The organism is Proteus faecis (assembly GCF_030286765.1).
In the GTDB taxonomy this organism is placed as follows: domain Bacteria; phylum Pseudomonadota; class Gammaproteobacteria; order Enterobacterales; family Enterobacteriaceae; genus Proteus; species Proteus faecis.
Map to the genome: position 1 here is coordinate 1 of NZ_JASVWV010000014.1, position 57,671 is coordinate 57,671.

Genomic DNA, 57,671 nt, shown 5'->3' on the forward strand with positions numbered 1-57,671 from the left:
TGGTTTTTCATCATATTAGCCGCTTTCAGCGTCTCGACAATTACCGCTTGGTTTTCGTCAACAATTGCACGAGATAACTTGTGCTGGAAATCGGCACGGGCATTGGCTACCCGTTCGTGAACTGCCGCGAGTTGTATTCGGGCTTTACGTCTGTTAGTGCTTCCCTTTTTCTTACGGGAAAGGGCTTTTTGCTTGCGGCGCAGATTGTGGCTGGCGTTGATGAGGGGGCGCGGATTGGCAATTTTATAGCCATCAGATTTGATGGCAAAATGCGTCAGCCCCATATCCAGCCCCGTTACGTTTGATATCAGTGCCGGCTTCTCTGGTGCTTCCATTCCGTCGTCACAGAGTAGCGAGGCGTAGTATTTACCGGTTGTGCTGCGGCTCAGTGTGATACTTTTCAGCGTTCCCGTAATTTCACGATGTAAACGCGCTTCAATCGGTGCGATTTTCGGGATTTTTATCGCGCCATCAATGACTTTGATTCCGACACAATGATAGCTAGATTGTTTCCCGTGCTTACTTTTAAACGTGGGAAAACGGGCTTTCAATTTCGGATTGAAAAAGTTGGAGAAAGCCACGTCAAGGTTAATCACCGCCTGCTGCAACGCAATAGAATCATATTCTTTAAGCCATCCATATCTGTGGGATTTTTTCGCCACTGCAAGCAGTGGCTTGAGGTCTTTACGCGGGTTTAAATTTACGCCGTGCCGCTGGTAAACGTGTTTCTTGATATGCAGAGCTTTGTTGTACGCGAAACGAACCGCACCAAACTGAGCATTGAGATATTCAGTCTGTTCTGGTGTCGGGTAGATGCGTACTTTTGTTGCTCTTAACATAATCAGCGCTCATTGATATAATGTTTTTATTTTAACATGTTAGGTGAATATATCAATTGAGTAATCATGATGATTTACTGGAGGGATCCCTCCGCAAGCGGCACAGTGTCAGTAAACTGGTCGTGCATCTGATCTTTACGACAAAGTATCGACGCAAGCTATTTGACGGACAGATGATCGCTCAACTGCGTGACGCATTTGGCTCCGCTGCAGCAAAACTTGAATGCGAAATTATTGAGATGGACGGAGAGCCTGACCATGTGCATCTGCTGGTTGCTTACCCGCCAAAACTGGCAGTCAGTGTGATGGTCAACAATCTGAAATCAGTATCGTCGCGCCTGCTCCGGCAGCAAAACACACATTTACGGATGCAAAGTAAAACGGGGCTTTTGTGGTCGAGATCGTACTTTGTCTGTAGCACCGGAGGGGCAACGATTGAAACGCTCAGAGCCTACGTTCAGAGTCAGTCAACGTCTGATTGATTTTTAAAGCCCTGCGGGCTTTTCGCCTTATATCCCCGCCCGCATTGGGCGAGGGTTTACGGCGTTTTTCGCTAAATATATGAGGGTAAAAGATCGAAAATTCCCCCTTCTTTCTAAGCAACAAAATCTTATCTCTACTATGTCAAATAAAAGGTGGGGTCTAAATAAGTTTGTATAACAATAATGTGTTTTGTGGCACCTCGCACGTCTAATGTCTTGTTATTGATGTTAAATAACGTAATAACATCAGGAAAAGGGGTATATTATGCCAACACTGTTTAATATGTGGACGTTTGCACTTTTATCCTTGGGGTTAGTGCTAACACCTGGTCCTAATATGATTTACCTGATTTCACGTTCAATCGCTCAAGGAAAAAAAGCGGGATTTATTTCACTAATAGGTGTGGCTGTTGGATATGTTTTTTATATGTTATTAGCTGCATTTGGTATTACCGCTATTTTCATGGCTGTACCTTATGCTTACGACACATTAAAAATTTGTGGTGCTATTTACCTTTTATATATTGCTTGGCAATCAATTAAGCCCGGTGGACGTTCTATTTTTCACCCCAAAAAATTACTTTCAGGTAATACGACAAAGCTCTTTGTGATGGGATTTATCACGAATCTGCTCAATCCTAAAATTGCATTAATGTACTTATCACTGTTACCTCAATTTATTAGTATTCAAAATGGCAGCATTTTAAATCAGTCATTAGTGTTAGGCAGTATCCAAATTATTATTAGTATCGCCGTAAATGCATTGATTGTTATTGCCGCGGGCTCTATTGCTGGATTTTTCATACAAAGGCCTCGTTGGGCACTCGTTCAACGTTGGTTTATGGCAACAATCTTAGGCGCTTTAGCCATCAAATTAGCTACAGAATCGCGCGTAAATTAAAGTTTTATCTACTATTTTTATCATAAACAATCCAAGACAATCTCTTTAGTTATCAATAGAAAACAGGGTACAATATGTTGCTATATGATAATGAAGAGATATCCTTGTGAATAAAGTTAAAGATGATATTTATTGGATGCATAAAGCAATTGAGCAAGCGCAAAAAGCACAAGAAATCGGTGAAATACCGGTGGGTGCAGTATTAGTTGTTGATAATAAAATCATTGCTAAAGGATGGAATCATTCAATTATTGATAACGACCCTACTGCACATGCTGAGATTATGGCATTACGTAAGGGGGGAAAGCATTTACAAAATTATCGTCTACTTGATGCGACGCTTTATATTACCTTAGAACCTTGTGTGATGTGTGCCGGAGCGATTGTGCATAGTAGGGTAAAACGTGTGGTTTATGGCGCCTCAGATTTAAAAACAGGTGCGGCTGGCTCATTTATTGATATTTTACAGCACCCCGGAATGAACCATAAAGTTGAGATAACATCAGGTGTATTAGGTGAAGAGTGTTCACAGCTTTTAAGTCAATTCTTTAAAATGAGAAGGGCTGAGAAGAAACAACTTAAAAAGCAAAAAAACAGCCCAGTTGTAATTAATATAGAACCAGCAATAAAAGAATAATACCTGTTTACTGATAATTAAGGGTATACGTTGCTTGTGCTTGGAAAGGGCCTGTTAGTAATGTTTGGTTTTTCAGCGCAGAGGGTGATGCTTCAACATATGTCATAAAATTAAACTGAATTCGTTTATTATTAAGAAGTTGAGTTGAGCTCGGTTTTTTTAATTGAATAACATTGCGTTGAAGATCGGTAAAAACAATTCCGATACTTTTAGGATCTTCAGATCCTGTGCCGACAACAGCAAGGTGATTGGGCATTGTTGGATGCTCTTTACCATCTAGTGTGATCGTGACGCTTTTATAAATATCCTGACTGCAATTTTCTAAGCTAATACTAAAAGAAACAGGTTCACTTTTTTGAAAAGTATAGAGATCTTTAGCCGATATCTGTTTGAAATCAACTACCTTATTTTCATCACCAGCAACGATAGTACAACCATGTGCAACCACAACACCTTTAAACTCCATATCGCCACCAATAAGCTCTGTCACGGCAAAGGCTGAGGGTGACAGTAATAATAAAACAGAAATAGTAGATGTTATTATTGGGTTTCTCATTACATAAACTCCGCAACTAATGTGGCATGTGCTGAAAACTCGCCTTCTGTAATTTTGCTACCTGTTTTTGCAATGGGAGCCGCAGTAACTTCCCAGTTTCCTGTAAAATTATTTAATTTCCCGACAGAAAAGTATTGATTAGGTGGCACAATCGTTCCTGATTTATCTCTTAAAACAATCCCCAGATTTGTTCTATCTACAGGTCCTGTTGTACCAAGATAATTAGGATTAAAACTAGCGATACCTGAACTTCCTGTTTGAATTTTAAACATAATTCGACTGTTAGGATTAGTAAAACTACCCCCTTCACACTTAATTGGAATATTGCGTGTGATCTTATAATTCTGACCATTTAAATAGTCAGAAGTATTACCAACATTGCCAAAATCAAAGGTAATTGGAGATCCATTATTAAATGTACATTTATCTTCCGTGGTTAATATTCCTGAATTAATCACTAATTTTGAAATTGGCTCAGGGCCATATTCTTGGTATAAGCCATTACCTACACGTGCATACATTTGGGCGACAGCTTGTCCTGTTAATGAAACTCCATTAATAATGGGTTTTTTTAAGCGAAATACTAATACACCACTACTTCCTGATGACATGTTAGGTTTGGGTGATTCAGGAACACGGCAACCTTGTTGCCCATTTCGATTGTTAGGCTTTTCAATAAAAGGAACGGTCGGTAGTGAATCTGGCCCCCAAATGGAAAACTTGATCTTAACATCGACGTATTCATTAAGTTCATAGTAATTATTACCTAAATAGCGCAAGTCGGAATTGGCCATAAAATAGGTACGAGAATTCGGAACTAAGGGATCTTTAGGACAATAAACTGTCGCTAAATATCTGTCGGGTAAAGAAAAATTGACTGTGGCGGTTTCGCCCGGGCGGTTATTAGGAAATGTTGCGTTATTTAACTCAACTCTAAAAATATTAGGGCCTCCAACCGTGCGAACCTCACCATGAATATAGGCAGATGCAATAATTGGAGTACATAACATTGCGCCAGTAAAAAGTAATTTTAGCGTATTGAAATAAAAATTTGCTGTTGTTAATTTCATTTTATTCCTACTGGCGTCAAGTTAATTAATATTTTGGTTGTTGGTCTTTTGGTGCTGCTTTACAGCTATTTTGTTGGCAAACAAATTTTAATTCTGGATGCCCACCGTAATCATTTACATACATCATGTAAAATTGATTGACGTTACTGGTTTTAACTGGAATTTCTAGTGATGATTTAGGTGCAACCATTAAACCAGGGAAAGTGGTCAATTTGTCGCTATCTTCACCATTCAATTTATTAGAAAGCCCAATAATCGTGATGTAGTAAGGTGTCGGGTTTTCGGCAATAAATTGATTACCTTGTTTTTTAAACACTAATTGGTCTTGCCAAATCATGCCTGGCTTTTCAGGAATAATAGCTGTTGGGCGGTAGAATAATTTAATGCGAGACTGCATCGCCATTTGCAATACGTTAGCTTGTTTGGGAGCGGGGGGAATTTCGCGTACATTTAAATAGAACAGCGATTCTCTATCTTGTGGCAAAAGTCCAATTTCTGCTGTTTTGGTAATTCTGACAACACCTTTTTGGTCTCCATCAAGACGTTGTAAAGGGGGTAACGCTACTAAAGGAGAGGCGATTTTTTGTCCGTGTTCATTTTCAACCCATGATTGTGCTAAAAAAGGAATATCAGGGCTCGTATTTTTTAGGTTTACACTCGCTGAGTTTTCGTTACCCATAAGCACAACGCGAGTTCTATCTAATGATACGCCTGCTTGGGCCGTACTCATTATGCTGAGCGCAATTAATGAGCCACAAAAAAGCGTTTTGAGTGTGTTGAATGAGTTCATACAATTATCTCTAGTAATTCATTTTGTTCATTAAAGTCCCTGACATAATAATGATTCACGTTTTAGTGGATCGTTAATTACGGCTGGAATTGTAATCGTACACTGGGTTTTACCACCCCAAATCACGTTTAATGATTCATTAAGGTTAACACCGGCGATATAAACTAAACCATCTTCCATCACCATTCCCATATTTTGACCATTTTTATTGGTGATTTCGGCACCAAATGGTGGGTATGCTTGATCGACAGTTCGTAAGATAGCCATTAGGCGTTCACCTTGGCGAACAGGGAATTTATAGTAGCCAATCGCACCTTCAGTTAAAGTCGCAGAACTAATGGCTTTGTGTGTTTCAATATCTGAATCCATTTTATCAACATCAATACGAGCATCAACATTGTTATAACTGGTTAAGTCAGTTAATACCCCTATACCAAATAGGTTTGTTGTTGTGCTTTGATTATTAAATGGCACACCTGCAACGCCATCTGTATCAACCATCATGCGAGCAGTACTCGATGTCATGCTACTACTATGCAATGCAGCACCATGACGCGTTGCAGTAAACCCACCTTTAACAGTTGCACCCAGTGCAACATAATTATCTTGCTGATAACTTGCATTGGCGTTAATTTCTGCATATTGGGAGCGGTGTTGATAATAACCATCAGTATTTGCTTTATTATCTGAGCTTAAACCTGCTCGGACACGCCATAGATTATTATAATTACTATTATCAGAATAAGAGGCCATTTGGTTCACTTTGCCATTACTGTCTTGCAAGCTATAACCAATGCTTCTGCCACTACCCAATGGAACTGAAATATTGAAAGAAATACTGTCATCAGTATTTCCTTTATGCTGAGTGCGAAATGCTGATAAGTTGGTATTAATCTGCTCTATACCCATAATAGAAAAATTGCGACTTACCGTAACACCATATTGTTCTTGTGTATTTTTATCCCAATAGTTTTGGTGTCGATAAGATAGATAAAGTGTTGTCGATTTTTCAATATCATCAGCCCAAAAAGTTTTGTTACCTGTAATGGTATACATCTCTTTTTCATAACCATTGTTATTAATGCTGTTGTAACGTTCATCTATATATTGAGAGAAAGATCGGAATGTTTTCTCTGAAAAACGATAGCCAGCAAAAGTAATCGTACTATGGTACTCATCGAATGTTTTAGCGTAGTTCAGTTTAAATGACATCCCGTCGATATTCTCATTATCATAGGTTTTGCTATAAGATTGAGTAATATCACCTGAAAGAGTACCTAAACGCCCCATATCGTGACCTAAACCTAATGACCACGCATTGTAATCTTTAGCCGTTAATAAAACTCCGCCATACAGTGACCATGTGTTGTTCATCCCCCATGAAAAATCGCCTTGATAAAAAACAGGGCCTTGCATTTTATGGTTATTGAGTGATGACTGACCCATTGATGTGTTATAGCGTACTGAACCGGGGCGAGTCATATAAGGTAGATTGGCGGTTTGTACTTGGAATTCGTTTACTTTACCGTTTTGCTCTTCAACTCTGACATTTAATTGACCTTGTACAGTATCTTGTAAATGTTTAATAGCAAAAGGGCCCGCAGGTACAGTGGTTTCATAAATTAAGCGACCATTTTGCGTTACAGTTACTTTGGCATTAGTGTTTGCTATACCATGAATTTCAGGTGCATAACCTTGCAAAGAAGGAGGCAACATTCTTTCATCACTTTGTATATTAGCGCCTGTAAAACGAAAACTATCAAAAACTTGAGAGTTTAAATAAGTTTCACCAAGCGTTAATTTTGCTGCTTGATTTGGTAATGGTTTATATGCGTAAATCTGATTCCAATCAAAGCTATTATTTGATGAATATTCAGATGAATAGTTTCCTTGATATTCAGCACGTAATCGCCATTCGCCAAGGTTAATCCCAGCTTGGCCATATCCTGTCAATGAGTTGTTATTATTGCCTTTATTCGGACGCGTCGATGTCCCTGTTAAGGTATAGTCAACTAATAGCCCTGATACACCCGGATCCCACAATTCAGGTGGTGTCCAATCCGTATCTTCATATTTCATTAATGAGCGAGGTATAACAATATCGAGAACACCACCATCATTTTTGATAGAGATACCCGGTAATTGACTAATATCGAAACAATCTGGTGAGATTTCTTCGATAAATTTTTGATTTTCTTCGTTAACTGTTAATTTTTTTAGAAGAGTAGGGTCAATACAAGCGATGGAGTAATTGGGTTTAACTTCAACGTAATTAATGTTTTGGCGAGGGAAATCACGACCATTTATACGGATATCTAAGTAGTAGATACCCGGAATGATGTAATTAGAGGTTGCAAAACGAGATAAATCGACATTATCTCTGTCTTCGGCATCTAGCATATGAATGTTAAATTCCACAGAATCATCTTGCTCGGCTTGAGCGACAAACGCTAAGCACAATAGCAAAATGGCACAAATGTTTTTCCATATTGTGCTGTGAAAAAAAGAAATTAACATGAATAAACGCCTAATTATTAATTAAATAAAAACTAATTAAATAATGAATATTTATTTAATTAATTTTTATTTTATTCTTATTAAATTGAAGTGTTTTATCGAATTTAACGCAGAGGAAATCCCCTGCGTTAATGCAGTAACTAATTTATTATTTAATTAATTTAAATAAATAAAACGATTACTGATAATCAACTTGGAAGTTGATAACGGCTTGGAATTCACCAGGCGTTACAGTCGCTTCAGCTGATTCAGCTTGAACGTAAGCAACAAATGGGATTTTAGAAACACCATTAACTAATTGTACAGGTGTTGTTGCTGTGTTCCATTTTACTGATTTGCTGCCAGCATCCATTAAACCGATACCTGCGCCAGAAGCTGAGCCAGATACGAAAGAAGCTAAGTCTTTATTTGTTGCATTAACAACGCTTGGTGTATAGCTAACAGTAGCTGTTTTTGCTACGGTAGTATCACAGTCTTGTAATTCGATATCTTTTTTAACGTTACCCGCTTTCTGCATATTTGCTAATGCAGAAGTTGGGATTTCACTGAAATCAACAATAACAGGACTTGAAGAAGCTGCTAATCCACAAGCTGAATTAACAATTTCACCTTTTAATTGAATTTCGCCTTTAGTTGAGCCAATTTTTGGTGCAGGAGTTTCAGCAGTTGCAACAGAATTAATACCAAATACTAAAGCAGCAGCTAAAGCAATTTTACTCAGTTTCATTATAAATAATCCCTTGAAGATCGTGCGTATTATTACTTGTAGAAAATAATATTAATATCGGAATATAAAAAATTGATTTGCATTATATTTCGAATTATTTCGAATAATGACTGGTTTATATGATATCAACAAAGGCGCTCTGTTTGATATAACGTTTTGTTGATTTCCTCAATTTTCATATTTAATCTTGCCTATTCCATATTAATAGAGTTTTGTATAGGTTTATTGTTTTTATTACTCACTTTGTGGGTTAAAAAGTTTATCAGGCAGATAAATTTAATAGACAATATAATTAACATTGTCTTAACTTTACAAAAAGTAATGTTATTAACATTAGGTTAAGAAAATTAATAAAAACAATTATAGATTATCATAATATATATAATTCAATAGGTTATATGTTAATAAAGAGGTTGCTCAGTTAATTTTTAACGAGAAAAAAGTTTTTAACAAAATAATAATCATAAAATGAATAATAACTAATGAGATAATTCCTACGTACTTAAGTTAATTTTTTCTTATATTTCACCTATTCTGATAGTCTTAAAATGACTATTTAGATTATTTAAAGTACAATTTACTCATCAGGTGAGTGTTTTTACTAATGAGTGTTACATTTTTTAACACATGAGTTTTCCCTATTTTTGGGAAAAAAAGACATAAAAAAATGTAACAATTTTTAATATTAAGAAAATATTAATTTAGGAGGCTTCAATGGCAGGGGGAGCTTTTCAATAGTAGAAATGAAATAAATAAGCCTCTATAAAAGAGGCTATGTTGTTTAATTGGCTGTTTTTAAGTACAAAAATTATTGATAAGCCATATCTTGAGTCAATGGTGATCTTCCTTGTTTTTCATCATCTCCATCATCTTCTTTATCTTTAGATAATATTTTATTTTTGCTCTCTTTGGCTTGAAGGTAACCAACAAGGCTGAGTTGGTATCGTCGAATGTTTTCAACATAGCGATAAGCCTCATGGCCTCTGGCATAGCCATAAGGGAGATTTTCATAATATTTCTTTTGGCTAAGTAGAGGTAGTCTTGATTTTACATCTAGCCAACTGTCAGGATCGGCATTTTGCTGCTCAGTAAGTCTTCTGGCATCAAGCATATGGCCAAATCCTATATTATATGCTGCTAATGCAAACCAAATTTTTTCATCTTCAGGAATAGAATCGGGTAAACGCGAAAGGAGGTGCTGAAGATATTGCGCTCCTCCTCGAATACTCTCTTCAGGATCAAGCCTATCAGTAACGCCCATACTTGATGCCGTGGGACGAGTTAACATCATCAATCCTCTCACTCCAGTTGGTGATGTAGCATGAGGATCCCAATGTGATTCTTGCCATGCCATAGCGGCCAATAACCGCCAATCGAAAGTATCTGCATACTTTTCAAAAAGGGGCTGATAGTTTGGTAAAACAGAATCTATCGCTGTAATAAAAGAGATAGTATCGAAGTAATCAAACGAACCCACATGACCAAAATACTTTTCTTCAAGTCTTGCTAACACATCGTCTTGAGATAATTGATTAAAGTAATCAAGCATTGCCGCATATAAGCTATTATCTTCACCATCCGGCAAATACCATGTTAATGGTCGACTTTCAGTGACTTCAAACCCTACAGCAACATTAGGATGAATGCGTTGTTGTACTGCAACACTGATTGAGTCCGCTAACACATAAGTTATTTTGCCTTCAGATAATGCTTCTAGCAGTTGTGATGTCGTCTGATTATCTGATTCTTCCCATTCAAGTTCGGGATATTGCGTCTCTTTTAATGTTCGCAATAAACTTGCATGAGCAGAGCCTGCAGTGACAACAAGGCGCCCATCTAACGTATCAAAGCTACGTGGTCTTAATGTCCCTTTACGGTAAATGAGTTGTTGAGAAACTGAAAAATAAGCAGGTCCACTGCGTGTCGTCTCTAATCTCTCTTTATTATAAAGTAATCCGGCGGCGATAAAGTCAGCTTTATTATTCTCCAGATCATCAAACATTTGGTTGATATTTGTCCGCATATTAACGACAAGTTTCACGCCTAGGTAATCTGCAAAGCGTTTAACTAATTCATAATCGAAACCTACGGGGTCCTTTTTATCGTTCATCGTTATCAATGGTGAAGGTATCGTACTAATTCTTAACTCACCACGAGATAAAATCTTATTTATCTGCGCTTTTTGCCTATCTGGCCATGTAATATTCAACGCGATAATAGCCGCTGAAAAGAGCGCTATGATAACGATAACGAAATAGTTTATCCTTATATTATTCAATAGGTTGGTTCTCGTTAACGTTGTTTATTGTTGTGTGTAAAATCGTCATTTTAACATGGATAAATTTCCAGTAATCGAGCATTTTGCTTAACATATTGGCAAGACGCAACTTGATTACACCAATTAATCATTAAAACACTCTAAGTTAAATGCCGTTATTTTGTTCACGCAAACGGTTTCGTCTGAGCGGTTATTCTATTATACTAGGCGCGTTTCCCCTGAATGATTGATCAGGCTAGCTGCTAAAAGAGAGAACTCAATACTATGGAAATCCTGCGTGGCTCCCCCGCTTTATCCGCGTTTCGTATTAATAAATTACTCACTCTATGTCAGGAAAATGCTCTTCCTGTACAAGGTATATATGCGGAATTTGTCCATTTCGCGAAAGTGGAAGGGCAGTTATCTGAAGATGACCAAATTAAATTACGTCAACTACTGCATTATGGGCCTTCATTAACAGAACATGAGCCTGTTGGGGAAATGCGAGTGGTTACGCCTCGCCCAGGAACCATTTCACCTTGGTCTTCTAAAGCGACAGATATTGCACATAACTGTGGTTTAGCCAAGGTTGTCCGAATTGAACGTGGTATCGCTTACTTTATTGAGTGCGGTACGATGACAGACACTCAGTGGCAACAACTTTATGGTTTTATTCATGATCGAATGATGGAAACCATTTTCTTAAATTATCAAGATGTAAATGCACTTTTTGCTGAGCAAACGCCAGCACCACTAAAAACTATTGATGTTCTTGCAAAAGGCAAAGATGCATTGGTAAAAGCTAATATCGAAATGGGATTAGCGCTGGCAGATGATGAAGTTGATTACCTAGTCGATGCTTTCAACCGCTTACAACGTAATCCAACAGATGTTGAGCTTTATATGTTTGCCCAAGCCAACTCTGAACATTGTCGCCATAAAATATTTAATGCTGATTGGATAATTGATGGTAAAGCTCAAGATAAATCATTATTTAAAATGATTAAAAATACGTTTGAGCAAACGCCTGATTATGTTATGTCAGCTTATAAGGATAATGCAGCTGTAATGGAAGGTTCTGTGGCTGGACGCTTTTATCCTGATACAGAAAAAGGGCATTATCACTATCACCAAGAACCTGTACATATCTTGATGAAAGTGGAAACACATAACCACCCAACGGCGATTTCGCCTTGGCCGGGGGCAGCAACGGGGTCGGGCGGTGAAATTCGAGATGAAGGTGCAACTGGACGTGGTGCAAAACCTAAAGCTGGTCTAGTTGGATTTTCGGTTTCTAACTTACGAATTCCTGGGTTTGAACAGCCTTGGGAAGAAGATTTTGGCAAACCAGAGCGTATTGTTAATGCATTAGATATTATGACCGAAGGTCCATTAGGTGGTGCAGCATTTAATAATGAATTTGGTCGTCCAGCATTACTTGGCTATTTCAGAACCTATGAAGAACAAGTTAATAGCCATAATGGTGTTGAAATTCGCGGTTACCATAAACCAATCATGTTAGCAGGGGGGATTGGTAATATTCGCGAAGACCACGTACAAAAAGGTGAAATTACCGTTGGTGCTAAGCTGATTGTACTTGGTGGACCATCTATGAACATTGGACTTGGTGGTGGTGCGGCTTCTTCTATGACATCAGGCCAATCAGATGCAGATTTAGATTTCGCCTCTGTTCAGCGTGATAACCCAGAAATGGAACGTCGCTGCCAAGAAGTTATCGACCGTTGTTGGCAATTAGGTGACGATAATCCAATCTTATTTATTCATGACGTTGGTGCTGGTGGCCTTTCAAATGCAATGCCTGAATTAGTCAATGATGGTGGTCGTGGTGGTCGTTTTGAATTACGCAATGTTCTTAATGATGAACCGGGTATGAGCCCACTTGAGATCTGGTGTAATGAATCTCAAGAGCGTTATGTATTGGCAGTATCACCTGAGAAAATGCCTCTGTTTGATGCGTTATGTCAGCGTGAAAGAGCACCTTATGCGGTGATCGGTGAAGCAACACAAGAACGTGAATTAGTGCTCAATGACACACACTTTGATAATAAACCGATTGATATGCCATTAGACATATTATTAGGCAAAGCACCTAAAATGTTGCGTGATGTAAAATCACTTAAAACAGAAGGTGAGTATCTTTCTCGTAAAGATATCGATTTAAAAGATGCTGTTTATCGTGTTCTTCATTTACCCGCAGTTGCTGAAAAAACTTTCTTAATTACCATTGGTGACCGCTCGGTAACGGGTATGGTTGCGCGTGACCAAATGGTCGGGCCTTGGCAAATTCCCGTTGCCAATTGCGCTGTGACCACCGCAACATTAGATAGCTATTATGGTGAAGCGATGTCTATTGGTGAACGAGCACCTATCGCACTGTTAGATTTTGCTGCATCTGCACGTATGGCTGTCGGTGAAGCGCTAACAAATATGGCGGGTTGTGATGTAGAAGCACTTAATCGTATTAAGCTTTCGGCTAACTGGATGTCAGCAGCTGGTCATCCCGGTGAAGATGCGGGTTTATATGATGCAGTGAAAGCCATTGGTGAAGAGTTATGTCCAGAGTTAGGCATTACGATCCCTGTGGGTAAAGATTCGATGTCAATGAAGACGCGCTGGCAAGATAAAGATGGAAAAACCAAAGAGGTTACTTCTCCATTATCTTTAGTGATTACGGCATTCTCTCGTGTTGAAGATGTGCGTAAAACTGTGACGCCTGAATTATCAACACAAGCAGGAAACCGCTTGTATTTGATTGATTTGGGAAATGGCCATAACGCATTAGGCGCGACAGCACTAGCCCAAGTTTATCGTCAATTAGGCCAAAAAGCGGCTGATCTTCGTGATGTTGAGCAGTTAAAACAGTTCTTTAATGTGATGCAACAATTGGTTAATGAGCGCAAATTGTTGGCTTATCACGATCGTTCTGATGGCGGATTATTTGTCACTCTTGTAGAAATGGCATTTACAGGCCATTGTGGCTTACATGTTGATATCAGTGCGTATGATGAAGATATTTTAGCTGGACTCTTTAATGAAGAGCTCGGTGGCGTGATCCAAATTAGTGCAGAACATCAAGAAGCTGTAGAAGCATTATTTGCTGAATATGGCTTATCGGATTGTTTACACTATTTAGGTCAAGCAACAGAAAATGATGCCATTATTATCCAAAGTCGTGAAACTGAAGTTTATAATGAAAAACGCAGTACTTTACGTCTTTGGTGGGCGGAAACAACATGGCAAATGCAACGCTTACGTGATAATCCAGAGTGTGCAGATGAAGAGCATCAAGCAAAACAAGATCTCAACGATCCGGGGTTAAATGTGAATTTAACCTTTGATCCAAATGAAGATATTGCTGCACCTTATATTGCAACAGGAAACCGCCCTCGTATCGCGGTATTAAGAGAGCAAGGCGTTAACTCTCATGTTGAAATGGCGGCTGCTTTTGACAGAGCGGGTTTTGATGCTATCGACGTTCATATGAGTGACTTACATTCCTCACGACGTTCACTTAGTGATTTTGATGTATTGGTGGCGTGTGGCGGATTCTCTTACGGTGATGTATTAGGCGCGGGCGAAGGTTGGGCGAAGTCTATTTTATTTAACTCTCGTTTACGCGATGAGTTTGCCCAATTCTTTGAACGTCAAGATACCTTGTCCCTTGGGGTCTGTAATGGTTGTCAAATGATGTCAACATTATCAGAACTTATTCCGGGGGCAGATTTGTGGCCTCGTTTTGTTCGTAACCGTTCTGAGCGTTTTGAAGCACGCTTTAGTTTAGTGAAAGTGACAGAAAGTCCATCGTTATTACTACAAGGTATGGCGGGTTCACAAATGCCTATTGCTGTTTCTCATGGTGAAGGTTTTGCTGAATTCCGTAATGAAGAGCAATTAGCACAACTAGAAGCTCAAAATTTAGTGGGATTACGTTTTGTCGATCATTACGGTAATCCAACAGAACAATATCCATTAAATCCTAATGGCTCTGTAAAAGGGATCACCGCTGTTACGACAAAGGATGGTCGTTCAACCATTATGATGCCTCACCCAGAACGGGTGTTTAGAACGGTCAGTAATTCTTGGCATCCAGATAATTGGGGTGAAGACAGCCCTTGGATGCGTTTATTCCGCAATGCAAGAAAACAATTTGATTAATCAAATGTAATATTGTCTTAGTAATAAACACATAAAGCCTCTACATTGTTAGGGGCTTTATTTTATTGATAATAAAGAGATTATTTTTCATTGTGTAAAAAAGGCGACACTTACCATTTTAAATGTCGCCTTTTGGCGACATTTAATTGATTGAAATATAAGTGATTATTAAATTTGGGGTAACTCTGTCTGGATATGGAGACAGCTTGGTTGTTTTATGAGTAGATAAAAAAGAGTTATAAATAAAACATGATAGGTGTTTTTTAATTTTTCATTTATTTTCAATGTGTTAATTTTTTTATTGAAAAGTTGGCACGCCTTGTGCATTATATAAATCAGTTGCTCATTCAACTTTTTATGTCGGTCCACAATAATGGGTGGGAACATACCACATAAGCCAGGAATGACGCCAGAGTAAGGTGCCTACCGTCCAACATCATGATACTCGTCTTCGGACCTTATCAAACACAGGGCGACACGTGGAGTGAGGCACCACCTTCATTCTCTTTTAGAGAAAAAAGAGATGAAATATTGACGAGCGGAATATCTCAATAAGATATTCCGCTCTCCCACTTCTAGAGCCTGTCGCATTTCCTCGTTTGTGTTTGTTCGCTTGCCTGATTTTCCTAATGTCGGACTTTTTTCTTGTTATCAAGTCATGTAGCATCGCATTACTCTAATAGGTGTTGAGATGATTTCATTGAAAAAGTGGCGTATTTTCCCCCGTTCTTTAAGACAGCTCGTGATAATGGCATTTTGGATGGTGCTATTACCTTTACTTGTGCTTGCTTATCAGGCTTATCAAAGTCTTGATCAATTAAGTAATCAGGCAGCGATTACTAATAAAAATGCCCTTGCAGATACCGAACGTAGTGAAGTGATGCGAAATCTAGCGATTGAAATGGAAGGAAATTATCGCCGATATTGTGTTTTAAGAGATAAAACCGATGATGATATGTATCAGCAACGCTACCAGCAATACAGCAAACTCTTCTCAACATTACAGCAAACCATCATTCCTCTATCTGCCTCTAAAGAAGCCGATGTGCTTAATACTTCACTTGAAAAATTAAAATCAATTCAATGTGAAAGTAGTGAACCCACTAAAGAGATGCAACAAGCTTTAGAGCAGTTCTCTTATGCCAATAACCGTATTGTTGTCTTAACCAAAGAGATTATTTTTAGTCGCGGTGAACAACTCCAAATGGCAATCGCTGAGAAAGGACGCTATTTCGGTTGGCAAAGTCTTATTGTTTTTGTTTTCAGTTTGATCCTCATCGCGCTATTTACTCGAATGATTATTGGTCCTGTTAAAGGGATTGAAAAGATGATCAACCGATTAGGTGAAGGTCGAACTCTCAGTAATAATTTAGATACTTTTCAAGGACCGCGAGAACTGCGATCATTAGCACAGCGTATTATTTGGTTAAGTGAACGTTTAGCATGGCTTGAATCTCAACGACATGAATTTTTACGTCATATCTCTCATGAGTTAAAAACACCGTTAGCCAGTATGCGAGAAGGTACGGAATTATTAGCGGATGAAGTTGCCGGTCCTTTAACTCTTGATCAAAAAGAAGTCGTTTCAATTCTTGATAATAGTAGTAAGCAATTACAGTTATTAATTGAACAATTGCTTGATTACAATCGTAAACTTTCTGAAGTTCCTCAGCAAATTGAAGAAATTAACTTGATTGATATAGTAAATGATGTGGTATTAGCTCACAGTTTACCCGCGAGAGCTAAAGATATTAAAACGATTATTTCACTTAATCTAACTACATGTAGAGCAGAAGCGACGCTATTATCACGAGTTATCGACAATCTCTATTCGAATGCGGTGCACTATGGTGCTGAATCAGGTAATATCTGGATCTCTAGTTATCAAGTTGAACAGAAAATAGTTATTGATATAGCCAATAAAGGAACCCCTATTCCTGAATCTGAACAAAAAATGATTTTTGAACCCTTTTTCCAAGGATCTTTGCTACGTAAAGGGGCAGTTAAAGGAAGTGGTTTAGGTTTGAGTATTGCTCATGACTGTATCAAAAGAATGGAAGGTGAATTAAGTGTTGTTCCTTCTGACTATGCTGATGTCTGTTTTCGTATTGAATTACCGCTACTTTCTGAGATTAAATAATGCAAATTAGGTCACAAAAACAAGCATCTCCTCATCATGAGTATAAAAAAATAAATAAGAAGATGCTTGGTATTGAATTGTTATCTATGGCCCCTGCATCAACTAGAAAAATCGCATTAAATTGGAAGCAATGTTTCTTGTTTATCATGTTTCCACTGGTTCTTTCAGGGTGTACACCAAAGTCGCTCACTAATACACAAGAGCCTGAACAAGAAATTCCTGTTGTTAAACAAAAAACGATTGATTATCGTTGGGCTGAATGTAAAACATTAAGCTCATTTTATGATGAAGGCATTAATAACGCACTTTATTGGTTACGTGCTATTGAATGTACAAACCGCATAATGACGACAGAAGCACAACGCCAAGCAAACAATGTTATTGTCACTGGTTGGGATGATGCATTTTATAAAAGTATTCTATTAGAGCGTGCTGGAATGACGATTGCCGATCGTCGAACACAATTAGTGTTATTAGAAAGCTATAAATTACAATTTCCAAGTTCTATGCGAGTTCTATTATCGATATGGATTGAGAACCAAACGCTCATTCTCTCTTTAGCGGAAGAAAAGAATCGCTATCGTCGTTTAACCACAGATACAGATAATAGAATTGATGTGCTAAGAAAAGAGAATAATGCGTTACAGCATGAGCTGAATGTCACGCTGAAAAAGCTTGAGAGCCTTACCCAAATTGAACGGCAGTTATCGAATAGAAAACAGAGTGGCTCAGTCGATTCACTATCACAAAATGAAGCGTTAACCGATAGCGCAACGGCAACATCTGCGGAAACAGAAAAAGTGAATGCGGAGAAACCTGCTACCGAAAAACCTGCTGTTGAAAAAACGACGGAAAAACCCGTTTCGACGCAATCGATAACAGAGAAGCCAAAGGGCGAGGGAAAACAACCTGCTGTAACAGCAGTTAAACCAGAGTCTTCAAAACCAGAATCTACGAAACCCGAGGTGGTAAAACCAGAACCTGTTAAAACTGATATTGACACACAAAGCTCAAAATCGGCAGAAGCTGGTTCTAAATAAGGAGAATGTGCATGGCTGGCCATAAATCAGCAAATCTTTTACTTGTCGATGACGATCCTGGGTTATTAAAGTTACTTGGCATGCGATTAACAAGTGAAGGTTTTCATATCTTCACCGCTGAAAGTGGACAAGAAGCACTAAAACTTCTCTTAAAAGAAAAAATAGATCTTGTTATTAGTGATCTCCGAATGGATGAAATGGATGGTATGGCGCTGTTTGCTGAAATACAACGTCAGCAACCAGGCATGCCAGTTATCATTCTTACCGCTCATGGCTCTATTCCTGATGCAGTGGCCGCAACGCAGCAAGGTGTCTTTAGTTTTTTGACCAAACCCGTTGATAGAGACGCACTTTATAAAGCGATTGATGAAGCACTTGAGCTTGTGACTATAGTTTCAGATGAAGAGTGGTCAAAAGATATCGTGACACGTAGCCCACAAATGCTACGTTTATTAGAGCAAGCAAAGTTAGTCGCTCAATCAGATGTCAGTGTACTTATCAATGGTCAAAGTGGTACGGGAAAAGAAGTCCTTGCTCAAGCTATTCATCGCGCAAGTCCTAGAGCGAAAAAACCTTTTATTGCTATTAACTGTGGTGCGTTACCAGAGCAACTTCTAGAGTCTGAATTATTTGGTCATGCGAAAGGCGCTTTTACAGGAGCAGTGAGCAGTCGTGAAGGTCTATTTCAGGCAGCTGAAGGCGGCACATTATTTTTAGATGAAATTGGCGATATGCCAATGGCATTGCAAGTTAAGTTATTACGTGTTTTACAAGAACGAAAAGTTCGTCCATTAGGTAGCAATCGCGATATTGATATTGATGTGCGTATTCTTTCTGCAACGCATCGTGATTTACCTAAAGCGATGGAACGTAATGAATTTCGTGAAGATCTATTCTATCGTTTAAATGTGGTTAACTTACGTATACCGACACTAAGTGAGAGAGCTGAAGATATTCCTATTCTTGCTAATCACTTATTGAGAGAATCTGCTAAACGTCATAAGCCTTTTGTTCGAAGTTTTTCAACCGATGCGATGAAATGCTTAATGACAGCAAGTTGGCCTGGTAATGTGCGTCAATTGGTTAATGTTATTGAGCAATGTGTTGCGTTAACAACAGCACCTGTGATTAGTGAAGCGCTTGTCACACAGGCATTACAAGGTGAAAATACGGCACTGCCGACATTTGCAGAAGCGAGAGGACATTTTGAAATGACCTATTTGAGAAAGCTTTTGCAAATGACAAAAGGTAATGTGACCCAAGCCGCACGCATGGCTGGACGCAATCGAACAGAGTTTTATAAATTGTTATCTCGTCATGAGCTAGATGCGAATGATTTTAAGGAATAACCTTTTCAGATAACGAATATATTTTTAAACTAATTTTCCTTTTATGCGGAAGATAGCGGAGAGACTAATTTTTATGAGTCGTAAATTAAAACTCGCCATGGCTCAACTTAATTGGGTTGTTGGCGATATTGAAGGTAACTGCGAACGCATGTTATCTACCATTAAGGCACAAGAAGAGGCTGATTTGGTCATGTTCTCTGAGTTGGCTTTATGTGGTTACTCTCCTGAAGATCTGCTATTTCGTCCTGATTTCCAACAGCGTTGTGAAACACAACTTACGCGTTTAGAACAAGCAAGTAAAAAAACAGCGATTGTAGTTGGACATCCTTGGTGGCAAAACGGCAAAATTTACAACGCACTTTCATTTTTCTATAAAGGTGAATTACAAGCGCGTTATTTCAAACAGCAATTACCGAATTATGGTGTGTTTGATGAGAAGCGTTATTTCCAACAAGGAAATGAGCGCTGTGTGGTGCCATTTAAGGGTTACCACTTAGGTTTGTTAATATGTGAAGATATCTGGATCAATGAACCTATTGATGCATTAAAGCAAGCGGGGGCTGATCTCGTTCTATCTATTAATGCATCACCTTATAACCGTGAAAAACCGCATATTCGTACACAGCTAATTAAAGAACATTGCCAAAGAACACACCTTCCGGTGATTTATCTTAACCAAATTGGCGGTCAAGATGAGTTGGTTTTCGATGGTTGTTCAAAAGTATTTGATGAACGGGGTGCTATTACGCATCGTTTAGCCGCATTTGATGAACAAACTACCATCGTTGAATTCGACGAATTGAATATTATTCCGATGGCAGAGCCAGCGCCAGAACTGTCACCTCTAGCACAAGTTTATCAAGCATTAGTGCTTGCAACGCGTGATTATGTAATTAAAAACGGTTTTAAAGGGGCAATTCTAGGGTTATCTGGTGGTATTGACTCTGGATTAACGGTTGCCATCGCAGCTGATGCTTTAGGCAAAGAGAGTGTTCAGGCTGTGATGATGCCATTTCGTTATACTTCAGAAATGAGTATTCATGACGCGAAAGAACAAGCTGATTTATTAGGTGTTGAGTTTGATACGGTTTCTATTGAACCCATGTTTGATGCTTTTATGGTTCAACTTGCACCTATGTTTAAAGATACTGCAGCAGATACCACAGAAGAAAATCTACAAGCGCGTTGTCGAGCTGTTATTTTGATGGCCATGTCGAATAAACGTCGCCGTTTAGTGTTAACCACAAGCAATAAAAGTGAATCAGCAGTGGGGTATTCCACATTGTATGGTGATATGGCGGGTGGTTTTGATGTACTAAAAGATATACCTAAAACATTAGTTTTTGAGCTTTCTAAATATCGTAATACACTTTCACCTGCCATTCCTCAGCGTGTTATTGATAGACCTCCATCAGCGGAACTTGCACCGGGACAAACAGACCAAGATAATTTACCTCCTTATGATATTCTGGATGCTATTCTTGAAGGTTATGTTGAACATGATAAATCTGTCTCTGATTTAGTTGCAGCAGGATTTGATGAAGCGACAGTTCGTAAGGTGATAAAATTAGTCGATATTAATGAGTACAAGCGACGTCAAGCCCCTGTTGGGCCACGTATTACAAGTCGTAACTTTGGTAAAGATCGCAGATACCCAATTACAAGCGGTTTTGGTCGCCACAACTGGTAATAGCAGGATAATACGATGAAAAAAATTGAAGCGATAATTAAGCCGTTTAAATTAGATGATGTAAGAGAAGCGCTGGGCGAAGTGGGTATCACGGGCATGACGGTAACAGAAGTGAAAGGCTTTGGTCGCCAAAAGGGGCATACTGAGCTTTACCGTGGTGCCGAATACATGGTCGATTTTTTACCAAAAGTGAAGATTGAGATTGTTGTCTCTGATGAAATTGTTGAAACCTGTGTAGATACAATTATGACAACAGCACAAACAGGCAAAATTGGTGATGGCAAGATTTTTGTCTTTGATGTAAGTCGTGTTATTCGTATTCGTACTGGCGAACAAGACGAAGAGGCTATTTAGTTAATTAACTTAAGCCAAATAGTTATATTATTTATTTTTATTTAAGCCCGATATTTTTGATCAAAATATCGGGCTTTTTCTTTTTCTTGCGCATAATTAATTTTTTAATGTTTTACCTATAATGCTATTTATATCTTATACAAGTCTATTGATGATATAGAACAATTTATTTTACTGTTTTTTGTAAACTTTAAGGCACAAAATGTTATTTAATAACTTTCAAGTAAAGTTATTATCATCAATATTAAAAATCATTAAGGTATGGGCAAAATAGTGTTTAATTATTTACTAAAGCGTCTCGCTTTATTTTTATGTGCGGCAGTATTAATCGCAATCACTACGGGATTTATTTTTCTTGATATTTTGGTTCTCGATAATGGTATCTCTGAAACGTCGATAACTGAATTAGGTCAAGAAATTATCGTCGCCATTATTTGCTTATTCTTTTTTGTTAAAGTGTGCCAAGAAAGTGAACAGCGGGGAGCGTTCACACTTATTATGGGGTTTTTCTTGTGCATTTTAATTCGTGAATTAGATAATGTATTTGATCAGATTGCACACGGATCTTGGGTTTGGTTTGCTCTAACGGTGGTATTTATTTCTATAGCCATTGCCATTAGAGAAGGCAAGAAAACATTAAAAGGCTTAATTCATTTTATTACTCATCCAAGCCATGGAATGTTAGTTGCTGGCCTATTATGTATTTTATTGTTCTCTCGTTTATTTGGCATGGGAATACTTTGGCACAAATTATTGGGTGAGGATTATAACCGTGCTGTTAAAAACATGGTGGAAGAGGGAAGTGAATTATTTGGTTATACACTCTGTTTAATTAGTGTTATTTGGTACGGTTTTTCTGCTAAAGAGCATGTAATTCCGACAGCGATTGAAAATAAATATCGATTATAAAAAGGTAGTGAAATAACCTAAACAAGCGCTGATAAATATAACGTTATCAGCGCTTTTATTATTCAATTTAGGATTAAATATTGATGAAGGTGTTTCTATTACAACTCTTGTGTAATAACAGTATGGGGACCAAAACATTCATAGTGAAGTTTTTCACTATTAATACCTAATTCAATAAGTTGTTTTGCAATAGATTGCATAAAAGGTAATGGGCCACAAAAATAGAAATGCATATCAGGCGTAGCTAACCAATCTTCAACTTGCTTTAATGTCATTAAGCCTTCGAATTGATAATCTTTATTTTGCACGTCTTCAGCACGTGGTGTTCGATACCATATTGCTTGTTGGTAGTGTGAAAGCTGATTGCTGATCTGATTAACTTCATCTTTAAAAGCATGAACACCACCATGTTCAGCCGCATGTAACCAATTAATATTAGCTTGATGAGCTGAAAGAGTGTGTAACATAGAGAGCATTGGTGTTAACCCGACTCCGGCTGAAATTAAGGTTACTGGTGTTGTTGGTGACACATCTAAATAGAAATCGCCCCCTGGTGCGGCAACTTGTAAAATATCTCCTTCTTGAACATGATCATGAAGAAAATTTGATAAAATACCGTTATCTTCGCGTTTTACTGCAATGCGATAAGTTTTATTATTTGAAGATTGAGTTAATGAATATTGACGTATTTCTTGGTTTTCAAGATGTTCGTCACGGAGATACAGACTTATGTATTGCCCTGCTTGATAAGAAGTAACCGCTCGCCCATCTTCAGGCTCTAATTCAAAACTGGTAATGACATCACTTTGTTTTACTTTATGTTTAACTTTAAAGTTTCGTAATCCTCTCCAACCTCCATTTGTTTGTTCTTTTTGTTGATAAATTTGCTCTTCGCGATTGATAAAGACATCCGCCAATACTTGATAAGCCTCTCCCCAAGCATCTAGCACTGCTTGCCCGGGACTAAACATTTCATCAATTGTTGCTAATAAGTTTTCACCGACGATGGGATAGTGTTCAGGAAGAATATTTAAACTCGCGTGTTTTTGTGCAATTTTTTCAACGGCAGGCAAAATGGCGGTTAAATTTTCAATGTTTGTTGCATAAGCGCATATTGCATTAAATAAGGCTTCACGTTGTGCGCCATTACTTTGATGACTCATGGTGAAAATATCTTTTAATTCTGGATGACGAGAAAACATTCGATCATAAAAGTGTGCGGTTAATGCAGGGCCTGTTTTCGCAATGAGGGGAATTGTTGATTTAATTGTCGCGATAGTTTGTGCATCTAACATAATTGCTCCTGAAAAATTTTCAGTTTATAGTGAATTTTTATAAATTATATTTTATATGCAACTTATCTCTTTTTGATTATTTTGTAAATCTCTGTTTTTATTTTTTAACAAAAAATCTCAATTCTTAGAGAATGATGCGGGGGGTTTGCAAAATAAGGCGAGATGTGCCTCAAAAAGAGGAATCAACACAGGATAAAATGAGGTTGTTAAAAAGTAATAAGGTACTGTTATAGTTGGATGGCAAACGATTGCGTATTTTTTCATTAGGGACTATCTCAATGAAGAAAAAGAGTTTACACTGTATGCCATTCTTTCTCCCGCATGGGAGTTTGTCTTTAGTGAAGTTAGCTGAGTCAGGAGATGTGAATGTTAAAACGTGAAATGAATATTGCTGATTACGATCCAGAATTATGGAATGCAATGGAAGGTGAAGTGACTCGTCAAGAAGAGCACATCGAACTTATTGCTTCTGAAAACTATACCAGCCCTCGTGTTATGCAGGCGCAGGGATCTCAGCTGACAAATAAATATGCTGAAGGCTATCCGGGTAAACGTTACTACGGTGGTTGTGAGTATGTGGATGTTGTAGAGCAACTGGCTATCGATCGTGCAAAAGCATTATTTGGTGCAGATTACGCTAACGTACAGCCTCACTCAGGCTCTCAAGCGAATGCCGCTGTTTATATGGCATTATTAAAACCAGGTGATACTGTTTTAGGCATGAACCTAGCGCAAGGCGGTCACTTAACTCATGGTTCACCAGTTAACTTCTCTGGTAAACTGTATAATATCGTGCCTTATGGTATTGATGAATCAGGTAAAATTGATTACGAAGATATCGCTATTCAAGCTAAAAAACATCAACCAAAAATGATTATCGGCGGGTTCTCTGCTTATTCTGGTCTGGTTGATTGGGCTAAAATGCGTGAAATTGCAGACAGCATTGGTGCATTCTTATTTGTTGATATGGCACACGTAGCTGGTATGGTTGCAGCAGGTGTTTATCCTAATCCAGTTCCTCATGCGCATGTTGTTACAACAACTACCCACAAAACCTTAGCTGGTCCACGTGGTGGTCTGATCCTTGCTAAAGGTGGCGATGAAGAGTTTTATAAAAAACTGAATTCTGCTGTATTCCCTGGCTCTCAAGGTGGCCCTTTAATGCATGTTATTGCAGGTAAAGCGGTTGCATTAAAAGAAGCTATGGAACCAGAATTTAAAGTTTATCAGCAACAAGTTGCTAAAAACTCGAAAGCAATGGTAGAAGTTTTCTTAGATCGCGGTTATAAAGTAGTATCTGGCGGAACTGAAAACCACCTGTTTTTATTAGATTTAGTTGATAAAGATATTACAGGTAAAGATGCAGATGCTGCACTGGGTCGTGCAAATATCACTGTTAACAAAAACAGCGTACCAAATGATCCACGTAGCCCATTTGTAACTTCTGGTGTTCGTATCGGTTCTCCAGCAATTACACGTCGTGGTTTTAAAGAAGCTGAAGCTCGTGAATTAGCAGGTTGGATGTGTGATGTCCTTGATAATATCAATGATGAAGCGAACATTGAGAAAGTGAAACAAAAAGTCTTGGATATCTGCGCTAAATTTCCAGTTTACGCATAAGTTTGTAACGATATAATAAAACCCGTTATACAAGCCCGCTTCTAGAACTTGTTCTTGGCGGGTTTTTTTGCATCTTCAAAATGGGGGATTGGATGGTTATTCCATCAACATTGTGGCTTGCCTTAGATTATTTTACCTATTTCTTCTCATACGGCATCTTTTTACCTTTTTGGTCCATATGGCTAAAAGGAGAGGGTGTTGATCCTGCAATGATAGGTCTGTTATTAGGTGTAGGTTTAACCGCACGTTTTGTTGGTAGCCTAATTTTAACACCTGCGGTAAAAGATCCGTCAAAACTTATCACTGCATTAAGATTATTTGCTTTTCTCTCATTACTTTTTACTGTTGCATTTATGATGGGTAGCCATTGGGCATGGTTATTCTTTGTGATGACAGGATTTAACGTTTTCTTTTCACCTATGGTGCCTTTAGGCGATTCTCTAGCAGGAACGTGGCAAAAGCAGTTTCCTTTTGATTATGGAAAGATCCGCGTTTGGGGCTCAATCGCTTTTATTATTAGCTCATCATTGCTAGGTGTTTTAATTGATGTTTTTGGGCATCCCATTATTCTTTATGGGTTGATTGCCAGTACTTTTGCTCTATTTCTGACATCTATGTTGCGCCCTAAAGTTATGCCACAGGGTAAAGTGAAAAAAGCAGAACATAATAACGTCTCCTTTATGAAACTTATTTCAGATGGGCCAGTTTGGCGTTTTCTGCTATGTGTCTCTTTATTGCAAGGTGCACACGCAGCTTATTATGGTTTTAGTGCACTTTATTGGGAAAAAGCAGGGTATGACACTGCAACAATCGGTTATCTTTGGTCATTAGGTGTGGTTTCAGAGGTCATTGTTTTTATGCTGAGCCATCGTTTATTCCGCCGTTGGAGCGCAAGAAATTTACTCTTACTTTCTGCTTTTGCTGGGCTTTTACGTTGGGGATTAATGGGAAGTTTTACTGCATTACCCGCGCTTATTGTCGTTCAAATCTTACATAGTGGTACGTTTACAGTGTGTCATTTAGCCGCTATGCGCTTTATTAGCGCTCGCCAAGAGCACGAGATTATTCGCCTACAAGCGGTGTATTCAGCGTTAGCGATGGGAGGGAGTATTGCGATTATGACTATTGTATCTGGTTGGTTGTATGAAAAACTGCCTAATCAAGAATCGTTGATCTTCTGGTTAATGGCTGCATTAACGATCCCAGCGATGTTTATCAGACCTAAAGTACAGCCTCAAAATACCTAATTACTTTATTTTATAAAAATTAAGAGCTGCAATACCTTTTAATATTGCAGCTCTTTTTTCTTTGATATTTTATTCGTATCAGCGAAATTAACGTTTTAATGCATCTGTGAGTTCGCTGCGAATTTCAGCTAATAATGCTCTAACAACGCGAGGGTTACCCGCAACAATATTACCTGTTTGTAGGTAGCCATGGTTACCTGTAAAGTCAGAAACGATAGCTCCTGCTTCACGAGCGATTAATTCGCCACCTAAGAAATCCCAAGGTTTTAAGCCAATCTCAAAGAAACCATCAACACGACCAGCAGCAACATAAGCTAAATCTAATGCTGCTGAACCTGTACGACGGAAGTCAGCACAAGGTACAAATAGTTTACCTAACATGTTCATGTAAGCGGCTGAATGTTGTTTGCTTTTGAATGGAAAACCAGTCGCAAGAACTGCACCATCTAAATCGCGAGCGTTAGAGCCGCGTAGACGATAACCATTTAATTGTGCGCCTTGACCACGAACGGCTGAGAATAATTCGTTACGCATAGGATCGTAAACAACAGCAACTTCAGTACGGCCTTTAATGCGTACAGCAATAGAAACAGAAAAGTGTGGAAAACGTTTAATGAAATTAGTGGTGCCATCAAGTGGATCAATAACCCATTGTATATCGTGATCTTCACCGAGTAACTCGCCACTTTCTTCCGTAATAATGGTGTGTTTTGGATAAGATTTACGGATGATTTCAATGATTGCTTGTTCTGCGTCACGGTCAACGTTAGTGACAAAATCATTGGTACCTTTCTGGTTAGTTTCTACAGATTCAGGATTTTCGTAATTTTTGGCGATTAAATTACCAGCCTTACGTGCGGCACGTATGGCAATATTCAGCATCGGATGCATGGTTATCTTCCACAAGATGTTAAAGAACGGGGATAAAAAACGTGCCAGAGTATAACAGACATTCGTGTTTCTGGCTACAATTGTGATAAAATAGATGGATCACAAAGCAATTAACAAGAAATCAATGTTAGAAAATATTCGCATCATCCTTGTAGAAACTTCTCATACAGGCAATATGGGCTCTACAGCTCGAGCTATGAAAACCATGGGATTAACCAATCTTTATTTTGTTAATCCAAAAGAAAAACCGGATTCACATTCTATTGCCTTATCAGCAGGCGCAAGTGATGTTATTGGCAATGCACATATTGTTAATAGTATCGATGAAGCGATTGAAGGTTGTGGGTTAGTTATAGGAACAAGTGCTCGTAGCCGTACACTTTCTTGGCCAATGCTTGCGCCTCGTGAATGTGGTGAGCGCTGTGTTATGGAAGCGAAAAATAAGCCTGTTGCTGTTATTTTTGGTCGTGAACGCACAGGTTTAACTAATGAAGAATTACAAAAATGTGATTTTCATTTGTATGTTCCGACTAATCCAGAATATGGTTCTTTAAATTTAGCAATGGCTGTCCAGCTTGTTAGTTATGAAATTCGTATGGCAGCACTTGCCCAAGAAGAAAAACAAGAGGAAAATAACTCATCAGAGATTGATTATCCACCGGCAGATGATATAGAACGTTTTTACGTTCATTTAGAACAGGTGCTTAATGAATCTGGCTTTATTCGTCCTAAACATCCGGGACAAGTGATGAGTCGTTTACGCCGTCTATTTACGCGTGCACGCCCGGAAACACAAGAACTTCACATCTTGCGTGGTATCCTAACGTCAGTTGAGAAATGGGCTAAGAAATAGAGGGCAAAGTTGATTAACTTAAGTCAACTTTTGACCGAGTATAATACTTGACTAAAACACTCGGATAAATAGTTGACTAAATTACTCGGGAATGACACAATTTGATTATTGTTCACCACGGAGTATTTGTTATGAGACTGACATCAAAAGGGCGTTACGCAGTTACTGCAATGCTTGATGTTGCATTGCATTCACAGCAAGGCCCTGTCCCCCTCGCTGATATTTCAGAGCGTCAAGGGATTTCCCTTTCTTATCTTGAGCAACTTTTCTCACGTTTGCGCAAAAATGAATTAGTTGCAAGTGTTCGTGGTCCTGGTGGCGGCTATTTATTAGGCCGTGATGCAGGGCAAATTTTTGTTGCTCAAGTTATTTCTGCGGTTGATGAATCTGTCGATGCTACTCGTTGTCAGGGTAACAAAGAAGGTTGTCAAGGTGGCGATCGTTGCCTGACTCATACTTTGTGGCGTGATTTAAGTGATCGTATAACCAGTTTCCTAAGCAGTATCAGCCTTGAAGAGTTAGTCAATAACGAAGAGGTTATGGATGTCGCCGATCGTCAAGACAATGAGAAACGCCATGCAATAAATGGTCGTTTACAAGAAACCATTGTTAATATGAGAGTTTAACGGCGATCTCTAGGTAGGCAAAAACAAAATTATTAAAGAAGATCCGTCGTCTTTGGAGTTAGTGAGCAATGAAATTACCCATTTATCTAGATTATTCAGCAACCACTCCTGTTGATCCACGAGTTGCTGAAAAAATGATGCAATGTCTGACTATTGATGGCATTTTTGGTAACCCAGCCTCTCGTTCACACCGTTTTGGTTGGCAAGCAGAAGAAGCTATCGATATTGCACGCAATCAGATTGCTGATTTAATTGGTGCAGATCCTCGTGAAATTGTATTCACATCAGGTGCAACTGAAGCTGATAACCTCGCACTAAAAGGTGTTGCTAACTTTTACCAGAAAAAAGGTAAGCACATCATCACTTCGAAAACCGAACATAAAGCCATTTTAGACACTTGTCGTCAACTTGAGCGTGAAGGTTTTGAAGTTACTTATTTAGCACCAAAAAGTGATGGTCTGATTGACCTGAAAGAGCTTGAAGAAGCAATGCGTGAAGACACTATTTTAGTTTCTATCATGCATGTAAATAACGAAATTGGTGTTGTTCAAGATATTGCTGCTATCGGTGAATTATGTCGTAGCAAAGGTATTATTTACCATGTAGACGCCACACAAAGCGTTGGTAAATTACCGATTGATCTTTCTAAGTTAAAAGTTGATTTACTTTCTCTTTCTGCGCATAAGGTATACGGCCCTATGGGTATCGGTGCACTTTATGTTCGTCGTAAGCCACGCATTCGTTTAGAAGCACAAATGCATGGTGGTGGACATGAGCGTGGTATGCGTTCAGGTACATTAGCCGTTCACCAAATTGTAGGTATGGGCGAAGCTTACCGTATTTTGAAAGAAGAAATGGCTGATGAAACTAAACGCTTAAACGAATTACGTTTACGTTTATGGAATGGCATCAAAGATATCGAAGAAGTTTATATCAACGGTTCTTTAGAGCACACTGCGCCAAACATTCTTAATGTGAGCTTCAACTATGTTGAAGGTGAATCATTAATGATGGCACTCAAAGATCTTGCTGTATCTTCAGGCTCTGCCTGTACTTCAGCAAGTTTAGAACCTTCTTATGTACTGCGTGCTTTAGGTTTAACTGATGAACTTGCACACAGTTCTATTCGCTTCTCTCTAGGTCGTTTTACCACAGAAGAAGAAATAGATTATGCAATTGAACAAATTCACAGTGCAATTGGTCGCTTACGTGATCTTTCTCCACTTTGGGATATGCATAAACAAGGTGTTGATATCAACAGTATCGAATGGTCTCACCATTAATCAGACGTTTTCAGGAGTTAAATCATGGCTTATAGCGAAAAAGTAATTGATCATTATGAAAACCCTCGTAATGTGGGATCATTTGATAATAATGACCCTACTGTAGGGAGTGGTATGGTTGGCGCACCCGCTTGTGGTGACGTTATGAAACTGCAAATCAAAGTTGATGATAATGGCGTAATTGAAGATGCGCGTTTTAAAACTTATGGTTGTGGTTCGGCTATTGCATCAAGTTCACTGGTAACAGAATGGATGAAAGGCAAAACATTAGATGAAGCTGAATCTATTAAGAACACAGCAATTGCAGAAGAATTAGAATTACCACCAGTGAAAATTCACTGTTCAATTCTTGCAGAAGATGCAATAAAAGCAGCGATTGCAGACTATAAAAGCAAACGCCAAGGCAAGTAATTGTCTTTTATAATAAAAAAATAAAATATTGGCGGATGCTGAAACTTTTTTTCAGTATCCGCTTTCGTTCTTTATGAGTGAGGTGTGCCATGTCAATTTCCCTTACGGAATCCGCAGCTAATCGTGTTCGCTCTTTTCTATCTAATCGTGGAAAAGGTGAAGGTTTACGTTTAGGCGTAAGAACATCCGGTTGTTCTGGAATGGCTTATGTTCTTGAGTTTGCTGATGTCATCAATGACGAAGATACTGTTTTTGAAGACAAAGGTGTGAAAGTTATCGTTGATGGCAAAAGCATGGTCTATTTAGATGGAACCGAGCTTGATTTTGTCAAAGAAGGATTAAACGAAGGCTTCAAATTTAACAACCCAAATGTATCGAATGAGTGTGGTTGTGGTGAAAGCTTTACTGTGTAATTTGTGTTAAAACACAGTATTAACGTTAATTAATCCAAGAGTAGATGTATGGACTATTTCACACTATTAGGCATGCCTAATCGTTTTGATATTGATAAACAGCAACTTGCTGCACGTTATCAAGATATGCAACGTCAATATCACCCAGATCGTTTTGCAGGTCAGTCTGAAAAAGAACAGGCTCAAGCAATTTCGCTTGCTTCAACCATCAATCAGGCTTATCAGACCTTAAAAAATCCACTCTCAAGAGCTGAATACATGCTCTCATTACAGGGTATCGATATTGCTAATGAGCAACAAACGATGCACGATACTGCTTTTTTAATGGAGCAACTCACATTACGTGAAGAGCTGGATAACATCGAACACAGTGCTGAAGCGGAAAGTTTGTTAGCCGATTTTTCTGCGCGTTTAGAAAAAATGTACGCAGTACGCCATGATGAAATGGTTAAAACGTTAGGTAATCAAACTTGGGATATTGCTGCAGATAATGTGAGAAAATTGCGTTTTCTTGCAAAATTAAAAGAGCAAGTAGAACAACTTGAAGAACGCTTGTTTGATGGTTTTTAAGGGAAATAGTTATGTCATTATTACAAATTAGTGAACCAGGTCAAACACCTGCACCGCACCAGCGCCGACTTGCAGCGGGTATTGATTTAGGTACGACACACTCATTAGTTGCCACTGTACGTAGTGGGCAAGCCGAAGCGCTTTCTGATAGTGAAGGTCGCTATTTATTGCCATCTGTCGTGCAGTATCAAGTTGATAATATCAACGTTGGTTGGAATGCTAAAAAAGAAGCAGAAAAAGATCCTGCTAACACGATAAGTTCAATTAAAAGAATGGTGGGTCGCTCACTAAGTGATGTGATAAGCCGTTATCCAAATCTTCCTTATCATTTTCATGAAAATGATAATGGTTTACCGCTAATTAAAACAGTTGCAGGCATTGTTGATCCTATTCAAGTCTCTTCTGACATCTTAAAAGCATTGGCTGAACGTGCAACTCAATCATTAGGTGGAGAGCTTGATGGTGTTGTTGTTACCGTTCCAGCTTATTTTGATGATGCTCAACGTCAAGGTACAAAAGAAGCTGCTCGCCGTGCTGGTTTGCATGTTTTACGTTTATTAAACGAACCTACTGCGGCAGCTATTGCTTATGGTTTGGATTCAGGAAAAGAAGGCACCATTGTTGTTTATGACTTAGGTGGTGGTACTTTTGATATCTCTGTTCTTCGTTTAACTAAAGGTGTTTTTGAAGTCTTAGCAACTGGCGGTGATACTGCATTAGGTGGTGATGATTTTGATATGATGCTGGCCGATTGGATAAGAGAACGCGCCGGTTTTGGACATCAAAAAGATGCTGTATTACAACGTCAATTACTGGATGTTGCATCAGAAACGAAAATTGCATTGAGTGATAACGATGTTGCGGATATCAACATTAATGGGTGGAAAGGTGAGATCACTCGAGCCGAGTTTGAATCATTAATTCAATCATTAGTAAAGCGTACACTATTATCTGTTCGCCGTGCATTAAAAGACGCAGATGTTGAAATAGATGAAGTTCTAGAAGTGGTTATGGTTGGTGGTTCAACACGTGTACCATTAGTTCGTCAAATGGTTGGTGATTATTTTAAACGTGAACCTTTGACTTCTATTGATCCAGATAAAGTGGTTGCCATAGGAGCTTCAATCCAAGCTGATATTTTGGTTGGGAATAAACCAGATAGCGAAATGCTATTGTTGGATGTGATCCCTCTTTCTCTTGGCCTTGAAACAATGGGCGGATTAGTTGAAAAAGTGATCCCACGCAATACCACTATTCCTGTTGCTAGGGCACAAGAATTTACGACATTCAAAGATGGTCAAACAGCAATGAGTGTTCACGTTGTTCAAGGCGAACGTGAGATGGTGAGCGATTGTCGTTCTCTTGCTCGTTTTACACTGCGTGGTATTCCACCAATGGCTGCGGGGGGGGCACATATTCGTGTCACATTCCAAGTTGATGCTGATGGTTTACTCAGTGTTAGTGCCATGGAGAAATCAACGGGTGTTGAAGCTTCCGTACAGGTCAAGCCTTCTTATGGTCTTAGTGATACTGAAATCGCTAAGATGATCCAATCTTCGATGGAAAATGCCCAAGAAGATTTACAAGCTCGTCGTTTAGCCGAGCAAAAAGTCGAAGCAGCTCGCGTGTTAGAAAGTTTAACTGCAGCATTAGAAGAAGATGCTCATCTGTTAAATGAAGATGAGAAAATGGCTATCGACAAAGTTGTAGATACCTTAATAGAGAGCGTTGAGGGAACAGATCCTGTTGCTATTGAAAACGCGATTAAACTACTGGATAAGCAAACTCAGGATTTTGCAGCGCGTCGCATGGATTCATCTATTCGACAAGCGTTGGCAGGTCATTCTGTGGATGAGATATAACTATGCCTAAAATTGTATTTTTACCCCATAGCACACTGTGCCCTGAAGGTGCTGTTGTTGATGCAACAGAAGGTGAATCTATTCTAGATGTTGCATTACGCAACGGTATCGAGATTGAACATGCTTGTGAAATGTCTTGTGCATGTACAACTTGTCACTGCGTAGTGCGTGAAGGATTTGACTCACTAGAAGAGAGCTCTGAGCTTGAAGACGACATGTTAGATAAAGCGTGGGGTTTAGAGCCAGAAAGTCGCTTAAGTTGCCAAGCAAAAGTGACTGACGAAGATTTAGTTGTTGAGATCCCTAAATATTCGATCAATCACGCAAGAGAGCATTAATTTTAGGAGCCAAGCATGAAATGGAGTGATACACGTGAAATAGGGGAAGCATTATTTGATCTTTACCCTGACACTGATCCTAAAACGGTGCGCTTTACTGATATGCATCAGTGGATTTGTGATTTAGAAGATTTTGATGATGATCCACAGAAATCAAATGAAAAAATTCTTGAGGCTATTTTACTTGTTTGGCTTGATGAATTTGAATAATTGATGACATCGTAAATTTAAAAGACTGGCTTATTGCTGGTCTTTTTGCATTATGGGCCTTTCACATTTAACTTTATTAACGATTTAAAAATAATCGTAAAGAGGGAAGTCTGGATATTTTATTGTGCGATCTTCTTCGAGGAATATTATGTAAATACAGAAGATCACTGGATGATAATGGTGGCCTCTTGGTTTTTGCAGTAAATTGATCACGCTAAACAGTAAATATCTGGTAGTCTGAATAGGTTAACTGCCACCAGTAATAATAAGTGAGACAATAAATGAATAAACAAATTATGCCTATCATGCTGTCAAATGAACCTGCTGCTGCATGTTGGGGAGAAAAAGCACTAATTAGCACTAGCGAAACCGGCATGACAATCCACTTAACGGAAGAAAACCGTTTAGGCGCTATTCAGCGTGGTGGACGTAAAATTGATGGTCAAGGTATTCGTAATGTTGCACTTGTTGGTGACGGCTGGGATTTAGAACGTAGTTGGGCTTTCTGGTTAGGCTTTAGAGCACCTAAAGGCGCTCGTTCAATCGAATGGCCACAATTAAAGGATGCAGATAAACACGAACTAGAATCACGTATTCGCATCGTTGATTGGGTTAGAGATACCATCAATACACCAGCTGAAGAATTAGGGCCTGAACAGCTGGCACAACGCACTGTTGATCTTTTCTGTGGTCTTGATAAAGAAGAGATTAGTTATAAGATCACCAAAGGTGCTGATCTGCGCGATCAAAATTATGCCGGTATCTATACGGTAGGACGTGGTTCTTCTCGTGATCCTGTGTATTTAGCGTTAGATTTCAACCCAACAAAAGATAGCAATGCCCCTGTATTTGCTTGTTTAGTGGGTAAAGGTATTACTTTTGACTCAGGTGGTTATAGCATTAAACCATCATCATCTATGAATTCAATGAAAGCTGATATGGGGGGCGCTGCAACGTTAGCAGGTGCTTTAGCATTAGCGATTACTCGTGGTTTAAATAAACGCGTAAAACTATTGCTCTGTATCGCAGATAATATGGTCAGCGGTAATGCCTTTAAATTAGGCGATATTATTCGTTACCGTAATGGCAAATCAGTTGAAATCATGAATACAGATGCTGAAGGACGTTTAGTTTTAGCTGATGGTTTAATTGATGCCAGCAATATTGCACCTGAGCTGATTATCGACGCCGCAACATTAACTGGTGCCGCCAAAGTTGCAGTAGGTAATGATTACCACTCTGTATTGAGCTTTGATGATAAATTAGCTGCAGAATTACTGACTAGTGCTGAACAAGAAAATGAATTGTTCTGGCGTTTACCATTAGCGGATTTCCATCGTAGTCAATTACCTTCTAGCTTTGCTGATTTAAATAATATCGCAGCACCTTCTCATACTGCAGGTGCAAGTACTGCGGCTGCATTCCTATCGCACTTTGTCACTAACTACAAAAAAGGCTGGGTACATATCGATTGTTCAGCAACGTACAGAAAATCTTCTGTAGAACAATGGGCGGCAGGTGCTACAGGTTACGGTGTGCGTTCTATCGCGAATCTGTTATTAGCAAAAGCAAAATAATAAACGTTATTTGATTTGGAGTTTGTAATGGGTGTATCTGAACAATTTGAGACACAAGAAATTGTTTCTGTTGAAGGTTCTTCTCTAAAGTTAAGTATTCTAGAGCCACAGCCTGAAAAATTAACAACTGCACTTAGTGAGTTTTTTGGTGAACATAAACCTATCCGCCGTGCTTTCCTTGTTAATGCTCAGGAAGAAGATGAGGAAGAGTCATTTTATCTTATTGGTTTAGAAATAACGGGTAAAGAAGATGAGATTGCGCAGATACTTCCACAAGCAGCTGAATCAGCTTTTGAATATTTAGAAGAAGGGCAATCGCTAGATTTTTGCTTTGTGAATAAAGATGAAAAAGGTGTGAGTCATTTTATGATCCACCATGTATCACCTTTTTATCAACGCAAGCTTGGAGGATTTTTAAGAAAAGGGATCCCGATAGTTAATCTGGATAGTTAAATCTGCCCGCTAAATTTAGGCGATATCTCATCAGATATCGCTTTTTTTTATCTTATAATAGAAAATTAATTAAATTAGCAAATCGTTTGTATTTCTATATAACGCTTTGTTTTAGATAGGCTTTATTTTAAAAGTAAAAATAAAGCGATTTTGTATTGTAATTTATTTCGTTTTAGACGGTAAAAAATAGCTTATCGAGTTATTTTTTTACCTTATTAGAATGAAGAAATACATATATTATCTCAGCCTGCAGAAAACATCGCATTATTCAGGGGTTGAATTAAAGGAAATGGATATGAACCAAAACCAATTTAGACAATATACAGAAAAGAGAGGTTATCGTTGGAGCTCTCTAGCTGTTGTATTGGCATCAGCATTGGCTCTTACTGGCTGTGATGATAAAGCGGATGAAAATACATCATCTGCTGATAAAACACAAAATACACAATTGACTGAGCAAAAAGATGTAGCTCAGAACACATCAAAGACAGAAACTCAAATCAGTGAAAAACCGGCAGTTACAACAAAAACAAATAACGAAACTGCATTAAAAAGCAAAGAAGTCCGTGATGAGTTAGCAATGCGTTTTGCTGGAAAAGAAGTCACCGTATTAGATGCATCAGAATTACAGCGTGATGGTGCGAGCACAATGGTTGTGACTTTCTCTGTACCGCTTGATCCTGACCAAAAGTTTGATGATGTTATTCACCTTGTTGATACCAAAAAAGGGAAATTAGAAGGTGCGTGGGAATTATCTGATAACTTAATGGAACTGCGTTTTCGCCATTTACCACCATCAACAGAATTAAATTTAACAATTGATGAAAAAATAAAAGGTATTAATGAACGTACATTAATGACACCTTTTAGTCAGAAATTAACAACAGAAGAAATTTTCCCATCTGTTGGTTTCACCAGTAAGGGATCGTTACTGCCACTTGAAGCCGCTGAAGGTTTACCGATTATTGCGTTAAATGTGGGGCAAGTTGACGTAAATTTTTTCCGTGTTAAAGATGAACAATTAGCGCAATTCTTAACACAATGGGAAAGCCGTTCGAATATTAACTATTGGGAGTCAGATGAGTTTTTATCTCAAGCTGAGCTAGTTTATACCGGTCGTTTTGAATTAAATACAGAAACCAATACCCGTGAAAACGTATTGTTACCATTAAAATCAATAGATGCCCTGAAAAAAGAAGGTGCCTATATTGCGGTGATGCAACAAGCGGGTAAATACTCTTATACAGTGCCAGCAACGGTATTTACATTTAGTGATATCGGGCTGTCGATGCACAGTTATCTTGATACGTTAGATATCTTCACCCAATCACTTAAAAATGGTTCTGCATTAGATAAAGTAGAAATTCGTCTGTTAGATGAAAAAGGCGGATTGATTTCTAAAGCGCAGACCGATAGCCAAGGGCATGCCACACTTGAGAAAAGTGATAAAGCACGTTTATTGATGGCTATTCGTGATGGGCAAACTAGTATGATTGACTTGCGTAAGCCTGCGCTTGATCTTTCTGAATTTGATATTGGTGGCCCGCAAGGTTATAGCAAACAATTTTTTGCTTTCGGTCCTCGCGATCTCTATCGTCCTGGTGAAACATTAATCGTTAATGCCTTGCTACGTGACGGTGATGGTAATCCAATTAAAGAGCAACCTGTTAAAGTCGATTTACTTAAAACAGACGGGCAAGTTTCTCGTAGTTTTGTTTGGCAACCTGAAAAGGGTCTTTACCAATTAAAATTAGTTATTCCTGAGGATGAAAATACGGGTACACGTACCCTACGTTTTGATGTAGGAGATGGTACTCCTCGTTTCTATGAGTTTCAGGTTGAAGATTTTATGCCAGAACGTATGGCATTAGAAATCACCGGTAAGAAAGGAATTATATTAAGTGGTAATGACGCTTATTTTGACATTAAGGGTCGTTATCTTTATGGCGCGCCAGCTGCCGATAATCGCTTACAAGGACAAGTTTTCTTAAAAGCTTCTCGTGAAGCTGTCAGTAAATTACCCGGCTATGAATTTGGTGCTGTAAAAGATGAAAACTTCAGCCGTCTATTAGATGAGTTTGAACTTAATTTAGACTCTGATGGTGAAGGGGGGGTAAATGTTGATAGTGAACGCTATGAAGAGCTGAAATCACCGATTAATATTATTTTACAAGCAAGTTTACTTGAAGCGGGTGGACGACCTGTTACGCGTCGTTATCAACAAGCTGTTTGGCCAGCGACTCACCTTGCGGGTATTCGTCCTGTCTTCCCTAAAAAAGAAGTCTACGATTACCGTACAGACAAATATAAATCAGGTTATAGCGTTGATGAAAACTCAATGGCTGAATTTGAAATTGTCTATACAGACCAAGAAGGTAAAAAATTACCTGCTAATGATCTTAAAGTGAAGTTTATCTATGAACGTCATGATTATTATTGGCGTTGGTCTAGTTCGAATGGTTGGGAATCTGGCTATAACGAAAAAGATCTGCAGATGGATGAGCAAACAATCAAGATCGCGAAAGATGGTACTGCAAAAGTAGCATTCCCTGTTGAATGGGGTTCTTATCGTATTGAAGTTGTCGATCCTAAAACAGAATTAGTCAGTAGCTTACGTTTCTGGGCTGGGTATTCTTGGATGGATAACACGGGGGGAACAGGTGCGGTAAGACCAGATCAAGTGAAATTGAAACTGGATAAAGAAGGTTACTTACCGGGTGAAAAAGTTAAGTTAAACATTGTTGCTCCTCATCCGGGTAAAGGTTATGTATTACTGGAATCAAGTAATGGGCCTTTATGGTGGCAGGAAATTGATGTACCCGAAAAAGGGCTTGATGTTGAAGTGCCTATTAATAAAGAGTGGGCAAGACACGATCTCTATCTAACTTCTGTTGTTGTAAGGCCGGGCGATACTTCAAAACAAGCGACAGTCAAACGTGCTGTGGGTATTTTGCATCTACCATTACAGGATAAAAACCGCCGTATTGATATTTCACTTGATGCACCTGAAAAAATTCGTCCTAACCAAGATTTAAAAATCCGCATTAAAGCGAATCCAGTTGCAGGTCAACCATTACCTGAAAATATTAATGTATTGGTTTCTGCAGTTGATACGGGTGTATTGAATATTACCGAGTATAAAACCCCAGATCCTTACGATGCTTTCTTTGGCCGTAAACGCTACAGCATTGACCAATATGATGTGTATGGGCAATTGATTGAAGGGCAGGGCCGTTTAGCTAACTTGCGTTTTGGTGGGGATGGTGGTGAAGCTACAGCATTATCTCGTGGGGGTAAAAAGCCATTAACGGATGTGCAAATCATTGCTCAACAATCAGCTCCAGTAAAATTAAATGCGCAAGGTGAAGGTGAAGTTTCTTTACCTATTCCAGAATTTAATGGTGAAGTTCGTTTAATGGCGCAAGCTTGGACTGCGGATAAATTTGGTAGCCAAGAAGGTAAAGTTGTGATTGCTGCACCTTTAGTCACTCAGCTTTCATTACCTCGCTTTATGGCTGGTGGTGATAGTGCACTTTTATCGTTAGATTTAACTAATCTAACAGATGATGCGCAATCTATTACTTTAAATTATACCGCTTCAGGTCTGGTGGGATTAGGTGGCGCTGAAAGTAAAACTGTCTCGCTAACGAAAGGTGAACGTACTCAAATTCAAATCCCAGTAAAAGCGAAACATGGCTTTGGTCAAGGTGAGTTCTCATTGTCTATTTATGGTATTAAAGTACCGGGTGAAGAGATTAAGCCTTATCACAATACATGGAATATTGGTGTTCGCCCTGCATTCCCAGCAGAAACGATCCATTATGCAAGTACATTGCAAGATGGTGACACTTGGCGCTTACCATCAGAAAGTTTAAGTCGCTTTAATAACTCAACGCTTGAAGGTGAATTATTACTGACAAGCCGCCCTCCGTTACAAGTGGCGCGTTATGTTAGAGAATTATTTGCTTATCCTTATGGTTGCTTAGAACAAACCGTTAGTGGGCTTTATCCTTCACTGTATTCAACAGAAAAAGAGTTGAAACAGTTGGGAATTAAAACGCAAACTGACGCTGATAGAAAAGCAGCGATTGATAAAGGTATTGCTCATCTGTTGACGATGCAAAAATCAGAAGGCGGATTCGCTTTATGGGATCAGGGAGGACGTGAAGAATATTGGTTAACCGCTTATGCGACTGATTTCTTATTCCGTGCATCACAACAAGGTTATTCAGTTCCTGCTGATTCATTAAAACGTGCGAATGATCGTTTATTACGTTATTTACAAGATAAAAGCTTAGTTAATTATGAATATGCAGTTAATCAAGATGCAGCACGTTTCTCAGCTAGGGCTTATGCTGCGTTAGTATTAGCTAATCAGCAAAAAGCACCTTTAGGTGAATTACGTCGTCTCTATCTTGAGCGTAACCAAGCTGGAAATGGTTTAGCCTTAGTTCAGTTAGGTATTGCACTAAAACTGATGGGTGATAGTAATCGTGCTGAAAGCTTGATTGCTGAAGGTGTAACAACAACGCGTAAATATAATTATGGATTAGGTGACTACGGTAGCACCATTCGTGACCAAGCATTAATTATTGCATTGTTAAGTGAAAATAACCTTGAAACACAATCTCGTGATGCAAGTGTGATGACACTATCTGATAATTTAACAAGCCGTGAATGGTTCTCAACCCAAGAAAGTAACTCGTTATACCTTGCTGGGCGTTTCTTTATTAATATGGCAGAACAGCCTTGGGAAGTAGCTGTTAATCGTCAAGTCCCTGCAATCAGTAGCGATCGTGCAGTTAATGAGACATTAACATCAACACAATTACAAGAAGGTTTAGAGCTAAATAATCGTGGTGGCGCCACTATTTATTCTCGGATGAATATCGTGGGCTATCCGAAAGTTGCACCCACTCCTTATAGTAATGTATTAAATGTTCATCGTAGTTATTATGATTTAAAAGGAAATCGCGTTCATCCTAATCGCTTACAAAGTGGTGAAATGCTGGTGGTTAAACTGGAAGTTTCTGCTGATAGAGACGTACCTGATGCATTAGTTGTTGATTTATTACCTGCTGGTCTTGAAATCGAAAACCAAAACTTAGCATCAAGTAGTGCAAGCTTAAGTGATAGTGCCGCAGACTTGCAGGAATTTATCGACGACATGGGACAAGCAAATATCAAACATCTCGAATATCGTGATGATCGCTTTGTTGCCGCTATCTCTGTTGATAAATACCGTCCAACGACATTGCTCTATTTAGCAAGAGCAGTAACACCGGGTAGCTATCAAGTACCACCACCACAAGTTGAATCTATGTATGTGCCTTATTGGCGTGCAATAGGAGCAACAGAAACTAAGATTGACGTTGTTCCTTAAATCTTGTAGCCCTTTCTTCGGAAAGGGCTTTTTCCTTTGAGTGATTGAATGAAACTAGGGTATAAACGGCTTATTGCTGTAATCATTATTTTTTTTCTAGCAACGCCGATTTTAGTCTGGATCGCAGATAAAACTTGGCCTCTCCCTGATCCTGAACCTCAAATTGCGACTATTGTTACGGCGCAAGATGGTACACCTCTTTGGCGTTTTGCCGATAAAGAGGGAGTATGGCGTTACCATGTCAAACTCGATGATGTCTCTCCTGAATATTTAGAAGCCTTAATTACTTATGAAGATCGCTGGTTTTATCAACATCCTGGTGTTAATCCCATGTCGATATTACGAGCGGCGTGGCAAGATCTAAGTTCCGGAAGAATAGTGTCGGGCGGAAGCACATTATCAATGCAAGTGGCTCGCCTTATTGATCCTCACTCCCGTACTTTAGGGGGAAAAATCAAACAACTTTGGCGCACCTTGCAATTAGAGTGGTATTACTCAAAAGATGAAATTTTGGAGATTTACCTCAATAGAGCACCCTTTGGCGGTACACTCGAAGGTATCGGTGCAGCAAGTTGGGCTTATTTAGGCAAATCACCCGCTGATTTATCTGCGGGTGAGGCGACATTGATGGCGGTATTACCACAAGCACCAAGTCGTTTACGACCAGATAGATACCCTGAACGTGCTCAAGCAGCTAGAGATAAAGTATTAGATAGGCTGGCAGAGTATCAAATATGGCCACAAGAAAAAATTGATGAAATCAAAGAAGAGCAGGTTTTATTAGCACCAAGGCAAACACCGCAATTAGCACCATTGCTGGCTCGTCGTATGTATAACGAAAAGCGAGAGCCTGTTATTACAACAACGATTGATATTAATATTCAACGACAACTCGAAGATATTGCAAATCAATGGAAGTATCAATTAGCAGATAAAACATCCTTAGCCATACTCGTTGTTGATCATACGGATATGAGTGTGAAAGGGTATGTCGGTTCTGCCGATTTTAATGACAATTCGCGCTTTGGTCATGTTGATATGATTAGTGCTTGGCGCTCGCCGGGTTCAACATTAAAGCCATTTATTTATGCACTCGCATTAGATGAAGGGCTTATTCATGCAGAATCACTTTTACAAGATGTTCCTCGTCGATTTGATAATTATCGTCCTGGTAATTTTGACTCGGGTTTTAATGGGGCGGTCAGTGCTAGTGAAGCACTAAGTCGCTCTTTAAATTTACCTGCGGTACAACTTATCGAAGTGTATGGTGCAAAGAAATTTGCAGCAAAATTGCGTCATAACCATATTGAAATGCGTTTTCCTTATGGCTCAGAGCCAAATTTAGCGCTGATCTTAGGAGGAACGGCGACACGAATGGATGAGCTTGTTTCTGCTTTTAGTGCATTAGCAAGGCAAGGAAAAACAGCGCCGTTACGTTTTAAACCGGAACAAATAATAGAAAACCGAGTGTTGATGTCACAAGGTGCTGCATGGATTATTCGGCGCATATTAGCCGGAGAAGCCAGACCTCGCCCAGATAGCGCAATTTCCCCCGTTGTTCCTTTGGCTTGGAAAACAGGGACAAGTTATGGTTATCGGGATGCCTGGTCTATTGGTGTTAATGCGCGCTATACCATTGGTGTTTGGGTGGGCAGGCCTGATGGAACACCTGTAGCTGGGCAATTTGGCTTTGCGACGGCTGTTCCTATTATGAATCAGGTCAATAACTTATTAACAGGCTATTTCTATCAAAATAAACAAAGACCACCAACAGATTTACGTCCTAATAGTGTAACTTCGGCAACAATCTGTTGGCCTACAGGTAAGGCATTACCTAAAGAAGACAGTAACTGTAGAGTCAGTCGTCGAAGCTGGATCTTAGATAACACTATTCCGCCAACTTTATTGAATGATAACCAAGAAGGTATTTTGGGGATCAACGAAAAAATTTGGTTAGATGATGAAGGTAAACGCACTGGGCCTAATTGTCCTAACGCAGAGTTAAAAGATATTGCTTTATGGCCGATAGCATTAGAAGCATGGTTGCCTGAAAAAGAGCGCAGAGCAAAACGACTACCTGCGATTTCTGAAACTTGCCCTCCAATAAAAGAAGATATAATTCCTTTGTTTATTTCAGGTATTCGTGCAGGTGATTTATTAAGACCATTACCTGGAGAAAATAATCTTGAAATAACAGTGTCCACGCAAGGTGGGAGTGGTACGCAATGGTGGTTTTTAAATGGTGAGCAAATAGGTAAAACAGAAAACGGAGAAACATTCTCTTACTTATTAGAGAAACGAGGTAAATACCAACTTTCAGTGCTCGATCTAAGTGGTCAAACGGATATGGTTAATTTTTTATTTCGTTAAACTAAAACGATGAAAAAAACGAGAACTGAGTGATTTTTCACTAAAATAAGTTTTTAATAAAGATAAAGAGACTATTTATCGTGTGTCATTTCGGTTCTTTTTTATTGTTATTTTTAAGTTAGAGCATGGAAAGCGTCAAAAATGTGATTAGATCGATAATTCATAACTTTTTTGCCACATTTCTTTAAAAAAAAGAGGGTTCAATCTGTGCAATTCATTTTTATCCTCCTATAATCGAGCCCTATTTTTGCAGGGAATGCGGTTTTTGATTCGTTCTTCCATGATCTGCGATAAAAGAGATAAAAAAGTTATCATTAATAAAATAATTTAGAGGTAAGACATGGCTATTCAGCGCACATTTTCTATTATCAAACCAAACGCAGTGAAAAAAAATGTTATCGGTGCTATCTATAATCGTTTTGAAAGTGCTGGTTTTAGCATCATTGCCGCTAAAATGCTGCATTTAACGCGTGAACAAGCTGAAGGCTTTTATGAAGAACACAAAGGTCGTCCTTTCTTTGACGGCTTAGTTGAATTTATGACTTCTGGTCCAATCATGGTTCAAGTGTTAGAAGGTGAAAATGCGATTCAACGTCACCGTGATTTGATGGGGGCAACTAATCCAGATAACGCATTAGCGGGTACATTACGCGCTGACTACGCTGATAGCTTTACTGAAAATGCGGTACACGGTTCAGATTCAGAAGCTTCTGCTGCTCGTGAAATCGCATACTTCTTCACTGAAAACGAAGTTTGCGCGCGCTAATTTATTAGCATCTCTACGCGAAAAACAGTACAATGCGACGCCCTGTTTGATAATTAACGGGGCGTTTTTTATTATTGTTTAAATATACAAATATATAAGTATCCCGTTAGCATCAATGCTAATGCAGGCCGCATAGTGTAACAACGAGGCAATGTCATGACCCAATCTACCACTCCAGCGCCAAGCGCTTCTGTCGCTGTTTCTAAAGAAAATACTGTGAATCAAAAAACTAAAATTAATCTGTTAGATTTAAATCGTAAACAGATGCGTGAGCTTTTTGTCTCTATGGGCGAAAAACCTTTCCGTGCTGACCAAATTATGAAGTGGATGTACCACTACTGTTATGACGATTTTGATCAAATGACAGATATCAATAAGGTGTTACGCAATAAATTAAAAGAAATTGCTGAAATTAAAGCACCTGAAGTTTCTGAAGAACAACGTTCAACAGATGGCACGATTAAATGGGCAATTAAAGTTGGTGATCAACAAGTAGAAACTGTGTATATCCCAGAAGATGATCGCGCAACATTATGTGTTTCTTCACAAGTTGGTTGTGCTTTAGAGTGTAAGTTCTGTTCAACTGCGCAGCAAGGCTTTAACCGTAATTTGAAAGTGTCTGAAATTATTGGGCAAGTTTGGCGTGCCGCTAAAATTATTGGTTCATTAAAAGAGACAGGTCGTCGTCCTATTACTAACGTCGTTATGATGGGAATGGGCGAGCCGTTGCTGAATCTAAATAATGTTATTCCAGCACTTGAAATCATGATGGATGATTTTGGTTTCGGTTTATCAAAACGTCGCGTTACTGTCTCTACATCAGGCGTTGTACCTGCGTTAGATAAATTAGCAGATGCGGTTGATGTAGCTTTAGCTATTTCGTTACATGCACCAACTGATGAAATTCGTGATGAAATCGTTCCAATTAATAAGAAATATAATATTGCAATGTTTCTTGAAGGTGTTCGTCGCTATATTGCTAAATCAAACGCGAACCAAGGGCGAGTGACTATTGAGTACGTTATGCTTGATCATATTAATGACAGCACAGATCAAGCTCACCAATTAGCTGAACTTTTAAAAGACACGCCATGTAAGATTAACTTAATTCCATGGAACCCGTTCCCAGGTGCACCATATGGACGTAGTTCCAATAGTCGAATTGACCGTTTTTCTAAAGTATTAATGGAATATGGTTTTACGACTATTGTACGTAAAACGCGAGGTGATGATATCGATGCGGCTTGTGGACAATTAGCCGGCGATGTTATTGACCGTACAAAACGTACACTGAAAAAACGTCAACAAGGTGAACTAATTTCAGTAAAAGCAGTCTGATACGGTTAGAAATCTCTTTCTTTGTGAAGTGTATTACACAATTACAATGTAGAGAGATCACGGATGAATATATTTGAGGAATAAAACGATGATAAGGATATCATCAGTAGTTATAACTATTGGCTTGATGTTATTGACATTAGGTTGTCAATCGTCAGCCAATCAACAACGTGTTGCAGTGTCTACACGTTTACAATTAGGTGATGCATACTTAGCTGAAAGACAATATCAAATAGCACAATATCATTTCCAAAAAGTGTTATCGGTGATGCCAAATCACCCTGATGCTAATTTAGGAATGGCATTAACATCTCAGTTATTGGGAAATTCTATTCAAGCGTTAGATTATTACAAATTAGCGATGAAGTCGAAGCCAGTAAATGTTAATGTATTAAGGCTTTATGGTAATTTCCTTTGTGAACAAAAACTATTAAACAATAATAGTGTGTCAATTGAAGATATACCGCCAGATTATTTGGTTTGTCAGCAAAGTGATCATAAAATATCAATAAATTCGCGGTGAGACGTTAAGGTACTTGGTGCTTTTGCGAGTTCATCAATGTTAAACATCCAATAGCCACAGTGCCTAGATTGCTAATGAATACTGAAAACAAAACCGAAGAAGTGAAATTAACAGCAGGTCAACTTTTACGCCAGGCACGAGAAAAAGTGGGGCTAACACAACAAACTGTTGCTGATCGACTTTGTTTGAAGTTATCAACAGTGCGCGACATTGAAACAGATTCCGTTTCTTCTAATATTGCACCAACATTTTTACGCGGATATATGCGTTCTTACGCTAAGTTAGTCGGCGTTCCTGAAAAAGAAATCCTTGGTTTTATCGACCAACAAGCTCCAGTTAAACAAATTAAAATGACAACCACACAAAATTACTCATTAGGCAAACGTCATAAAAAGCGTGAAGGTTGGCTAATGAAAATCACATGGGTGATTTTGATTGTTATGGTTGCTCTCGTAGGTGTTTGGTGGTGGCAAGGTCATCAGGCTGATCAACAAGAATTAGTCTCTATGGCATCTCAAGACATAGGGCAAAATAGTACACAAGAAAACACCAACACGATAGATCCTTCTTTAGTAACCTCAGATAATACGTCAACATCTGAAGGTGATAATTTACAAGTACCTGCTCCGTCATTAGTTGATAATCAGGCGAATAATGTCGCTACAACATCATCAACGACTGAAACGACATCACCAGCACCAACAGAAGTGAAAACGGTTCCATTACCCGTATCACCTTTAACAACATCAACAACTTCTCGTGCAGATTCAGAACAAGAATCCACCTCATCGGAAGCTCCTGCTATTGCGAATCAATTGGTTCTTATGTTTGATGGTGAATGTTGGTTAGAAGTTCGTAATGCTCAAAATAAAGTCTTATTTAACGGTATTAAGAAAGCGGGTGATCGTTTGGAATTTGATGGTGAGCAACCTTATAAACTAAAAATAGGCGCACCTTCTGTTACTCGCATACAGTTTAATGGTGAATCTGTTGATTTAAGCCGTTTTACTGGAAAAATAGCAAAAATAACAGTACCGAGTGCTTAATCTGACTACATATTTGAGCAAGCATGGAAGCATGGGAGAATTAATCAATGCATAAAGAATCACCTATTATTCGTCGTAAATCGACACGAATTTATGTGGGTAATGTACCTATTGGCGATGGTGCTCCTATCGCAGTACAGTCGATGACGAATACACGAACGACAGACGTAGAAGCGACTGTTCGCCAGATAAAATCTCTGGAGCGTGTAGGGGTGGATATTGTTCGTGTTTCTGTACCTACAATGGATGCTGCGGAAGCATTCAAATTAATTAAGCAACAAGTTAATGTGCCTTTAGTGGCCGATATCCATTTTGATTATCGTATCGCATTAAAAGTCGCTGAATATGGCGTTGATTGTTTGCGTATCAATCCAGGTAATATCGGTAGTGAAGAGCGTATTCGCCAAGTTGTTGATTGTGCTCGTCATAACAATATTCCTATTCGTATTGGTGTAAACGGTGGGTCACTTGAAAAAGATATTCAAGAGAAATATGGAGAACCTACACCTGAAGCGTTAGTTGAATCAGCAATGCGCCATGTTGATATCCTTGAAAGACTTAATTTTGAACAATTTAAAATTAGTGTAAAAGCTTCGGATGTTTTCCTCGCTGTTGATTCTTACCGTTTATTAGCGAAAAAAATAGATCAACCTCTGCATCTTGGGATCACCGAAGCGGGTGGAGCAAGAGCAGGATCGGTTAAATCTGCGATTGGCCTTGGGATCTTATTATCAGAAGGTATCGGCGATACATTAAGGATCTCATTGGCGGCCGATCCGGTTGAAGAAGTTAAAGTTGGTTTTGATATCTTAAAATCATTACGTATTCGCTCTCGCGGAATTAACTTTATTGCTTGCCCAACGTGTTCCCGTCAAGAATTTGATGTTATTGGAACCGTCAACGAATTAGAGCAACGTTTGGAAGATATCATCACACCTATGGATGTTTCTATTATTGGTTGTGTTGTTAATGGACCAGGTGAAGCTGAAGTTTCAACATTAGGTGTAACGGGCGCTAAAACACGTAGCGGTTTTTATGAAGATGGTGTGAGACAAAAAGAGCGTCTTGATAACGTTAATATGATTGATTTATTAGAAGCAAAAATTCGCGCTAAAGCATCAATGCTGGATGACAATATGCGTATAAATATAAATCAATTGGACAAATAATGCTCAAAAAACTGGCTCATTGATTAATGAGCCAGTTTTACTATTGATTTCACGTTGAATACTGATTGATTTCGCTTCTATAATCAGCCTAACAATCAATTAATAACTATTAGAGAAGAAAAGTGGCCCAAAAAATCCAAGCCATTCGTGGTATGAACGACTATCTACCTGCTGACACTCGTGTATGGCAGAAAATTGAAAATACGCTAAAACAAATTTTAGCGGGTTACGGCTTTAGTGAAATCAGAACACCTATCGTAGAGCATACCCCTCTATTTCAGCGAGCAATTGGTGAAGTGACCGATGTTGTTGAAAAAGAAATGTATACTTTTACCGATCGTGGTGAAGATGCCCAAAGTCTGACATTACGCCCAGAAAATACAGCAGGTTGTGTTCGTGCGGGTATCGAGCATGGTTTGCTTTATAATCAAGAACAGCGTTTATGGTATTTAGGGCCAATGTTTCGTTATGAGCGTCCTCAAAAAGGGCGTTATCGCCAATTCCATCAGTTAGGTGCAGAGGTCTTTGGCCTACAAGGCCCTGATATTGATGCAGAATTAATTATGCTGACTGCGCGCTGGTGGAAAGCGTTAGGTATTGCAGATCATGTAACATTAGAACTTAATTCTATTGGTTCATTAGAAGCGCGCGCTAAATATCGTGAAGCGTTAGTCGCTTTCTTAGAGCAGCATGTCGATAAGTTAGATGAAGACTGCAAACGTCGTATGTATTCTAACCCATTACGTGTTTTAGACTCAAAAAATCCAGAAATTCAGACTTTATTGAATGATGCGCCTGAACTTTTCGATTATCTTGATGACGAATCAAGAGCGCATTTTGATGGTCTTTGTGCCTTATTGGACGCTGTCGGTATTACATACCGTGTTAATCAGCGTTTAGTTCGTGGGTTAGACTATTATAACCGTACTGTCTTTGAGTGGGTAACTAGCGCATTAGGTTCACAAGGAACAGTGTGTGCGGGTGGCCGTTATGATGGGCTTGTGAAGCAACTTGGTGGACATCCGACACCAGCAGTTGGTTTTGCTATGGGGATGGAGCGCATGATCTTATTAGTTCAAGCGGTTAATCCTGAATTTGTTGCAGATACTAATGTCGCTGATGTTTATCTCGCTTCATTTGGTGAAAAGAGCCAAAGTGCAGCATTAATGCTGGCTGAAGAAATTCGTGATCAATTACCAACATTACGTTTAATGACGAATCATGGTAATGGTAACTTTAAAAAGCAGTTAGGACGTGCTGATAAACAAGGCGCTAAAATTGCTTTGATTTTAGGCGAAGATGAAATTAATGCCGGCACTGTTGCAGTGAAAGATTTGCGTTCAGGGGAACAAACAATCGTTGCTCGCAATGACCTCGCTCAGCAATTGACTCTGTTATTAGGTTAAGGAGAGACTTGTGGAAGTTTATAGCACCGAAAACGAACAAGTTGATGCAATTAAGCAGTTCTTTAAAAACTACGGTTTAACTATTGTTTTAGCCGCAGTTATTGGTTTTGGTGGTGTATTTGGTTGGAAATATTGGCAATCACACCAAACAAATCGCCTGCAAGAAAGTGCAGGTGCTTTTGCAACAGTCAGTGAGGCACTTGCTAAGCCTACGCCTGAAAATATTGCATTAGCTGAAAAGTTTGTTGCTGAAACTAATGATATTTATGGCGCTTTAGCTTCATTAGAATTAGCCCAAATTGCTATCGATGCTAATGATTTGGTCAGTGGTGAACGTCATCTAACTAATGCGGTGGCAAAAGTAAAAGATGACGCATTTGCAGATATGCTTAATCTTCGTTTAGCTCGCGTACAATTAGCATTAGATAAAACAGATGCTGCTTTAGTTTCGTTAGAGCAAGTGAAGGGCAAAGCATGGAATGGAATGAAAAATTATATCCGTGGTGATGTCTTAGCGAAGAAAGGCGATAATGCAGGTGCTGCAACCGCTTATCGTAGCGCGTTAACTGATGAAAATGCGGGTGCTATTCGCTCACTGGTTGAACTTAAACTCAATAATTTATCCAATTAAAGGGATCTTCAGACATGCAACTGCGTAAAACTCTCCTGGTTGGTCTACTAGCATCTGCTTTGTTGGCAGGATGTTCTAGTGAACAGGACAATGTGACAATGTCTCCATTGCCTGAGGTGCAAAGCCAATTTACACCTAAAGCTGTTTGGGACAAATCAGTTGGAAATGGTATTGGTAAATACTATTCTCACTTGTCACCAACATGGGATAGCGCAGTTATTTATGTCGCTGATCGCCATGGTTTAGTTAAAGCATTAGATGTAGAAACAGGTAAAGAGCTTTGGTCGCAAGATCTCTCTATTAAAACCGGTTTTCTTTCATCCAATGAGTCTGCATTACTTTCTGGTGGATTAACAGTTTCAGGCACTCGCGTTTTTGTGGGAACTGAAAAAGCGAAAGTATATGCACTGAACACTGAAGATGGCTCCATTGATTGGGAAACAGATGTTGCTGGTGAAGCTATTTCAAAACCTGTTGTTAGTGATGGTCTAGTACTTATTCATACCAGTAATGGCATGTTGCAAGGACTTGACTTATTAAGTGGTGAGATTTCTTGGACTATTAACTTAGACACTCCATCATTATCTCTTCGTGGCGAGTCTGCTCCTGCTGTCGCTTATGGCGCAGCGATTATTGGTGCGGATAATGGTCGCGTTAGTGCCGTTGTTCTTTCTCAAGGACAATTGATTTGGCAACAAAATATTTCACAAATTAAAGGCTCTACTGAAATTAGCCGATTAAATGATGTGGATATCACTCCGATTATTGATGAAAATACTGTTTATGCAATGGCATATAACGGTAATTTAGTTAGCCTTGATATGCGTTCGGGACAAATTCTTTGGAAACGTGATTTAGGCTCAGTCAATGATATGGTGCTGTTGGGTGATAATCTTTACCTCGTTGACCAAAATGATAGAGTTTTATCTGTGCGTAAATCTGATGGTGTGACATTATGGACACAAGAAGATTTATTGCATCGTAATTTAACTGCTCCTGCTATTTTTGATGGTTATTTAGTGGTTGGTGATGCAGAAGGTTATCTCCATTGGATCGATACCAACACAGGTAAATTTATTGCACAAAACCAAGTGAATAGTTCAGGTTTATTAAGCCGCCCTCAAGCGGTACAAGATAAACTGATGATCCAAGCTCGTGACGGTAAGCTTTATCTTTATAGTCGGTAATTAATTGCTGACAAATCTATTTATTTTACGGCTCCTTTAAAGGAGCCGTTTCGTCTTTTTAGTAATTACATGTAAAATACAATCAGGTTTGTGATTGTATTTTTATGAGGCATCAAAAAATGATACCCGTTATTGCCTTAGTAGGGCGCCCTAACGTGGGTAAATCCACGTTATTTAATCGACTAACACGCACAAGAGACGCATTAGTTGCTGATTTTCCAGGCCTCACCCGTGACCGTAAATATGGTCGAGCAGAGTTAGAAGGTGAAGAATTTATTATTATTGATACTGGCGGTATTGATGGTGCTGAAGAGGGCGTTGAAACGCATATGGCATCACAATCGCTACAGGCTATTCAAGAAGCCGATATCGTACTGTTTTTAGTTGATGCTCGCGCGGGGTTGATGCCAGCAGACCAAGGTATTGCAAAACACCTTCGTGGTGTTGAGAAAAAAACGTATTTAGTTGCGAATAAAACTGACGGTATTGATATTGATACAGCATTAGCTGATTTTTACTCTTTAGGATTAGGTGAAATCTTCCCAATTGCGGCATCTCATGGTCGTGGTGTAGCTCAATTGATTGAACAAGCGCTATTACCAATTACGGGTAAAGTGGTGGAAGAAGAAGTTGAACTGACGGAAGAAGAAGAGAATGCAGCTTATTGGGCTGCATTAGAAGCAGAACAACAAGCACAGGCGTTAGAAGAGGAAGAAGATGATTTTGACCCTTCTACATTACCAGTAAAATTGGCGATTGTTGGTCGTCCTAATGTTGGAAAATCAACACTGACAAACCGTATGCTTGGTGAAGAGCGTGTGGTTGTTTACGATATGCCGGGTACAACGCGTGACAGTATTTATATCCCAATGGAACGAGATGAGAAAGAATATATCATTATCGATACTGCGGGTGTTCGTAAACGCGGTAAAGTAAAAGAAACAGTAGAAAAATTCTCTGTTATCAAAACATTACAAGCCATTGAAGACGCTAACGTTGCATTGCTGGTTATTGATGCCCGTGAAGGTATTTCAGATCAGGATCTTTCATTATTAGGCTATATCCTGAATGCAGGTCGTTCATTAGTTATTGCTGTCAATAAATGGGATGGCATGACACAAGACGATCGCGAACAAGTAAAAGCAATGCTTGATCTTAAACTAGGCTTTGTTGACTTTGCACGTGTTCACTTTATTTCTGCATTACATGGAAGTGGCGTGGGTAATCTTTTTGAATCAATTCAAGAAGCTTATGTCTGTGCAACCCGTCGTGTCGGGACTTCTATGCTAACTCGTATCATGAAAATGGCAGAAGATGATCATCAGCCACCGATTGTGCGAGGACGTCGTGTAAAAATGAAATATGCACATGCTGGTGGTTATAATCCACCTGTTGTGGTTATCCATGGTAATCAGGTAACTGATTTACCAGATAGCTATAAGCGCTATTTGATGAACTATTTCCGTCGTACTTTGCAAGTTATGGGTACGCCAATCCGTATTCAATTTAAAGAGGGTGAAAACCCTTATGCGGATAAGAAAAATAAATTAACACAATCTCAGTTGCGTAAACGTAAGCGTTTAATGTCGCACTTAAAGAAATCTAAATAAGTTAATTTAGCATCCAAACATAAAAACTGAGTTCTCAACTTATAATGAACTCAGTTTTTTTATACCTAGAATTTATTGATTAGCTAGCATTTTTTCTATCATGAGTTGAGCAACAATGGCTTGTTCTCCACTTGTCGATGGTTCTATATCATTCGTCACACATTCAATAAAGTGTTCCACAGCCCCAATAAAACCCCGTTGTAATAAAATGGGTTCCCAATTTCCTGGATGTTTTTCAGTGAGTCTATTTCTGCTTTCACTGCGCCATAAATTCATATTTGTAATTTGGTGGATTGCATCTTCACTAACGGCAATAACCTGCTCTTGCTGGCTTCCTGCTTTTCTATGCATTGATGTCGTTACCCAGCAATCGTTGATTTTTAAATGGTGTTCTGCATAAAACAGTGTATTTTCTTTTGTTTGAATAATACTACCACTCAATAACTCAGCGTTTGAACCTGCTAACCAAAGCGCTGTATCAACAACATGTAAATAGTCATCAAGCAAGGTAAAACGTGTTTCTTTAGGGCCGACACTATCGCATCGATGTTTATCAATTCTTAAAGAAGAAAGGTGGGTAATATTCTGTTTTAAAGCGTGATAAAAAGGCGCAAAACGACGATTAAAACCTACCATGAGTTTTTTATTTTTTTTAGCAGCAAGTTCAATCAATGCCTCAGATTGGTGAATATGTTCTGTTAAAGGTTTATCAACATAAACATGTACACCTGCATTTAATAAATACTCTATGACTTCAAAATGACTTGAAGTTGCGCTATGCACAAATATCGCATCACACTGTTGGGCTAAGGCACTTAAACTAGTGAATAAAGGGATACGATAAGCGGCACAAATTATATTCCCTTTTTCCTGATTAGGTGAAAATGCGCCTATCAATTCCCACTTAGACGCTTTAGTTAAAATAGGCAGATAAACTTTTTGTGCAATTGCTCCTAAACCAACTATACCAATACGCAGTTTTCCCATCATAACCTTCTTATTTTTTCAATGTGTTATCAGTTAAGACAAGTAAAAAGTAGGAATGTTACTCATATTATCGTGCTATTCCATAAACAATACTTCAAAACCAGCAAGGTGCTGAGAAAAATTGACTATGCCGATTATAATAATGCTGATAATGCTACCCTGATACATTATTTGAAGAGTAAAAGTACTATCATTTCAATGGGATTAAACTTCATAAAAAATTAATTATTTCTTTAAAAAAACAGCTAAAATGCAATTGATTTTTATTCGTCTTAATGAGCTATTACTTTGAAAAAAACGATCATCATTGCATCAATTTTTATGCTTTCTGCTTGTACAACACCTGAAAAATGGGAAGCAAAAACCACAAATCCATCACCATTAGATATTGCTAAGCATATGTGTATGCAAGAAGCTAAAGCACAATATCCAGAGAAATATGTGGCTTCAAGCCAGCCTTCTTTTGCTCCTATTAGTATAAATGGTAAAGATATTCCGAATTCTGGTGCAAGAGCCTCTCTTCCTTCTGATGTTAATGAATGGAAACGTAAAGACTATTTCAATACCTGTATGAGAGCAGAAGGGTGGGTAAACAAAAATAAAGTTACAGGTTTACTGGCTTTTTTGTTTAATTGATTTTAGAAAATATTTGTTATTAAACTTCTCGTTTGATTCTAATAAAGCCACATTTTTAATATGGCTTTATCAATAATAAAGTAATTAAATATGTTACACCCACTCTTTTTGGATCAAGAAGTCACTGTATAATTTTGCTTCTTGGGTATTTGGTTCTGGCGAGTAATCATATTCAAAACGGACTAAAGGTGGCATAGACATTAAAATTGATTCTGTTCTTCCACCGCTTTGCAAACCAAATAATGTGCCTCTATCCCACACTAAATTGAATTCAACATAGCGACCACGGCGATAGAGTTGAAACTGGCGTTCTCGTTCACCCCAATGCATTGATTTGCGTTTTTCAACAATAGGTAAATAGGCATCAAGATAACCAAGTCCAACGTGTTGGACAAACTCGAAACAGTGGTCAAAATCTGGGGTATTTAAATCATCAAAGAAAAGGCCACCTACACCACGAGGTTCATTGCGGTGTTTAATATAAAAGTAATCATCACACCATTTTTTATAACGAGGGTAATAATCTTCACTAAAAGGAGCACAAACAGATTTAGCAACTTTATGCCAATGAATAACGTCTTCTTCAAATCCATAATAAGGTGTTAAGTCAAAGCCGCCACCAAACCACCAAACTGGATCCTCACCTTCTTTTTCAGCAATAAAAAAACGAACATTGGCATGAGAAGTCGGAATATAAGGATTAATAGGGTGAATAACTAATGAAACCCCCATTGCTTGAAAGCGACGTCCTGCTAATTCGGGGCGATGAGCAGTGGCTGATTTCGGTAAGGTGTCGCCATAGACATGTGAAAAATTGACGCCAGCTTGTTCGAAAAGAGCACCATTGGTTAAAACACGAGTACGACCACCACCACCTTCTTTTCTTTCCCAGGTATCTTGCTGAAAAGTGGATTTTTGGTCTATATTTTCAAGCGAGTGGCAAATGGTATCTTGTAGTGATAAGAAAAATTCTTTAACGCGATGAATATCAGGTAAACTCATAATAACCTACAATTTTTATCATATTTATTAAAAATAGAACTTCATATCGTCTATGTTCTCATTTTCAAGTTGATTCATAAACTAAACAAGCGATAATAAATTCAGATTTATATGACTAATAATGGGCAAAGCCATGGAAATACGTGTATTTCGCCAAGATGATTTTGAGGCAATTATTACACTTTGGGAGCGTTGCGATTTGATATCGCCTGATAACGATCCTGAAATTGATATTGAAAGAAAATTAAACCACTCACCCGATTTATTTTTGATAGCAGAAGTGTCAGGTGAGCTTGTAGGCACTGTGATGGGAGGCTACGATGGTCATCGTGGCTCTTTATACTATTTAGCTGTTCATCCAGACTTTCGAGGAAGAGGCATTGCGAATGCATTGATCTCTCGATTAGAGAAAAAGCTGATTGCGAAAGGGTGCCCTCAAATTACATTAGTTGTACCAGAAGAAAATGATGCAACAATTTGTATGTTTGAGAAGTTATTGTATGAAGATCAAAACCAAGAAAGCACAACATATACTAAGCGATTAATTGTTGATCAGGATTTCGATCTTTAATTGTGTTTAAAACCCCTGATATCTTTAGGGGTTATTTCTCTTCATTTTATATTTCTCTCTTTCTCTTTGTTTTTATTCTTACGTTTGTACTTCTTATTTTATGTGTAAAATCTGATATTGCTTTTTCTGTGGAACAAAATGTTATGTTGATGGTCGTAACTAGGCTTTCTTTTCATGTGGTTATCTAAGATCAAATCAGTATATATTTTGTTATGCTGGCTTATTGTGACTGTTTTAGCCTGATGTTTGAGACAATACAAAGAGTAAGATAAGGTGTGCTTAATAACCTCAATATCTATTTTAATGCGTGACGAAAAAGTTTAACGGAGAAATAAATGATGCCTAAGTTTTGGTTACCCTTGTGTTTAAGCACAAGTGTTTTGCTATTAAGTGGCTGTTCATCCATGGGAGGAATGTCTTTTTCTGCACTAAATCCGATGAATTGGTTCTCAAATGATACATTAACCGTTTCTGATAATGGATTAGGAAATATCACTCGCTCAACAAAAATAACAGAAAGTGAAATAAAAAATGAGTTAGGTGGGCGCTTCAATTACCGTGAAGGTATGGAGATGCAAGGTAATGACATTATTGTTGTAGTACAAGCACTAAAAGATAATAAAGTTCAAGTGGCTTTCTATGGCAAAGAAAAAAGTACCGTTGAAAAAATAGAAGTCTTTGATGACAAGGCAATGACTGATTGGGGTATAACGATAGGTACACCATTTAAAGATATTTATAAGAAAGCATTTGGTGCGTGTAGCAAAGGTCCTAAAGATGAAAAGCAGAGAACCATTTTGTGCCAATCTGCAGAAGCTAAATCGGTAAGTTATGTCTTTAGTGGCCAATGGGATGGTCCCGACGGATTAATGCCACCTGATGAAGTTTTATCTAACTGGACATTAACGCAAATTATTTGGCTTAATAAATCGCTTTAACGCTATTCCTTATAAAATAAGGAAT

At 38.7% G+C, this 57,671-nt stretch carries 48 protein-coding genes; 37 read left to right on the forward strand and 11 right to left on the reverse strand.

Annotated elements, in window-relative coordinates; translation table 11 throughout:
• Positions 1 to 839, reverse strand: an 839-nt coding sequence (locus QSH13_RS15310) for an RNA-guided endonuclease InsQ/TnpB family protein (protein WP_109407128.1), incomplete at its 3' end; no start/stop codon positions are given.
• A gap of 56 nt (positions 840 to 895) precedes the next feature.
• On the opposite strand from QSH13_RS15310, the gene tnpA reads away from it, so the two are divergent.
• The 3 genes from tnpA to tadA all read left to right on the forward strand — a co-directional run bounded on the left by tnpA (position 896) and on the right by tadA (position 2,859).
• Positions 896 to 1,321, forward strand: a complete 426-nt coding sequence (tnpA, locus tag QSH13_RS15315) for an IS200/IS605 family transposase (RefSeq protein ID WP_109407129.1) — start codon at positions 896 to 898, stop codon at positions 1,319 to 1,321.
• 265 nt (positions 1,322 to 1,586) lie between these two features.
• The gene (locus QSH13_RS15320; protein WP_196544217.1) at positions 1,587 to 2,222 is read left to right on the forward strand and encodes a LysE family translocator; all 636 of its coding nucleotides are present in this window, start codon (positions 1,587 to 1,589) and stop codon (positions 2,220 to 2,222) included.
• 106 nt (positions 2,223 to 2,328) lie between these two features.
• Positions 2,329 to 2,859, forward strand: coding sequence for a tRNA adenosine(34) deaminase TadA (tadA, locus tag QSH13_RS15325; RefSeq protein ID WP_109396368.1), 531 nt, complete (start codon positions 2,329 to 2,331; stop codon positions 2,857 to 2,859).
• 7 nt (positions 2,860 to 2,866) lie between these two features.
• On the opposite strand, the gene QSH13_RS15330 is transcribed toward tadA, so the two are convergent.
• The 6 genes from QSH13_RS15330 to mltF all read right to left on the reverse strand — a co-directional run bounded on the left by QSH13_RS15330 (position 2,867) and on the right by mltF (position 10,797).
• A complete protein-coding gene (locus QSH13_RS15330) occupies positions 2,867 to 3,415 on the reverse strand; it encodes a fimbrial protein (RefSeq protein ID WP_109396369.1) in 549 nt (182 codons plus the stop codon).
• Positions 3,415 to 4,485, reverse strand: coding sequence for a fimbrial protein (locus QSH13_RS15335; RefSeq protein ID WP_109396370.1), 1,071 nt, complete (start codon positions 4,483 to 4,485; stop codon positions 3,415 to 3,417). Before QSH13_RS15335 ends, QSH13_RS15330 begins: the two co-directional genes overlap by 1 nt.
• Before the next feature lie 25 nt (positions 4,486 to 4,510).
• The gene (locus QSH13_RS15340; protein ID WP_109396371.1) at positions 4,511 to 5,275 is read right to left on the reverse strand and encodes a fimbrial biogenesis chaperone; all 765 of its coding nucleotides are present in this window, start codon (positions 5,273 to 5,275) and stop codon (positions 4,511 to 4,513) included.
• 30 nt (positions 5,276 to 5,305) lie between these two features.
• Entirely contained in the window at positions 5,306 to 7,792 is a 2,487-nt protein-coding gene (locus tag QSH13_RS15345; RefSeq protein ID WP_109396372.1) for a fimbria/pilus outer membrane usher protein, read from the reverse strand.
• 178 nt (positions 7,793 to 7,970) lie between these two features.
• On the reverse strand, positions 7,971 to 8,519 hold the full coding sequence (locus QSH13_RS15350; protein WP_109396373.1) for a fimbrial protein: 549 nt from the start codon (positions 8,517 to 8,519) through the stop codon (positions 7,971 to 7,973).
• An 808-nt stretch (positions 8,520 to 9,327) separates the two neighbouring features.
• Positions 9,328 to 10,797 carry a membrane-bound lytic murein transglycosylase MltF gene (gene mltF, locus QSH13_RS15355; RefSeq protein WP_109396374.1) on the reverse strand — a complete coding sequence of 490 codons (1,470 nt, stop codon included), beginning with the start codon at positions 10,795 to 10,797 and terminating at the stop codon, positions 9,328 to 9,330.
• A 264-nt stretch (positions 10,798 to 11,061) separates the two neighbouring features.
• Here mltF and purL point away from each other — a divergent pair, with 264 nt between their 5' ends.
• The 7 genes from purL (at position 11,062) to QSH13_RS15390 (ending at position 22,434) form a co-directional block, all read left to right on the forward strand.
• Positions 11,062 to 14,952, forward strand: coding sequence for a phosphoribosylformylglycinamidine synthase (gene purL, locus QSH13_RS15360; RefSeq protein ID WP_286039348.1), 3,891 nt, complete (start codon positions 11,062 to 11,064; stop codon positions 14,950 to 14,952).
• Positions 14,953 to 15,643: 691 nt separating this feature from the next.
• Positions 15,644 to 17,092 carry a sensor histidine kinase gene (locus QSH13_RS15365; protein ID WP_162556475.1) on the forward strand — a complete coding sequence of 483 codons (1,449 nt, stop codon included), beginning with the start codon at positions 15,644 to 15,646 and terminating at the stop codon, positions 17,090 to 17,092.
• Entirely contained in the window at positions 17,092 to 18,132 is a 1,041-nt protein-coding gene (qseG, locus tag QSH13_RS15370; protein ID WP_228407169.1) for a two-component system QseEF-associated lipoprotein QseG, read from the forward strand. The genes QSH13_RS15365 and qseG overlap by 1 nt, the downstream gene beginning before the upstream one ends.
• Before the next feature lie 11 nt (positions 18,133 to 18,143).
• Positions 18,144 to 19,481: a two-component system response regulator GlrR gene (glrR, locus tag QSH13_RS15375; RefSeq protein ID WP_023581612.1), complete on the forward strand. Its 1,338-nt coding sequence runs from the start codon at positions 18,144 to 18,146 to the stop codon at positions 19,479 to 19,481.
• A gap of 73 nt (positions 19,482 to 19,554) precedes the next feature.
• Positions 19,555 to 21,171 carry an NAD+ synthase gene (locus QSH13_RS15380; RefSeq protein WP_286039349.1) on the forward strand — a complete coding sequence of 539 codons (1,617 nt, stop codon included), beginning with the start codon at positions 19,555 to 19,557 and terminating at the stop codon, positions 21,169 to 21,171.
• Positions 21,172 to 21,186: 15 nt separating this feature from the next.
• Positions 21,187 to 21,525, forward strand: coding sequence for a nitrogen regulatory protein P-II (gene glnB, locus QSH13_RS15385; RefSeq protein ID WP_023581614.1), 339 nt, complete (start codon positions 21,187 to 21,189; stop codon positions 21,523 to 21,525).
• Positions 21,526 to 21,786: 261 nt separating this feature from the next.
• Complete coding sequence (locus tag QSH13_RS15390) at positions 21,787 to 22,434, forward strand: hypothetical protein (protein ID WP_109396377.1); 648 nt, start codon at positions 21,787 to 21,789, stop codon at positions 22,432 to 22,434.
• 98 nt (positions 22,435 to 22,532) lie between these two features.
• Here QSH13_RS15390 and hmpA read toward each other — a convergent pair whose 3' ends face one another.
• The gene (hmpA, locus tag QSH13_RS15395; protein WP_196544220.1) at positions 22,533 to 23,729 is read right to left on the reverse strand and encodes an NO-inducible flavohemoprotein; all 1,197 of its coding nucleotides are present in this window, start codon (positions 23,727 to 23,729) and stop codon (positions 22,533 to 22,535) included.
• Between the two features lie 366 nt (positions 23,730 to 24,095).
• Here hmpA and glyA point away from each other — a divergent pair, with 366 nt between their 5' ends.
• Together glyA and QSH13_RS15405 are read left to right on the forward strand one after the other, a co-directional pair.
• Complete coding sequence (glyA, locus tag QSH13_RS15400) at positions 24,096 to 25,349, forward strand: serine hydroxymethyltransferase (RefSeq protein ID WP_088495048.1); 1,254 nt, start codon at positions 24,096 to 24,098, stop codon at positions 25,347 to 25,349.
• A gap of 92 nt (positions 25,350 to 25,441) precedes the next feature.
• Complete coding sequence (locus QSH13_RS15405; protein WP_185901039.1) at positions 25,442 to 26,596, forward strand: 3-phenylpropionate MFS transporter; 1,155 nt, start codon at positions 25,442 to 25,444, stop codon at positions 26,594 to 26,596.
• An 87-nt stretch (positions 26,597 to 26,683) separates the two neighbouring features.
• On the opposite strand, the gene suhB is transcribed toward QSH13_RS15405, so the two are convergent.
• Complete coding sequence (suhB, locus tag QSH13_RS15410) at positions 26,684 to 27,487, reverse strand: inositol-1-monophosphatase (RefSeq protein WP_100158396.1); 804 nt, start codon at positions 27,485 to 27,487, stop codon at positions 26,684 to 26,686.
• A 124-nt stretch (positions 27,488 to 27,611) separates the two neighbouring features.
• On the opposite strand from suhB, the gene trmJ reads away from it, so the two are divergent.
• From trmJ to der, 22 genes are all read left to right on the forward strand, one after another.
• Entirely contained in the window at positions 27,612 to 28,340 is a 729-nt protein-coding gene (gene trmJ / locus QSH13_RS15415; protein ID WP_109396380.1) for a tRNA (cytosine(32)/uridine(32)-2'-O)-methyltransferase TrmJ, read from the forward strand.
• Between the two features lie 131 nt (positions 28,341 to 28,471).
• Positions 28,472 to 28,966, forward strand: coding sequence for a Fe-S cluster assembly transcriptional regulator IscR (gene iscR, locus QSH13_RS15420; RefSeq protein WP_006533450.1), 495 nt, complete (start codon positions 28,472 to 28,474; stop codon positions 28,964 to 28,966).
• Positions 28,967 to 29,034: 68 nt separating this feature from the next.
• Positions 29,035 to 30,249 (forward strand): IscS subfamily cysteine desulfurase, encoded by a 1,215-nt coding sequence (locus tag QSH13_RS15425; RefSeq protein ID WP_072063243.1) that lies wholly within the window; start codon positions 29,035 to 29,037, stop codon positions 30,247 to 30,249.
• Positions 30,250 to 30,273: 24 nt separating this feature from the next.
• Positions 30,274 to 30,660 (forward strand): Fe-S cluster assembly scaffold IscU, encoded by a 387-nt coding sequence (iscU, locus tag QSH13_RS15430; protein ID WP_006533447.1) that lies wholly within the window; start codon positions 30,274 to 30,276, stop codon positions 30,658 to 30,660.
• Positions 30,661 to 30,749: 89 nt separating this feature from the next.
• Positions 30,750 to 31,073, forward strand: a complete 324-nt coding sequence (gene iscA, locus QSH13_RS15435) for an iron-sulfur cluster assembly protein IscA (protein WP_006533446.1) — start codon at positions 30,750 to 30,752, stop codon at positions 31,071 to 31,073.
• A gap of 48 nt (positions 31,074 to 31,121) precedes the next feature.
• Positions 31,122 to 31,643: a co-chaperone HscB gene (gene hscB / locus QSH13_RS15440; protein ID WP_109396381.1), complete on the forward strand. Its 522-nt coding sequence runs from the start codon at positions 31,122 to 31,124 to the stop codon at positions 31,641 to 31,643.
• A gap of 11 nt (positions 31,644 to 31,654) precedes the next feature.
• Positions 31,655 to 33,505, forward strand: coding sequence for a Fe-S protein assembly chaperone HscA (gene hscA, locus QSH13_RS15445; RefSeq protein WP_109396382.1), 1,851 nt, complete (start codon positions 31,655 to 31,657; stop codon positions 33,503 to 33,505).
• A 2-nt stretch (positions 33,506 to 33,507) separates the two neighbouring features.
• Positions 33,508 to 33,843: an ISC system 2Fe-2S type ferredoxin gene (fdx, locus tag QSH13_RS15450; RefSeq protein WP_006533442.1), complete on the forward strand. Its 336-nt coding sequence runs from the start codon at positions 33,508 to 33,510 to the stop codon at positions 33,841 to 33,843.
• 15 nt (positions 33,844 to 33,858) lie between these two features.
• Positions 33,859 to 34,053 carry a Fe-S cluster assembly protein IscX gene (gene iscX / locus QSH13_RS15455; RefSeq protein WP_006533441.1) on the forward strand — a complete coding sequence of 65 codons (195 nt, stop codon included), beginning with the start codon at positions 33,859 to 33,861 and terminating at the stop codon, positions 34,051 to 34,053.
• Positions 34,054 to 34,334: 281 nt separating this feature from the next.
• Entirely contained in the window at positions 34,335 to 35,630 is a 1,296-nt protein-coding gene (gene pepB / locus QSH13_RS15460; RefSeq protein WP_109407134.1) for an aminopeptidase PepB, read from the forward strand.
• Positions 35,631 to 35,657: 27 nt separating this feature from the next.
• The gene (locus QSH13_RS15465; RefSeq protein ID WP_109396384.1) at positions 35,658 to 36,083 is read left to right on the forward strand and encodes an enhanced serine sensitivity protein SseB C-terminal domain-containing protein; all 426 of its coding nucleotides are present in this window, start codon (positions 35,658 to 35,660) and stop codon (positions 36,081 to 36,083) included.
• A gap of 295 nt (positions 36,084 to 36,378) precedes the next feature.
• Positions 36,379 to 41,466: an alpha-2-macroglobulin gene (locus QSH13_RS15470; RefSeq protein ID WP_474100283.1), complete on the forward strand. Its 5,088-nt coding sequence runs from the start codon at positions 36,379 to 36,381 to the stop codon at positions 41,464 to 41,466.
• 48 nt (positions 41,467 to 41,514) lie between these two features.
• Positions 41,515 to 43,836, forward strand: coding sequence for a peptidoglycan glycosyltransferase PbpC (pbpC, locus tag QSH13_RS15475; protein ID WP_109396386.1), 2,322 nt, complete (start codon positions 41,515 to 41,517; stop codon positions 43,834 to 43,836).
• A gap of 340 nt (positions 43,837 to 44,176) precedes the next feature.
• Complete coding sequence (ndk, locus tag QSH13_RS15480) at positions 44,177 to 44,602, forward strand: nucleoside-diphosphate kinase (protein WP_185901034.1); 426 nt, start codon at positions 44,177 to 44,179, stop codon at positions 44,600 to 44,602.
• Between the two features lie 156 nt (positions 44,603 to 44,758).
• Positions 44,759 to 45,940: a dual-specificity RNA methyltransferase RlmN gene (gene rlmN, locus QSH13_RS15485; protein WP_109396387.1), complete on the forward strand. Its 1,182-nt coding sequence runs from the start codon at positions 44,759 to 44,761 to the stop codon at positions 45,938 to 45,940.
• An 88-nt stretch (positions 45,941 to 46,028) separates the two neighbouring features.
• Positions 46,029 to 46,463, forward strand: a complete 435-nt coding sequence (locus QSH13_RS15490) for a hypothetical protein (protein ID WP_109396388.1) — start codon at positions 46,029 to 46,031, stop codon at positions 46,461 to 46,463.
• A 74-nt stretch (positions 46,464 to 46,537) separates the two neighbouring features.
• On the forward strand, positions 46,538 to 47,509 hold the full coding sequence (rodZ, locus tag QSH13_RS15495; RefSeq protein ID WP_196544224.1) for a cytoskeleton protein RodZ: 972 nt from the start codon (positions 46,538 to 46,540) through the stop codon (positions 47,507 to 47,509).
• A gap of 47 nt (positions 47,510 to 47,556) precedes the next feature.
• Positions 47,557 to 48,678 carry a flavodoxin-dependent (E)-4-hydroxy-3-methylbut-2-enyl-diphosphate synthase gene (ispG, locus tag QSH13_RS15500; protein ID WP_006533429.1) on the forward strand — a complete coding sequence of 374 codons (1,122 nt, stop codon included), beginning with the start codon at positions 47,557 to 47,559 and terminating at the stop codon, positions 48,676 to 48,678.
• A 122-nt stretch (positions 48,679 to 48,800) separates the two neighbouring features.
• Complete coding sequence (gene hisS / locus QSH13_RS15505; RefSeq protein WP_109396390.1) at positions 48,801 to 50,084, forward strand: histidine--tRNA ligase; 1,284 nt, start codon at positions 48,801 to 48,803, stop codon at positions 50,082 to 50,084.
• Between the two features lie 10 nt (positions 50,085 to 50,094).
• On the forward strand, positions 50,095 to 50,715 hold the full coding sequence (locus QSH13_RS15510) for a YfgM family protein (RefSeq protein WP_109396391.1): 621 nt from the start codon (positions 50,095 to 50,097) through the stop codon (positions 50,713 to 50,715).
• A gap of 14 nt (positions 50,716 to 50,729) precedes the next feature.
• Positions 50,730 to 51,902, forward strand: a complete 1,173-nt coding sequence (gene bamB, locus QSH13_RS15515) for an outer membrane protein assembly factor BamB (RefSeq protein ID WP_109396392.1) — start codon at positions 50,730 to 50,732, stop codon at positions 51,900 to 51,902.
• Positions 51,903 to 52,021: 119 nt separating this feature from the next.
• Complete coding sequence (gene der, locus QSH13_RS15520; protein ID WP_109396393.1) at positions 52,022 to 53,512, forward strand: ribosome biogenesis GTPase Der; 1,491 nt, start codon at positions 52,022 to 52,024, stop codon at positions 53,510 to 53,512.
• 72 nt (positions 53,513 to 53,584) lie between these two features.
• Here the strand turns inward: der and QSH13_RS15525 are convergent, their stop codons facing one another.
• Positions 53,585 to 54,499, reverse strand: a complete 915-nt coding sequence (locus QSH13_RS15525; protein WP_196544225.1) for a Gfo/Idh/MocA family protein — start codon at positions 54,497 to 54,499, stop codon at positions 53,585 to 53,587.
• Between the two features lie 288 nt (positions 54,500 to 54,787).
• Between QSH13_RS15525 and QSH13_RS15530 the strand changes: the two genes are divergently transcribed.
• Positions 54,788 to 55,135: a hypothetical protein gene (locus QSH13_RS15530; protein WP_228407171.1), complete on the forward strand. Its 348-nt coding sequence runs from the start codon at positions 54,788 to 54,790 to the stop codon at positions 55,133 to 55,135.
• A gap of 93 nt (positions 55,136 to 55,228) precedes the next feature.
• Here QSH13_RS15530 and hemF read toward each other — a convergent pair whose 3' ends face one another.
• Positions 55,229 to 56,137: an oxygen-dependent coproporphyrinogen oxidase gene (gene hemF, locus QSH13_RS15535; RefSeq protein WP_109396395.1), complete on the reverse strand. Its 909-nt coding sequence runs from the start codon at positions 56,135 to 56,137 to the stop codon at positions 55,229 to 55,231.
• Positions 56,138 to 56,270: 133 nt separating this feature from the next.
• On the opposite strand from hemF, the gene QSH13_RS15540 reads away from it, so the two are divergent.
• Positions 56,271 to 56,708 carry a GNAT family acetyltransferase gene (locus QSH13_RS15540; RefSeq protein ID WP_072063231.1) on the forward strand — a complete coding sequence of 146 codons (438 nt, stop codon included), beginning with the start codon at positions 56,271 to 56,273 and terminating at the stop codon, positions 56,706 to 56,708.
• Positions 56,709 to 57,043: 335 nt separating this feature from the next.
• Complete coding sequence (locus QSH13_RS15545) at positions 57,044 to 57,646, forward strand: RpoE-regulated lipoprotein (protein WP_228407504.1); 603 nt, start codon at positions 57,044 to 57,046, stop codon at positions 57,644 to 57,646.
• Positions 57,647 to 57,671 lie beyond the last annotated feature (25 nt).

Bases quoted from the DNA above. Each gene is read 5' to 3' on its own strand.
- QSH13_RS15320 (WP_196544217.1), top strand. From the start codon at position 1,587: ATGCCAACACTGTTTAATATGTGGACGTTTGCACTTTTATCCTTGGGG.
- QSH13_RS15330 (WP_109396369.1), bottom strand. From the start codon at position 3,415: ATGAGAAACCCAATAATAACATCTACTATTTCTGTTTTATTATTACTG.
- QSH13_RS15335 (WP_109396370.1), bottom strand. From the start codon at position 4,485: ATGAAATTAACAACAGCAAATTTTTATTTCAATACGCTAAAATTACTT.
- QSH13_RS15340 (WP_109396371.1), bottom strand. From the start codon at position 5,275: ATGAACTCATTCAACACACTCAAAACGCTTTTTTGTGGCTCATTAATT.
- QSH13_RS15345 (WP_109396372.1), bottom strand. From the start codon at position 7,792: ATGTTAATTTCTTTTTTTCACAGCACAATATGGAAAAACATTTGTGCC.
- QSH13_RS15350 (WP_109396373.1), bottom strand. From the start codon at position 8,519: ATGAAACTGAGTAAAATTGCTTTAGCTGCTGCTTTAGTATTTGGTATT.
- purL (WP_286039348.1), top strand. From the start codon at position 11,062: ATGGAAATCCTGCGTGGCTCCCCCGCTTTATCCGCGTTTCGTATTAAT.
- QSH13_RS15365 (WP_162556475.1), top strand. From the start codon at position 15,644: ATGATTTCATTGAAAAAGTGGCGTATTTTCCCCCGTTCTTTAAGACAG.
- qseG (WP_228407169.1), top strand. From the start codon at position 17,092: ATGCAAATTAGGTCACAAAAACAAGCATCTCCTCATCATGAGTATAAA.
- glrR (WP_023581612.1), top strand. From the start codon at position 18,144: ATGGCTGGCCATAAATCAGCAAATCTTTTACTTGTCGATGACGATCCT.
- QSH13_RS15380 (WP_286039349.1), top strand. From the start codon at position 19,555: ATGAGTCGTAAATTAAAACTCGCCATGGCTCAACTTAATTGGGTTGTT.
- glnB (WP_023581614.1), top strand. From the start codon at position 21,187: ATGAAAAAAATTGAAGCGATAATTAAGCCGTTTAAATTAGATGATGTA.
- QSH13_RS15390 (WP_109396377.1), top strand. From the start codon at position 21,787: ATGGGCAAAATAGTGTTTAATTATTTACTAAAGCGTCTCGCTTTATTT.
- hmpA (WP_196544220.1), bottom strand. From the start codon at position 23,729: ATGTTAGATGCACAAACTATCGCGACAATTAAATCAACAATTCCCCTC.
- glyA (WP_088495048.1), top strand. From the start codon at position 24,096: ATGTTAAAACGTGAAATGAATATTGCTGATTACGATCCAGAATTATGG.
- QSH13_RS15405 (WP_185901039.1), top strand. From the start codon at position 25,442: ATGGTTATTCCATCAACATTGTGGCTTGCCTTAGATTATTTTACCTAT.
- suhB (WP_100158396.1), bottom strand. From the start codon at position 27,487: ATGCATCCGATGCTGAATATTGCCATACGTGCCGCACGTAAGGCTGGT.
- trmJ (WP_109396380.1), top strand. From the start codon at position 27,612: ATGTTAGAAAATATTCGCATCATCCTTGTAGAAACTTCTCATACAGGC.
- iscR (WP_006533450.1), top strand. From the start codon at position 28,472: ATGAGACTGACATCAAAAGGGCGTTACGCAGTTACTGCAATGCTTGAT.
- QSH13_RS15425 (WP_072063243.1), top strand. From the start codon at position 29,035: ATGAAATTACCCATTTATCTAGATTATTCAGCAACCACTCCTGTTGAT.
- iscU (WP_006533447.1), top strand. From the start codon at position 30,274: ATGGCTTATAGCGAAAAAGTAATTGATCATTATGAAAACCCTCGTAAT.
- iscA (WP_006533446.1), top strand. From the start codon at position 30,750: ATGTCAATTTCCCTTACGGAATCCGCAGCTAATCGTGTTCGCTCTTTT.
- hscB (WP_109396381.1), top strand. From the start codon at position 31,122: ATGGACTATTTCACACTATTAGGCATGCCTAATCGTTTTGATATTGAT.
- hscA (WP_109396382.1), top strand. From the start codon at position 31,655: ATGTCATTATTACAAATTAGTGAACCAGGTCAAACACCTGCACCGCAC.
- fdx (WP_006533442.1), top strand. From the start codon at position 33,508: ATGCCTAAAATTGTATTTTTACCCCATAGCACACTGTGCCCTGAAGGT.
- iscX (WP_006533441.1), top strand. From the start codon at position 33,859: ATGAAATGGAGTGATACACGTGAAATAGGGGAAGCATTATTTGATCTT.
- pepB (WP_109407134.1), top strand. From the start codon at position 34,335: ATGAATAAACAAATTATGCCTATCATGCTGTCAAATGAACCTGCTGCT.
- QSH13_RS15465 (WP_109396384.1), top strand. From the start codon at position 35,658: ATGGGTGTATCTGAACAATTTGAGACACAAGAAATTGTTTCTGTTGAA.
- QSH13_RS15470 (WP_474100283.1), top strand. From the start codon at position 36,379: ATGAACCAAAACCAATTTAGACAATATACAGAAAAGAGAGGTTATCGT.
- pbpC (WP_109396386.1), top strand. From the start codon at position 41,515: ATGAAACTAGGGTATAAACGGCTTATTGCTGTAATCATTATTTTTTTT.
- ndk (WP_185901034.1), top strand. From the start codon at position 44,177: ATGGCTATTCAGCGCACATTTTCTATTATCAAACCAAACGCAGTGAAA.
- rlmN (WP_109396387.1), top strand. From the start codon at position 44,759: ATGACCCAATCTACCACTCCAGCGCCAAGCGCTTCTGTCGCTGTTTCT.
- QSH13_RS15490 (WP_109396388.1), top strand. From the start codon at position 46,029: ATGATAAGGATATCATCAGTAGTTATAACTATTGGCTTGATGTTATTG.
- rodZ (WP_196544224.1), top strand. From the start codon at position 46,538: ATGAATACTGAAAACAAAACCGAAGAAGTGAAATTAACAGCAGGTCAA.
- ispG (WP_006533429.1), top strand. From the start codon at position 47,557: ATGCATAAAGAATCACCTATTATTCGTCGTAAATCGACACGAATTTAT.
- bamB (WP_109396392.1), top strand. From the start codon at position 50,730: ATGCAACTGCGTAAAACTCTCCTGGTTGGTCTACTAGCATCTGCTTTG.
- der (WP_109396393.1), top strand. From the start codon at position 52,022: ATGATACCCGTTATTGCCTTAGTAGGGCGCCCTAACGTGGGTAAATCC.
- QSH13_RS15525 (WP_196544225.1), bottom strand. From the start codon at position 54,499: ATGGGAAAACTGCGTATTGGTATAGTTGGTTTAGGAGCAATTGCACAA.
- hemF (WP_109396395.1), bottom strand. From the start codon at position 56,137: ATGAGTTTACCTGATATTCATCGCGTTAAAGAATTTTTCTTATCACTA.
- QSH13_RS15540 (WP_072063231.1), top strand. From the start codon at position 56,271: ATGGAAATACGTGTATTTCGCCAAGATGATTTTGAGGCAATTATTACA.
- QSH13_RS15545 (WP_228407504.1), top strand. From the start codon at position 57,044: ATGATGCCTAAGTTTTGGTTACCCTTGTGTTTAAGCACAAGTGTTTTG.